52 protein-coding genes and 7 tRNA genes (2 of these 59 running past the window's edge) are annotated in these 56,368 nt (G+C 70.1%); 16 read left to right on the top strand and 43 right to left on the bottom strand.

The features are described 5' to 3' along the window. The 3 genes in view from alaS to PGH47_RS07650 are tightly spaced (at most 16 nt apart) and all read right to left on the bottom strand, a layout consistent with a single transcriptional unit that may run on beyond the window. Positions 1 to 1,270 carry the beginning of an alanine--tRNA ligase gene (gene alaS, locus PGH47_RS07640; RefSeq protein WP_271662803.1) on the bottom strand. Its footprint begins 1,403 nt before the window's first position, so the window shows 1,270 of its 2,673 coding nt (coding positions 1-1,270); it begins with the start codon at positions 1,268 to 1,270; its stop codon lies off the left edge, out of view. Beyond that, positions 1,270 to 1,617: a hypothetical protein gene (locus tag PGH47_RS07645; RefSeq protein WP_030952626.1), complete on the bottom strand. Its 348-nt coding sequence runs from the start codon at positions 1,615 to 1,617 to the stop codon at positions 1,270 to 1,272. The genes alaS and PGH47_RS07645 overlap by 1 nt, the downstream gene beginning before the upstream one ends. 16 nt (positions 1,618 to 1,633) lie before the next feature. After that, the gene (locus tag PGH47_RS07650; protein WP_093745335.1) at positions 1,634 to 2,071 is read right to left on the bottom strand and encodes a DUF948 domain-containing protein; all 438 of its coding nucleotides are present in this window, start codon (positions 2,069 to 2,071) and stop codon (positions 1,634 to 1,636) included. A 163-nt stretch (positions 2,072 to 2,234) separates the two neighbouring features. Here PGH47_RS07650 and PGH47_RS07655 point away from each other — a divergent pair, with 163 nt between their 5' ends. After that, the gene (locus tag PGH47_RS07655) at positions 2,235 to 4,424 is read left to right on the top strand and encodes an ATP-binding protein (protein WP_271662804.1); all 2,190 of its coding nucleotides are present in this window, start codon (positions 2,235 to 2,237) and stop codon (positions 4,422 to 4,424) included. Positions 4,425 to 4,453: 29 nt separating this feature from the next. On the opposite strand, the gene rpsD is transcribed toward PGH47_RS07655, so the two are convergent. The 5 genes from rpsD to PGH47_RS07680 all read right to left on the bottom strand — a co-directional run bounded on the left by rpsD (position 4,454) and on the right by PGH47_RS07680 (position 9,582). After that, positions 4,454 to 5,068: a 30S ribosomal protein S4 gene (gene rpsD / locus PGH47_RS07660; protein ID WP_015661793.1), complete on the bottom strand. Its 615-nt coding sequence runs from the start codon at positions 5,066 to 5,068 to the stop codon at positions 4,454 to 4,456. A 281-nt stretch (positions 5,069 to 5,349) separates the two neighbouring features. Further along, positions 5,350 to 6,702 (bottom strand): replication-associated recombination protein A, encoded by a 1,353-nt coding sequence (locus tag PGH47_RS07665; RefSeq protein ID WP_271662805.1) that lies wholly within the window; start codon positions 6,700 to 6,702, stop codon positions 5,350 to 5,352. A gap of 55 nt (positions 6,703 to 6,757) precedes the next feature. After that, entirely contained in the window at positions 6,758 to 7,414 is a 657-nt protein-coding gene (locus PGH47_RS07670) for a vitamin K epoxide reductase family protein (RefSeq protein WP_107909364.1), read from the bottom strand. A gap of 186 nt (positions 7,415 to 7,600) precedes the next feature. Then, positions 7,601 to 8,863 (bottom strand): histidine--tRNA ligase, encoded by a 1,263-nt coding sequence (gene hisS / locus PGH47_RS07675; protein WP_271662806.1) that lies wholly within the window; start codon positions 8,861 to 8,863, stop codon positions 7,601 to 7,603. Positions 8,864 to 8,874: 11 nt separating this feature from the next. Next, positions 8,875 to 9,582: an MBL fold metallo-hydrolase gene (locus tag PGH47_RS07680; RefSeq protein WP_271662807.1), complete on the bottom strand. Its 708-nt coding sequence runs from the start codon at positions 9,580 to 9,582 to the stop codon at positions 8,875 to 8,877. Between the two features lie 180 nt (positions 9,583 to 9,762). Here PGH47_RS07680 and PGH47_RS07685 point away from each other — a divergent pair, with 180 nt between their 5' ends. After that, positions 9,763 to 10,584 (top strand): peptidylprolyl isomerase, encoded by an 822-nt coding sequence (locus PGH47_RS07685; RefSeq protein WP_126898334.1) that lies wholly within the window; start codon positions 9,763 to 9,765, stop codon positions 10,582 to 10,584. A 135-nt stretch (positions 10,585 to 10,719) separates the two neighbouring features. Beyond that, complete coding sequence (locus PGH47_RS07690; protein ID WP_126898333.1) at positions 10,720 to 11,949, top strand: DUF349 domain-containing protein; 1,230 nt, start codon at positions 10,720 to 10,722, stop codon at positions 11,947 to 11,949. A gap of 80 nt (positions 11,950 to 12,029) precedes the next feature. Here PGH47_RS07690 and PGH47_RS07695 read toward each other — a convergent pair whose 3' ends face one another. From PGH47_RS07695 to pgsA, 15 genes are all read right to left on the bottom strand, one after another. Beyond that, complete coding sequence (locus PGH47_RS07695) at positions 12,030 to 14,549, bottom strand: RelA/SpoT family protein (protein WP_107909359.1); 2,520 nt, start codon at positions 14,547 to 14,549, stop codon at positions 12,030 to 12,032. Positions 14,550 to 14,947: 398 nt separating this feature from the next. Beyond that, positions 14,948 to 15,487, bottom strand: coding sequence for an adenine phosphoribosyltransferase (locus PGH47_RS07700; protein WP_107909358.1), 540 nt, complete (start codon positions 15,485 to 15,487; stop codon positions 14,948 to 14,950). Beyond that, a complete protein-coding gene (gene secF / locus PGH47_RS07705) occupies positions 15,484 to 16,608 on the bottom strand; it encodes a protein translocase subunit SecF (protein ID WP_271662808.1) in 1,125 nt (374 codons plus the stop codon). Before secF ends, PGH47_RS07700 begins: the two co-directional genes overlap by 4 nt. Position 16,609: 1 nt before the next feature. After that, positions 16,610 to 18,337: a protein translocase subunit SecD gene (secD, locus tag PGH47_RS07710; protein WP_271662809.1), complete on the bottom strand. Its 1,728-nt coding sequence runs from the start codon at positions 18,335 to 18,337 to the stop codon at positions 16,610 to 16,612. 132 nt (positions 18,338 to 18,469) lie between these two features. Further along, complete coding sequence (gene yajC / locus PGH47_RS07715; RefSeq protein ID WP_271662810.1) at positions 18,470 to 18,973, bottom strand: preprotein translocase subunit YajC; 504 nt, start codon at positions 18,971 to 18,973, stop codon at positions 18,470 to 18,472. Positions 18,974 to 19,148: 175 nt separating this feature from the next. Beyond that, positions 19,149 to 20,219 carry a Holliday junction branch migration DNA helicase RuvB gene (gene ruvB, locus PGH47_RS07720; RefSeq protein ID WP_030945262.1) on the bottom strand — a complete coding sequence of 357 codons (1,071 nt, stop codon included), beginning with the start codon at positions 20,217 to 20,219 and terminating at the stop codon, positions 19,149 to 19,151. 114 nt (positions 20,220 to 20,333) lie between these two features. Beyond that, complete coding sequence (gene ruvA, locus PGH47_RS07725) at positions 20,334 to 20,939, bottom strand: Holliday junction branch migration protein RuvA (protein WP_030945258.1); 606 nt, start codon at positions 20,937 to 20,939, stop codon at positions 20,334 to 20,336. Next, on the bottom strand, positions 20,936 to 21,478 hold the full coding sequence (gene ruvC / locus PGH47_RS07730; protein ID WP_030945254.1) for a crossover junction endodeoxyribonuclease RuvC: 543 nt from the start codon (positions 21,476 to 21,478) through the stop codon (positions 20,936 to 20,938). Before ruvC ends, ruvA begins: the two co-directional genes overlap by 4 nt. Before the next feature lie 139 nt (positions 21,479 to 21,617). Further along, positions 21,618 to 22,370, bottom strand: coding sequence for a YebC/PmpR family DNA-binding transcriptional regulator (locus tag PGH47_RS07735; RefSeq protein ID WP_269638787.1), 753 nt, complete (start codon positions 22,368 to 22,370; stop codon positions 21,618 to 21,620). A 48-nt stretch (positions 22,371 to 22,418) separates the two neighbouring features. After that, the gene (gene pdxT / locus PGH47_RS07740) at positions 22,419 to 23,027 is read right to left on the bottom strand and encodes a pyridoxal 5'-phosphate synthase glutaminase subunit PdxT (RefSeq protein WP_030945247.1); all 609 of its coding nucleotides are present in this window, start codon (positions 23,025 to 23,027) and stop codon (positions 22,419 to 22,421) included. Between the two features lie 13 nt (positions 23,028 to 23,040). Continuing rightward, positions 23,041 to 23,946, bottom strand: coding sequence for a pyridoxal 5'-phosphate synthase lyase subunit PdxS (gene pdxS, locus PGH47_RS07745; RefSeq protein ID WP_030945245.1), 906 nt, complete (start codon positions 23,944 to 23,946; stop codon positions 23,041 to 23,043). A gap of 126 nt (positions 23,947 to 24,072) precedes the next feature. Further along, positions 24,073 to 24,615: a hypothetical protein gene (locus tag PGH47_RS07750; RefSeq protein WP_271662811.1), complete on the bottom strand. Its 543-nt coding sequence runs from the start codon at positions 24,613 to 24,615 to the stop codon at positions 24,073 to 24,075. 88 nt (positions 24,616 to 24,703) lie between these two features. Beyond that, entirely contained in the window at positions 24,704 to 25,879 is a 1,176-nt protein-coding gene (locus tag PGH47_RS07755) for a glycosyltransferase family 4 protein (RefSeq protein WP_271662812.1), read from the bottom strand. Then, positions 25,876 to 26,808 (bottom strand): phosphatidylinositol mannoside acyltransferase, encoded by a 933-nt coding sequence (locus PGH47_RS07760; RefSeq protein ID WP_271662813.1) that lies wholly within the window; start codon positions 26,806 to 26,808, stop codon positions 25,876 to 25,878. Before PGH47_RS07760 ends, PGH47_RS07755 begins: the two co-directional genes overlap by 4 nt. Next, positions 26,805 to 27,500 carry a phosphatidylinositol phosphate synthase gene (gene pgsA, locus PGH47_RS07765; RefSeq protein WP_271662814.1) on the bottom strand — a complete coding sequence of 232 codons (696 nt, stop codon included), beginning with the start codon at positions 27,498 to 27,500 and terminating at the stop codon, positions 26,805 to 26,807. Before pgsA ends, PGH47_RS07760 begins: the two co-directional genes overlap by 4 nt. A gap of 301 nt (positions 27,501 to 27,801) precedes the next feature. Between pgsA and PGH47_RS07770 the strand changes: the two genes are divergently transcribed. Together PGH47_RS07770 and PGH47_RS07775 are read left to right on the top strand one after the other, a co-directional pair. Continuing rightward, positions 27,802 to 29,997 carry an elongation factor G-like protein EF-G2 gene (locus PGH47_RS07770; RefSeq protein ID WP_271668003.1) on the top strand — a complete coding sequence of 732 codons (2,196 nt, stop codon included), beginning with the start codon at positions 27,802 to 27,804 and terminating at the stop codon, positions 29,995 to 29,997. A 171-nt stretch (positions 29,998 to 30,168) separates the two neighbouring features. Beyond that, positions 30,169 to 31,830 (top strand): hypothetical protein, encoded by a 1,662-nt coding sequence (locus PGH47_RS07775; RefSeq protein ID WP_271662815.1) that lies wholly within the window; start codon positions 30,169 to 30,171, stop codon positions 31,828 to 31,830. A gap of 117 nt (positions 31,831 to 31,947) precedes the next feature. Here the strand turns inward: PGH47_RS07775 and PGH47_RS07780 are convergent, their stop codons facing one another. Beyond that, complete coding sequence (locus PGH47_RS07780) at positions 31,948 to 32,496, bottom strand: HIT family protein (RefSeq protein ID WP_030967547.1); 549 nt, start codon at positions 32,494 to 32,496, stop codon at positions 31,948 to 31,950. 78 nt (positions 32,497 to 32,574) lie between these two features. Between PGH47_RS07780 and PGH47_RS07785 the strand changes: the two genes are divergently transcribed. After that, positions 32,575 to 33,234 (top strand): potassium channel family protein, encoded by a 660-nt coding sequence (locus PGH47_RS07785; protein WP_271662816.1) that lies wholly within the window; start codon positions 32,575 to 32,577, stop codon positions 33,232 to 33,234. Positions 33,235 to 33,269: 35 nt separating this feature from the next. On the opposite strand, the gene thrS is transcribed toward PGH47_RS07785, so the two are convergent. The 3 genes from thrS to PGH47_RS07800 form a co-directional block, all read right to left on the bottom strand. Further along, a complete protein-coding gene (gene thrS / locus PGH47_RS07790; RefSeq protein WP_271662817.1) occupies positions 33,270 to 35,246 on the bottom strand; it encodes a threonine--tRNA ligase in 1,977 nt (658 codons plus the stop codon). 221 nt (positions 35,247 to 35,467) lie between these two features. Continuing rightward, positions 35,468 to 36,691 (bottom strand): hypothetical protein, encoded by a 1,224-nt coding sequence (locus PGH47_RS07795; protein ID WP_271662818.1) that lies wholly within the window; start codon positions 36,689 to 36,691, stop codon positions 35,468 to 35,470. Next, positions 36,688 to 37,254: a DUF4365 domain-containing protein gene (locus PGH47_RS07800; RefSeq protein ID WP_030959689.1), complete on the bottom strand. Its 567-nt coding sequence runs from the start codon at positions 37,252 to 37,254 to the stop codon at positions 36,688 to 36,690. The genes PGH47_RS07795 and PGH47_RS07800 overlap by 4 nt, the downstream gene beginning before the upstream one ends. Before the next feature lie 168 nt (positions 37,255 to 37,422). Here PGH47_RS07800 and PGH47_RS07805 point away from each other — a divergent pair, with 168 nt between their 5' ends. Beyond that, complete coding sequence (locus PGH47_RS07805) at positions 37,423 to 38,151, top strand: 3'-5' exonuclease (RefSeq protein ID WP_271662819.1); 729 nt, start codon at positions 37,423 to 37,425, stop codon at positions 38,149 to 38,151. An 85-nt stretch (positions 38,152 to 38,236) separates the two neighbouring features. Here the strand turns inward: PGH47_RS07805 and PGH47_RS07810 are convergent. Together PGH47_RS07810 and PGH47_RS07815 are read right to left on the bottom strand one after the other, a co-directional pair. Beyond that, positions 38,237 to 38,308 (bottom strand) — tRNA-Val (locus PGH47_RS07810). 39 nt (positions 38,309 to 38,347) lie between these two features. Continuing rightward, entirely contained in the window at positions 38,348 to 38,806 is a 459-nt protein-coding gene (locus PGH47_RS07815; protein ID WP_271662820.1) for an SRPBCC family protein, read from the bottom strand. A gap of 100 nt (positions 38,807 to 38,906) precedes the next feature. Between PGH47_RS07815 and PGH47_RS07820 the strand changes: the two genes are divergently transcribed. After that, a complete protein-coding gene (locus tag PGH47_RS07820) occupies positions 38,907 to 41,390 on the top strand; it encodes an SCO7613 C-terminal domain-containing membrane protein (protein ID WP_271662821.1) in 2,484 nt (827 codons plus the stop codon). A 68-nt stretch (positions 41,391 to 41,458) separates the two neighbouring features. Here PGH47_RS07820 and PGH47_RS07825 read toward each other — a convergent pair whose 3' ends face one another. From PGH47_RS07825 to PGH47_RS07855, 7 genes are all read right to left on the bottom strand, one after another. Next, positions 41,459 to 44,194: an exo-rhamnogalacturonan lyase family protein gene (locus tag PGH47_RS07825; RefSeq protein WP_271662822.1), complete on the bottom strand. Its 2,736-nt coding sequence runs from the start codon at positions 44,192 to 44,194 to the stop codon at positions 41,459 to 41,461. Between the two features lie 121 nt (positions 44,195 to 44,315). Then, positions 44,316 to 44,918: a hypothetical protein gene (locus tag PGH47_RS07830; protein WP_271662823.1), complete on the bottom strand. Its 603-nt coding sequence runs from the start codon at positions 44,916 to 44,918 to the stop codon at positions 44,316 to 44,318. 10 nt (positions 44,919 to 44,928) lie between these two features. Further along, complete coding sequence (locus PGH47_RS07835; protein ID WP_271662824.1) at positions 44,929 to 45,807, bottom strand: carbohydrate ABC transporter permease; 879 nt, start codon at positions 45,805 to 45,807, stop codon at positions 44,929 to 44,931. Then, positions 45,807 to 46,805 (bottom strand): carbohydrate ABC transporter permease, encoded by a 999-nt coding sequence (locus PGH47_RS07840; protein WP_271662825.1) that lies wholly within the window; start codon positions 46,803 to 46,805, stop codon positions 45,807 to 45,809. The genes PGH47_RS07835 and PGH47_RS07840 overlap by 1 nt, the downstream gene beginning before the upstream one ends. Next, positions 46,805 to 48,094 carry an ABC transporter substrate-binding protein gene (locus tag PGH47_RS07845; protein ID WP_271662826.1) on the bottom strand — a complete coding sequence of 430 codons (1,290 nt, stop codon included), beginning with the start codon at positions 48,092 to 48,094 and terminating at the stop codon, positions 46,805 to 46,807. The genes PGH47_RS07840 and PGH47_RS07845 overlap by 1 nt, the downstream gene beginning before the upstream one ends. Positions 48,095 to 48,464: 370 nt before the next feature. Further along, a tRNA-Val gene (locus tag PGH47_RS07850) sits at positions 48,465 to 48,536 on the bottom strand. Between the two features lie 88 nt (positions 48,537 to 48,624). After that, positions 48,625 to 49,083: a TIGR02611 family protein gene (locus tag PGH47_RS07855; RefSeq protein WP_271668004.1), complete on the bottom strand. Its 459-nt coding sequence runs from the start codon at positions 49,081 to 49,083 to the stop codon at positions 48,625 to 48,627. A 191-nt stretch (positions 49,084 to 49,274) separates the two neighbouring features. Between PGH47_RS07855 and PGH47_RS07860 the strand changes: the two genes are divergently transcribed. Further along, positions 49,275 to 49,688 carry an SsgA family sporulation/cell division regulator gene (locus PGH47_RS07860; RefSeq protein WP_004002642.1) on the top strand — a complete coding sequence of 138 codons (414 nt, stop codon included), beginning with the start codon at positions 49,275 to 49,277 and terminating at the stop codon, positions 49,686 to 49,688. A 317-nt stretch (positions 49,689 to 50,005) separates the two neighbouring features. After that, positions 50,006 to 50,563, top strand: coding sequence for a CGNR zinc finger domain-containing protein (locus PGH47_RS07865; RefSeq protein WP_107909335.1), 558 nt, complete (start codon positions 50,006 to 50,008; stop codon positions 50,561 to 50,563). Between the two features lie 74 nt (positions 50,564 to 50,637). Here the strand turns inward: PGH47_RS07865 and PGH47_RS07870 are convergent, their stop codons facing one another. Together PGH47_RS07870 and PGH47_RS07875 are read right to left on the bottom strand one after the other, a co-directional pair. After that, positions 50,638 to 50,790, bottom strand: a complete 153-nt coding sequence (locus tag PGH47_RS07870; protein ID WP_163017197.1) for a hypothetical protein — start codon at positions 50,788 to 50,790, stop codon at positions 50,638 to 50,640. 153 nt (positions 50,791 to 50,943) lie between these two features. Continuing rightward, a complete protein-coding gene (locus PGH47_RS07875) occupies positions 50,944 to 51,387 on the bottom strand; it encodes a hypothetical protein (protein ID WP_271662827.1) in 444 nt (147 codons plus the stop codon). A 214-nt stretch (positions 51,388 to 51,601) separates the two neighbouring features. Here PGH47_RS07875 and PGH47_RS07880 point away from each other — a divergent pair, with 214 nt between their 5' ends. After that, positions 51,602 to 52,129, top strand: a complete 528-nt coding sequence (locus tag PGH47_RS07880) for a DsbA family protein (RefSeq protein ID WP_163017196.1) — start codon at positions 51,602 to 51,604, stop codon at positions 52,127 to 52,129. Positions 52,130 to 52,158: 29 nt separating this feature from the next. On the opposite strand, the gene PGH47_RS07885 is transcribed toward PGH47_RS07880, so the two are convergent. Genes PGH47_RS07885 through PGH47_RS07895 form a run of 3 tightly spaced genes read right to left on the bottom strand, consistent with a single transcriptional unit; the run spans position 52,159 to position 54,899 of the window. Further along, on the bottom strand, positions 52,159 to 52,983 hold the full coding sequence (locus PGH47_RS07885) for a GNAT family N-acetyltransferase (RefSeq protein WP_271662828.1): 825 nt from the start codon (positions 52,981 to 52,983) through the stop codon (positions 52,159 to 52,161). Between the two features lie 51 nt (positions 52,984 to 53,034). Beyond that, positions 53,035 to 53,856, bottom strand: coding sequence for an aminotransferase class IV (locus PGH47_RS07890; protein ID WP_271662829.1), 822 nt, complete (start codon positions 53,854 to 53,856; stop codon positions 53,035 to 53,037). After that, positions 53,853 to 54,899: a chorismate-binding protein gene (locus tag PGH47_RS07895; protein ID WP_271662830.1), complete on the bottom strand. Its 1,047-nt coding sequence runs from the start codon at positions 54,897 to 54,899 to the stop codon at positions 53,853 to 53,855. Before PGH47_RS07895 ends, PGH47_RS07890 begins: the two co-directional genes overlap by 4 nt. A 178-nt stretch (positions 54,900 to 55,077) precedes the next feature. On the opposite strand from PGH47_RS07895, the gene PGH47_RS07900 reads away from it, so the two are divergent. The 5 genes from PGH47_RS07900 (at position 55,078) to PGH47_RS07920 (ending at position 55,544) form a co-directional block, all read left to right on the top strand. After that, a tRNA-Gly gene (locus tag PGH47_RS07900) sits at positions 55,078 to 55,150 on the top strand. Between the two features lie 38 nt (positions 55,151 to 55,188). Continuing rightward, a tRNA-Cys gene (locus tag PGH47_RS07905) sits at positions 55,189 to 55,262 on the top strand. A 1-nt stretch (position 55,263) separates the two neighbouring features. Next, positions 55,264 to 55,335: transfer RNA gene (locus PGH47_RS07910), tRNA-Val, on the top strand. A 19-nt stretch (positions 55,336 to 55,354) separates the two neighbouring features. Next, positions 55,355 to 55,426, top strand: a tRNA-Val gene (locus PGH47_RS07915). A gap of 46 nt (positions 55,427 to 55,472) precedes the next feature. After that, positions 55,473 to 55,544: transfer RNA gene (locus tag PGH47_RS07920), tRNA-Val, on the top strand. 54 nt (positions 55,545 to 55,598) lie between these two features. Here PGH47_RS07920 and PGH47_RS07925 read toward each other — a convergent pair. Beyond that, complete coding sequence (locus PGH47_RS07925; protein WP_093867036.1) at positions 55,599 to 55,892, bottom strand: TFIIB-type zinc ribbon-containing protein; 294 nt, start codon at positions 55,890 to 55,892, stop codon at positions 55,599 to 55,601. Positions 55,893 to 55,972: 80 nt separating this feature from the next. Next, positions 55,973 to 56,368, bottom strand: partial view of a phosphotransferase family protein gene (locus tag PGH47_RS07930; protein ID WP_271662831.1) — the end only. 543 nt of this gene lie beyond the right edge of the window; the window shows 396 of its 939 coding nt (coding positions 544-939); the start codon falls outside the window, past its right edge; its stop codon occupies positions 55,973 to 55,975.

Consider the following 56,368-nt stretch of genomic DNA (forward strand, 5'->3'; position numbering starts at 1 on the left):
CGTCCTCGTCCACGGAGAGGCCCTGCTCGGCGGCCATCTCCAGGGTGAGGTCGATCGGGAAGCCCCAGGTGTCGTGGAGCAGGAAGGCCTTGTCGCCGGCCAGCACGGTGGAGCCCGTGGCCTTGGTGTCGGAGACGGCCGTGTCGAGGATGTTGGTGCCGGCCTTCAGCGTCTTGAGGAAGGCGTTCTCCTCGGCGAGGGCGACCTTCTCGATGCGCTCGCGGTCGGTGATGAGCTCGGGGTACTGCCGGCCCATCATGCCGATGACGACGTCGATGAGGTCCTTGACGACCGGGCCGGTGGCGCCGAGCAGGCGCATGTTGCGGATGGCGCGGCGCATGATGCGGCGCAGCACGTAGCCGCGGCCCTCGTTGCCAGGGGTGACGCCGTCGCCGATGAGCATCACGGACGTACGCATGTGGTCGGTGACCACGCGCAGGGAGACGTCCGAGCCGTGGGCGTCGCCATAGGCGACACCGGTCAGCTCGGTGGCCTTGTCGATGACGGCCATGGAGGTGTCGATCTCGTACATGTTCTGCACGCCCTGCAGAATCATGGCGAGTCGCTCGAGGCCGAGGCCCGTGTCGATGTTCTTGCTGGGGAGCTCGCCGAGGATCTCGAAGTTGTCCTTGCCGATGCCCTCGCCCCGCTCGTACTGCATGAAGACGAGGTTCCAGATCTCCACGTACCGCTCGTCGTTGACGGCGGGGCCGCCCTCGACGCCGAACTCGGGGCCGCGGTCGTAGTTGATCTCGGAACAGGGGCCGCAGGGGCCGGGGACGCCCATGGACCAGTAGTTGTCCTTCATGCCGAGGCGCTGGATGCGCTCCTTCGGCACGCCGACGACGTCGTGCCAGATGCGCTCGGCCTCGTCGTCGTCCTTGTAGACGGTGATCCAGAGCTTCTCCGGCTCCAGACCGTAACCACCCTTGTCCTGGGGGCTGGTGAGCAGCTCCCAGGCGTACTTGATGGCGCCTTCCTTGAAGTAGTCGCCGAAGGAGAAGTTGCCGCACATCTGGAAGAACGTGCCGTGCCGGGTGGTCTTGCCGACCTCTTCGATGTCCGGCGTGCGCACGCACTTCTGCACGCTGGTGGCACGGTCGAACGGCGGCTTGACCTCACCCAGGAAGTAGGGCTTGAAGGGCACCATGCCGGCGGGGACGAGGAGCAGAGTCGGGTCGTCCGCGATGAGCGACGCCGAAGGGACGACGGTGTGCCCGCGCTCCTCGAAGAAGCTCAGCCAGCGGCGGCGAATCTCGGCCGACTCCATCAGTGGTCCTCATTCCGGTTGTACGAGTACGTCTGGTTGTCGACGTACTTCGGGTTGCTGCGGTTGTTCTCGATGGCGGTGTACCGCCGGGGCGCGGGGAGTTCGGGGTTGTCCTGGATCCCGAGCGCGTCCTCCAGCTCGGCCTCCCGCTGGGCCATGTTGTCGCGGACGTCGAGCGCGAATCCCACCGCGCGGTCCTTCAGGCGCTGACCGGTCTCCAGGGCCTTGTTCGCCGCGGTCGCGGCGAGGCTCTCCGGGGTCAGCTGCTTGAGCTTGCGGTTGACCTTGGTGGTGGCCCAGACACCGGCGGCGACACCCGTGCTGAACCAGAACGTACGGCGGAACATCGCTCGGTCTCAGTCCTTACTTCCGCTTGCGGCGTGCGGTGGGGACCGTCCGGCCCACGATCACGGTACGCCGGGGCGACTTCGCGGGCACGTCCTCCTGCTTGCGGCCGCCGAGGGCCCGGCGCACGCCGTAGCCGAAGGCCGCGACCTTGACCAGGGGGCCGCCGAAGGTGGAGGCCACGGTGGTCGACAGCGCGGAGGCGTTCGACGTGACCTCCTGGACGTCCGAGGCGATCGCGTCGACCCGGTCGATCTGGGTCTGCGCGGAGCGCACCGCCGAGGAGGCGTCTGCCAGGAGCGGGACTGCCTGGTCGGTCACGTCCGCGACGAGTTTGGTGGTCGCCTTGAGCGTCTGGGCCAGCCTCGCCAGGGCGACGGCGAGGAAGGAGACCAGAATCGCCCAGAAGACGGCCACCAGGATCCCGGCAACCTCTCCACCGGACACTGTGTGCACCCGCTCCCTGAAACGTGCCTCTACATCGGTCTACATCGAAAAAGTCGTGCACCGAGCCTATCGCGCCGGGGGCGCCGATCCGCACCGGATTACCGCCCGCGCGGGGCCGGGTCGCGAGAAGCGATTGTACGGACCGAACACGCTTCAGTACGCTCCGTATTCCATGCGGGATCAACAGCGCCCCCACTTGCCCGAATCCGTCGATCTGCCCCTGGAACTCAGCACGTTCGTGGGCCGCTCGGCCGAACTGGCCGCCCTGGCCGAGGCCCTCGGCGCAGCTCGGCTGGTGACGGTGACCGGTGCCTGCGGCGTCGGCAAGTCACGGCTGGCGGCGCGCGCGGCCTCGGCTTGCGCGCCCGGCGACGGCGTGTGGCACGTGGAGCTGGAGCCGGTTCGGGATCCGGAGTTCCTCGACTACGCGGTCGTGGAGGCCCTGGGCCTGACGGACCACACGACGCGGCTGCCGCGCGAGACGCTGCTGGACCGTCTGGGCGGCCGTGAACTGCTGCTGATCCTGGACGGATTCGAGCACCTGCTGGACGCCTGCGCGGAGCTGGTGACGGATCTGCTGCGCCGGGTGCCGGGGCTGCGGGTGCTCGCGGTGGGCCGCAGGCCGCTGGGCGTCGCGGGCGAGCAGCTCCTTCCGCTGGCACCGCTTGGCGATGGCGAGGCCGTGCGGCTGTTCGTGGAGCGGGCGGCACAGCACGGGCTGGCCGTACGGGACGACGCCGACGTAAGGGAGCTGTGCCGTCGTCTGGACGGGATCCCGCTAGCGATCGAGCTGGCCGCGGGGCGGCTGCCGATGCTGTCGCCGGGGCAGCTGCTGGAGCGGCTGGACGACCGGTTCCGGCTGCTGACCGACGGCGCGCCGGACGCTCCAGCGCACTCCCGCCCGATCCCCGGGGGTCCTCCGTCCCGCCATCGGACGCTGCGTACGGCGGTCGGCTGGAGCCATGAACTGTGCACACCCGAGGAGCGGTTGCTGTGGGCGCGGCTGTCGGTGTTCGCGGGCCGGTTCGACCTGGAGGCGGTCGAGTACGTGTGCGGCGGCCAGGGTCTGCACTCCGACGACGTGTTCGACGTGCTCTCGCAGCTCCTCGCGCAGTCCGTGGTCGCACGCGAGGAGAGCGGGTCCGGTGTGCGCTACCGCATGCTGGACACGATCCGGGCCTACGGCGCCGACTGGCTGGAGGCCACCGGGGACGCGGCCCGGCTGCGGCGCCGGCACCGCGACTGGTACCTGGGCCTGACGACCTGGTGCGAGCTGGAGTGGTTCTCGCCGCGGCAGGACGAGGTGGCCGCCCGTGTCGAGGCGGAGCTGCCGAATCTGCGCTGCGCCCTGGGGTACTGCCTGAGCGAGCCGGACGAGGCGCATCTGGGGCACTACCTCGCGGGCTCCCTGTGGTTCTACTGGGTCGGCTGCGGCCGGCTCTCGGAGGGGCGGCACTGGCTGGAGCAGGCGGTGGCGCTGGACAGCGGTCATGAGCGGTCCCGGCTGAAGGCTCTGTGGGTGCTCGGCTATGTGGCGATCCTCCAGGGCGACTCGGTGCCCGCGCTCGGGACGCTGCTGGAGTGCCGGGAGGAGGCGGAACGTGCCGCCGACCCCACGGCGGTGGCGTACGCCGAGCACCGCACGGGCTGTCTGGCGCTGCTGTCGGACGACATGGAGCGTGCGGAGACGCTGCTGAGCTCGGCGCTGGCCCGCTATCAGGAGATCGGCGAGCTCAACAGCAATGTGCTGATGGGCCAGATCGAGCTGGCGATGGCGCGGGCGTTCCGGGGCGATCTGCCGGACGCGGTGCGGTTGTGCGAGGACGTCCGGCAGGTGTGCGAGGACCACGGCGAGCGCTGGGCGCGCTCGTACGCGCTGTACGTCCTGGCGTACGCGGCCTGGGCCGACGGCGATCTGTCCGGCGCCCGCAGCCTGCTGACCGAGTGCCTCGGCAACGCGCATTCCTTCCGTGACCTGCTCGGCTCGGTGCTGGCCGTGGAGCTGCTGGCCCTGGTCACGGGGGCGGAGGGCGACTCGGCGGAGGCCGCGGTGCTCCAGGGCGCGGCGGCGGGGATGTGGCCGTCGGTCGGACTGCCGCTGTTCGGCTCGGCCAGTTTCAACGCGCCGCACGAGCTGTGCGAGACGGCGGCGCGGGAGCGGCTCGGCGACGAGCCGTACGAGGAGTGCGTACGGCAGGGCGCGGCGCTCGGCCGTGAGGAGGCGGTGCAGCGGGCGCTCGGGCGGCGACAGGCGGAGGCGCTGCCTGCGCCCCGGGGATCGGTCCGGCCGGCCAAGGCGGCCCCGGACATGCGAAAGCCCGCCGCCTCCCCCACCCGCAAGGGCGGGGAGACGACGGGCTGAGGCGCAGGTGTCCTACGACCGCTGAAGGATCAACGGGCGTAGTACTCGACGACGAGCTGCTCGTCGCAGATCACCGGGATCTCCTTGCGGTTCGGCTCACGGTCCAGGCGGAACGCCAGGGCCTTGAGGTTCACCTGGAGGTAGCGCGGGGTCTCGCCCTCGGGGGCGAAGCCGCCCTCACGGGCGATCGAGAAGAGGGTCTTCTCGCGGCTGCGCTCGCGGACCATCACGACGTCGTCGGGACGGACGCGGAACGACGGCTTGTCGACCTTCTGGCCGTTGACCTCGATGTGGCCGTGAACGACCATCTGACGGGCCTGGTAGATGGTGCGGGCGATGCCCGAACGCAGGACCAGGGCGTCGAGACGACGCTCGAGCTCGATGATCAGGGCCTCACCGGTCTTGCCCTGAACCTTGGAGGCACGCTCGTAGGCGCGGACGAGCTGGCGCTCGGACACGTCGTACTGCGCACGCAGACGCTGCTTCTCGAGCAGACGGACCTTGTAGTCCGAGTTCTGCTTGCGGCCACGGCCGTGCTCACCCGGGGGGTAGGGACGGGCCTCGAAGTACTTGACGGCCTTCGGGGTCAGCGCGATGCCGAGGGCACGCGACTTCTTGACCTTGGGGCGGGACTGGTTCGCCACAATCTCTCATTTCTCAGTGTTCGGCTTGTCAGGGTGTTGACGGAGGTCGCATCCGCAGCCGGGGAAACCCTCCTCGTCCTGGTGGACGGGGTGGGCAGCCGCTCCCCTGGTCTGGGCACATACGTGCAGCACGCGAGTGGCCCACCTACCGTGAAGGTGGTGGGCTGCCCGCGACACCATTCGAACGGTGCGCGACGCTCCTGGAACCCACTGGGGGTTCCGGCTGACCGTCCCGTTCTGACTGCACGGGACACAGCACTCCGAGCGAGTTTACAGGGTGCTCAGGACCGCTTGCGACCGAGGTGCTGCCTGGTCCATTCGACAGCGTCCGCGTACCGCGCCTCGGCGCCGTGCCTGGTCGGCGTGTAGTACTCGCGGTCCTTGAGGGCGTCCGGGGCGTACTGCTGCTCGGCGATGCCCTCGGTCAGGTCGTGCGGATACACGTACCCCTGGGCGTGCCCCAGCTTGGCGGCGCCCTTGTAGTGCCCGTCGCGCAGGTGCGGGGGCACCGGGCCCGCCATTCCCTTGCGTACGTCGTCCATCGCGGCGCCGATCGCCGTCGTTGCGGAGTTGGACTTGGGGGCCAGGGCGAGGGCGATGGTGGCGTGGCTGAGGGTGAGGGCGGCCTCGGGGAAGCCGATCATGGCGACGGCCTGGGCGGCGGCGACCGCGATCGGCAGGGCGTTCGGGTCGGCGAGGCCGATGTCCTCGCTGGCGGAGATCATCAGGCGGCGGGCGATGAAGCGGGGGTCCTCGCCGGCCTCGATCATCCGGGCCAGGTAGTGCAGGGCGGCGTCGACGTCGGAGCCTCGGATGGACTTGATGAGGGCGCTGGCCACGTCGTAGTGCTGGTCGCCGTCGCGGTCGTACTTCACGGCGGCGCGGTCGACGGTCTGCTCCAGCGTCTGGAGGCTGATCTCGCTCTCGTCCTGGTCCAGGGCCGCTCCCGCGGCGGCCTCCAGGGCCGTCAGGGCGCGGCGGGCGTCGCCGCCGGCGATCCGCAGCAGGTGCCCCTCGGTGTCCTCGGGGAGGCCGACGGAGTCCTTCAGGCCGCGCTCGTCGCTCAGCGCCCTGCGCAGCAGACCCCTGACGTCGTCGTCGGTGAGGGGTTCGAGGGTGAGCAGGAGGGAGCGGGACAGCAGGGGGGAGATGACCGAGAAGTACGGGTTCTCGGTGGTCGCCGCGATCAGGGTCACCCAGCGGTTCTCGACCGCCGGGAGGAGGGAGTCCTGCTGGGCCTTGCTGAAGCGGTGGATCTCGTCGAGGAAGAGGACGGTCTCCTTGCCGTAGCCGCCGGTGGCGCGGCGGGCGCCTTCGATGACCGCGCGGACCTCCTTGACGCCGGCGGTGATCGCGGAGAGTTCGACGAAGCGCTTGTTGGTGGCCTTGGAGACGACGTAGGCCAGGGTGGTCTTGCCGGTACCGGGCGGGCCCCAGAGGATCACCGAGGACGGTCCGGCGGGGCCGCCGGACTCGCCCACGAGTCGGCGCAGCGGCGAGCCCGGTTTCAGCAGGTGCTGCTGGCCCACCACCTCGTCCAGGGTGCGCGGGCGCATGCGCACGGCCAGGGGACTGCCGGCTGGGTCCTTCTCCTGGCGGTCTTCGGCGGCGGCGGTGAACAGGTCGGGCTCCACGCTGGAAACCCTAAATCACCGCACTGACAATCCCGCCCGGCCCCCGGCAGGGGGCTCAGCTGGTCCAGAAGTCCCACCAGCGGGTCAGGATCAGCATGCCGATGATGCCGATGTGCAGCACGGGCATGACCCAGGTGAACTCGCCGAAGAAACTCTTGAGCCAGTTCGGTGCGGGCAGGAAGCCGTTTCGGACGTTGAACGAGGTCACGTACCAGAACATGATGATCGTCGCGACCCAGGCCAGCGAGCACCACAGGCACAGCGCGTTGATGTTGTACAGCGACTGGTACATCAGCCAGGCGCAGAAGACCACGCCGAAGAGGGTGCCGGCGTTGAAGGTGAGCCAGTACCAGCGCGGGAAGCGGGCGCGGCCGAGCAGGCTCATGCCGACGCAGATGACGATGCCGTACGCGACGAGGCCGAGCATCGGGTTGGGGAACCCGAAGGCGGCGGCCTGCTTGCTCTCCATGACGCTGCCGCAGGAGACGACGGGGTTCAGGCTGCACCCGGGGGTGAAGGTCTTGCCCTCGACCTTGGCCTCGAGCAGCTTGAACTTGTCGATCGTGATGACCCACGCGGCAAGGAGTCCCGCCGCGCCGGTGATCACCAGCATCAGGGCGAGGGCACGGCTGCCGCCCACCGACCGCGGTGCCGCCTCCGCAGGCTCCGACTCGGGCTCGGTGGAGACGTCTTTGACTGTCGTCTTGCTCATCACGCCGATTCCGTCACTTGAGACTTGGAGTTTCTCCGGACACGGCACATTGTGCCGTACACGCAGGCGTGCCCACCGTTCGCTGCGTATAAGGAAATACGTGCAATCCGGTAAAGGCGCTCAGTTCAAGACACGGACGGAGCGTCACAGGGCGGGGACCGTGCGGTCCCCGCCCTGTGAACGGAATCAGCCCAATCGGGCTTCCAGCTCGGCCACGATCTCGTTGACGCCGATCGCCGACTGCTCGCCGGACTCCATGTCCTTGAGCTGGACGACGCCCTCGGCGAGGTCGCGTTCGCCGGCCACGACGGTGTAGCGGGCGCCGCTGCGGTTGGCGTTCTTCATGGCGCCCTTGAGGCCCTTGGCGCCGTAGGAGAAGTCGGCCGCGATGCCGACCTTGCGCAGCTCGGTGACCTTGGCGAACAGGACCCGGCGGGCCTCCTCGCCGAGCGGTACCGCGAACACGCTGGTGGCCGAGGGCAGTTCGAGCTCCACGCCCTCCGCCTCCAGCGCCAGGACCGTGCGGTCGACGCCGAGGGCCCAGCCGACGGACGGCAGCGCGGGGCCGCCGATCATCTCGGACAGCCCGTCGTAGCGGCCGCCGCCGCCCACCGCGGACTGGGAGCCCAGACCGTCGTGGACGAACTCGAAGGTCGTACGCGTGTAGTAGTCCAGGCCGCGCACCAGCTTCGGGTCGTCCTCGTAGGAGACGCCCGCCGCGGTGATCAGCTCGCGGACCTCCTCGTGGTACGCCTTGCAGGCGTCGCACAGGTAGTCGCGCAGGAGCGGGGCACCGGTGAGCTGCTGCTGCACCGACTCGCGCTTGTCGTCGAGGACGCGCAGCGGGTTGATGTCGATACGGCGCCGGGTGTCCTCGTCCAGGTCGAGGCCGCGCAGGAAGTCCTGGAGGGCCGCGCGGTACACCGGGCGGCACTCCTTGTCGCCCAGGCTGTTCAGCAGGATCCGGAAGTCGCTGAGGCCGAGCGAGCGGTAGGCCTGGTCGGCCAGGATGATCAGCTCGGCGTCAAGGGCCGGGTCCTCGGCGCCGATCGCCTCGGCTCCGACCTGGGAGAAGTGCCTGTAGCGGCCCTTCTGGGGGCGCTCGTAGCGGTAGTAGGAGCCCGAGTACCAGAGCTTGACCGGGAGGTTGCCGGCCTTGTGCAGGTTGGCCTCCAGCGCCGCGCGCAGGACCGACGCCGTGCCCTCGGGGCGCAGGGCGAGCCTGTCGCCGCCCTTGGTCTCGAAGGCGTACATCTCCTTGGTCACGATGTCGGTGGACTCACCGACGCCGCGCGCGAACAGCTCGACGCTCTCGAAGCCGGGCGTCTCGATGTAGCCGTAGCCGGAGTTGCGCAGGGGCGCGGCGATCGCCTCACGGACCGCCAGGTACTTGGCGCTCTCCGGCGGGATCAGGTCGTACGTGCCCTTGGGGGCCTTGAAGGTGCTCACGGAAGGTCTCGTCACATTCCTCGTCGGGGAGCTTCCTGGGCTCCCGGGCCGGCGGCCACCTGCCGCAGATACGGGTTGGTGGCGCGCTCTCGGCCGATGGTCGTCTGGGGGCCGTGGCCGGACAGGACCACGGTCGAGTCGTCGAGCGGCAGGCACACGCGTGCCAGCGAGTCGAGGATCTCGGCCATGTCACCGCCGGGCAGGTCGGTGCGTCCGATGGAGCCGGCGAACAGCAGGTCGCCCGAGAACAGGATCGGCGGGATGTCCGCCGCCTCGGGCATGCCGAAGGTCACCGACCCCTTGGTATGGCCCGGCGCGTGGGCGACCGTGAGTTCCAGGCCGGCCAGCTCCAGCCGGGCGCCGTCGGTCAGCTCCTTGACGTCGTCCGGCTCCCCGATGGTCAGTTCGCCCATGAGCTGCATGCCGATGGAGCGGCCGAGCGCCTTCTCGGGGTCGCTCATCATGTACCGGTCGTCGGGGTGGATCCAGGCCGGCACGTCGTGCGCGCCGCACACGGGAACGACCGAGGCGACGTGGTCGAGGTGGCCGTGGGTGAGGACGACGGCGACAGGCTTGAGCCGATGCTTCTTCAGTGCTTCCTCGACTCCGGGGGCCGCTTCGTGGCCCGGGTCGATGATCACGCACTCCTCACCGGCGGCGGGGGCGACGAGATAACAGTTCGTCCCCCAGGCCCCGGCGGGGAACCCGGCAATGAGCACGATCGTCCTTCGTTTGTGTCGACACGTGTGGTTTGTCGGCGGACTCCGCCTGACGTCAGAGCCTACCGGCGCTGCCGATTCCTCAGCGAACCCATATACGGTACGGGGCACACGCAGGCGGTCGGCTCAATGAACACACGCGTACCGGTCGACACTTACGACGCATGAGGAGAGAACCCCGTGGTCAGCCAGGAACAGCGGCGGCGTCAGCTCGCCCGGGAGAAGTTCTTGCGGCAGCAGCAGCGGCGTACGTCCGCCCGACGCAAGGCGCGCATGCGCAACTCGGTGATCGCGTCGGTGCTCGGAGTGGTCGTCATCGGCAGCCTCGCGCTGTACACGACGGGCGTCCTCAAGGGGGACGACGGCAAGGAGAACGCGGGCGCCGAGGTCACGCCGAGCGCGACCCCGACCAGCAAGGCCCCGGACCCGTGCGACAAGCCCGCCGAGGGCAAGGTCAGGACGGCGACCTGGAAGAAGGAGCCGGAGCTGACCGTCGACAAGTCGGCGAAGTACACGATGAAGCTCGCCACGACTTGCGGTGACATAGACATCGACCTGAAGGCGTCGGCGGCGCCGCACACGGTGAACTCGTTCGAGTTCCTGGCCGGCAAGCGCTACTTCGACCACTCCAAGTGCCACCGGCTCACCACCAACGGCATCTACGTGCTCCAGTGCGGCGACCCGACGGGCGTCGGCACGGGCGGTCCCGGCTACACCATTCCGGACGAGAACCTGAAGGACAAAAGCCTGAAGGACAACATCTATCCGGCGGGCACGGTGGCCATGGCGAACACCGGCCAGAAGCACACCGGCGGCAGCCAGTTCTTCCTCGTGTACCAGGACAGTCAGCTTCCGCCCAGCTACACACCGTTCGGCACCGTTTCCGAATCCGGCATGAAGGTACTCAAGAAGATTGCCGACGCGGGTGAGAGCACCGGCCAGGGCGACGGCGCACCGAACGCGACGGTCGTGATCAACAAGGCGACGGTCACGAAATCCTGACCGCCAAGTGCGAAATTTCGGTCGCGCGGGATGCGGACAGGCAACCCGCCGGTCGCCTATGTTGGCCGTGACGAAACTGTGGACGATGCCCGGGGGAACAGAAGCCCCTCGCAGGCATCATGTGGAGGAGGCGCTGTGAGCAGCGACCCGTGGGGCCGCGTCGACGAGACGGGGACCGTGTACGTGCGTACGGCCGACGGCGAGCAGGTTGTCGGCTCTTGGCAGGCAGGCACTCCTGAAGAGGCGCTGGCCTATTTCGAGCGCAAGTACGAGGGCCTGGTTGTCGAGATCGGCCTCCTCGAGAAGCGAGTGAAGACCACCGACCTGTCGGCGAAGGACGCCCAGACCGCGATCGACCACATCCGTGAGCAGGTCGACGCCCATCACGTGGTCGGTGACCTGGCCGCCCTGCGGACCCGCCTGGACAAGCTGGTCGAGACGGTCGACAAGCGGCGCGAGGAGCGCAAGCAGCAGCGGGCCAAGCAGTCCGACGAGGCGCGTCACTCCAAGGAGGCGCTGGTCGTCGAGGCCGAGGAGCTGGCGCAGTCCGACCAGTGGCGGGCCGCCGGTGAGCGCCTGCGGGCCCTGGTGGACACCTGGAAGGGTCTGCCGCGCCTTGACCGCAAGTCCGACGACGAGCTGTGGCACCGCTTCTCGCACGCCCGCTCGGCGTTCTCCAAGCGTCGCAAGGCGCACTTCGCGCAGTTGGACGCGCAGCGCGAGGAGGCCCGCAAGACCAAGGAGCGGCTGGTCTCCGAGGCCGAGGCGCTGTCCGGGTCGACGGACTGGGGTCCGACGGCCGCGCGCTACCGCGAGCTGATGTCGGAGTGGAAGGCCGCGGGCCGTGCCCAGCGCGAGCACGAGGACGACCTGTGGAACCGCTTCCGCGGTGCCCAGGACATCTTCTTCGCGGCCCGCAGCTCGGTCTTCGCGGAGCGGGACGCCGAGCAGGCGGAGAACCTGAAGCTGAAGGAGGAGCTGGCCGGCGAGGCCGAGAAGCTCCTGCCGATCGGCGACCTGAAGGGCGCGCGTGCCGCCTTCCGCTCGATCAACGAGCGCTGGGAGGCCATCGGCCATGTGCCGCGGGACGCCCGGCCGAAGGTCGAGGGCCGGATGCACGCCGTCGAGCGGGCCCTCCAGGATGCCGAGGAGTCCGAGTGGCGCCGGACCAACCCGGAGGCACGCGCGCGTGCCGAGGGGCTGACCGGCCAGCTCCAGGCCGCCGTGGACAAGCTGAGGGGCCAGATCGACCAGGCCCGCGCCCAGGGCAACAACGCGAAGGCCGACAAGCTGGAGCGCGAGCTGGAGGGCCGCCAGGCCCTGCTGGACCAGGCCCTGAAGGGCCTCCAGGAGTTCGGCGGCTGACCGCAGCCGACACCGGTACGACGAGAAGGGCCCCGTACGTCACGTACGGGGCCCTTCTCGTGTCTGGTCCCACAGCGCTGCTACGAGCGGCTGCGCGCCGACGTCACGCGGTAGACGTCGTACACGCCCTCCACTCCCCTGACCGCCTTCAGGACGTGGCCGAGGTGTTTCGGGTCGCCCATCTCGAAGGTGAAGCGGGAGGTGGCGACGCGGTCGCGGGAGGTCTGGACGGCCGCGGAGAGGATGTTGACGTGCTGGTCGGAGAGCACGCGGGTGACGTCCGACAGGAGCCGGGAGCGGTCCAGGGCCTCGACCTGGATGGCGACCAGGAAGACCGAGGACTGCGTGGGCGCCCACTCGACCTCGAGGATGCGCTCGGGCTCGCGGGACAGTGACTCCACGTTGACGCAGTCGCTGCGGTGAACCGATACACCACTACCACGCGTGACGAAGCCGATGATCGGGTCGCCGGGTACGGGCGTACAACAGCGGGCCAGCTTGACCCACACGTCCTCGACGCCCTTGACGATGACGCCCGGGTCGGCGCTGGAGCGGCGCTTGCGGCTGCGGCTGCGAGTCGGCGGGACCGACTCGTCGATCTCCTCCGTTGCCGCTTCCTCGCCGCCGAGCGCCTGGACCAGCTTCTGCACGATGTTCTGTGCGGAGACATGGCCCTCGCCGATCGCCGCGTACAGCGCCGAGATGTCGGCATAGCGCATCTCGTGGGCGAGCGTGACGAGCGAGTCGCCGGTCAGGATGCGCTGGATCGGCAGGTTCTGCTTGCGCATCGCGCGGACGATGGCGTCCTTGCCCTGCTCGATGGCCTCGTCGCGGCGCTCCTTGGAGAACCAGGCCCGGATCTTGTTGCGGGCGCGCGGCGACTTCACGAAGTTCAGCCAGTCCCGGGACGGTCCGGCCCCGGCCGCCTTGGAGGTGAAGACCTCCACGAGGTCGCCGTTGTCCAGGGTCGATTCCAGCGGCACGAGGCGTCCGTTGACACGGGCTCCTATGGTGCGGTGGCCCACCTCGGTGTGCACCGCGTAGGAGAAGTCCACGGGTGTGGCACCGGCCGGCAGCGCTATGACGTCGCCCTTGGGGGTGAAGACGAAGACCTCGTTGCGCGACAGGTCGAAGCGCAGGGACTCCAGGAACTCGCCGGGATCCTCGGTCTCCTTCTGCCAGTCCAGCAACTGGCGCAGCCACGCCATGTCGTTGAGATGGTCGTCCTTGCCGGTGCTCTTCGGTGCGTCCGAACGCACCTTGGAGGCGCCGGCGACGGCCTCCTGCTTGTACTTCCAGTGCGCGGCGATGCCGTACTCGGCGCGGCGGTGCATGTCGAACGTGCGGATCTGGAGTTCGACCGGCTTGCCGTTGGGGCCGATGACCGTCGTGTGCAGCGACTGGTACATGTTGAACTTGGGCATCGCGATGTAGTCCTTGAACCGGCCCGGGACCGGGTTCCATCGCGCGTGCACGGTGCCGAGGGCGGCGTAGCAGTCACGGACCGTGTCGACGAGGACGCGGATGCCCACCAGGTCGTAGATCTCCGCGAAGTCGCGGCCGCGGACGATCATCTTCTGGTAGACGCTGTAGTAGTGCTTCGGACGGCCGGTGACGGTCGCCTTGATGCGGGCCGCGCGCAGGTCCTGCTGGACCTCGTCGGTCACTATGGCCAGATACTCGTCACGCTTCGGTGCCCGCTCGGCCACCAGCCGTACGATCTCGTCGTACATCTTGGGGTAGAGGATCGCGAAGGCGAGGTCCTCCAGCTCCCACTTGATGGTGTTCATGCCGAGGCGATGAGCGAGGGGCGCGTAGATCTCCAGCGTCTCGCGCGCCTTCTTCTCCTGCTTCTCGCGCTTGAGGTAACGCATGGTGCGCATGTTGTGCAGGCGGTCGGCGAGCTTGATGACCAGGACGCGGGGGTCCTTGGCCATGGCTACGACCATCTTGCGCACGGTCTCGGCCTGCGCGGCCTCGCCGAACTTGACCTTGTCCAGCTTGGTGACGCCGTCGACGAGCAGGGCGACGGAGTCGCCGAAGTCGCGGCGGAGCTGGTCGAGGCCGTACTCGGTGTCCTCGACGGTGTCGTGCAGCAGGCCCGCCATCAGGGTGGCCGGATCCATCCCCAGCTCGGCGAGGATGGTGGTGACCGCCAGCGGGTGCGTGATGTAGGGGTCGCCGCTCTTGCGCTTCTGGCCGCGGTGCCAGCGCTCGGCGACCTGGTACGCCTTCTCGATCTGGCGGAGCGTGGCGGTCTCGATCTTCGGGTCGTTGCTGCGGACTATGCGCAGCAGCGGCTCCAGCACCGGGTTGTACGGGTTGGAGCGCTGGACGCCGAGGCGGGCGAGACGGGCCCGGACGCGGTTGGAGGAGCCGCTGCGGGCGGGCTGGCCGGTGTTCGGGCGCACCGCCGGCGTCGACGAGGCGGGCTTGGGACGAGGCGGTTCTGCCGGCTTGTCGACGGGCGCGGACTGGGCATGCTCGACCGTCCCGCGCGAGTCGTTCTTCGCGTGCGGCGCGTTCGGCGCGGGCTTGGCCGCCGATGCCGAGGCGGACTCGGGCTTGGCGGCGGTCAGGTGCTGGGCCTCGTCTGGCAAGAGGACTCCTCGTGCGCGATCCGGGTCCCCCGGTCAGGCTCCGGAGACCCCATGGTAGCGATCCTGGGCCGCAGGATCGCCTTCAGGCCGATGTGAGGGCCGTCTACCGGAGAAACACAAGGGGCTGCCGCCGGATTCCTCCATGCCTTTCGGCCCGTGTCCTGGCGGTGGCGTGTGCGTTGCCTGGGGCTGACGTGAGGTTTGCGTACGCCGTCGTGGAGGCCCGTTCGAGGCTCGCGGCGTTTGTTTTGAGCCATGGGGTGCGGGGGTGACCTCACGGGCGGGCGTGCACGCCGTAGCGCCTGGGGGCGTGTGTGCGTCCTCGCCCCGGATACGCGTATGCCGTGCGCCCTGGACTTCGGGCGCACGGCATACGCGCGGTGGAACGGGGTGGTCGCTCAGACCGTGAGCAGCGACTCCAGCGGGGCTCCGGACAGGGCCGGCTCCAGGCGGGCACGGCCGCCGAGGAAGCCCAGCTCCATCAGGACGGCGAGGCCCGCCACGTCGGCGCCGGCCCGGCGGATCAGCCGGATCGAGGCCTCGGCGGTGCCGCCCGTCGCCAGGACGTCGTCGACGACCAGGACGCGGTCGCCCGCGGCCAGGTCCTCGGCGTGCACCTCGATCTCCGCGGAGCCGTACTCCAGGTCGTACGCCTGGCTGAGGGTCGCCCCGGGGAGCTTGCCCGCCTTGCGTACGGGGATGAAGCCGACGCCCGCGCGGACTGCGACCGGCGCCCCGAGGATGAAGCCGCGGGCCTCCAGGCCGACGATCTTCGTGGCGGCGGTGCTCACGACGATCTCCGCCAGCGCGTCGGTGAGCGCCGTGAACGCCGCCGGGTCCGCCAGGAGCGGTGTGATGTCCTTGAACATCACACCCGGCTCCGGGTAGTCCGCCACGTCACGGATACGGCTGAGCAGGAGCTCCTGGATGCCGGTCATCGGCGCTTCCCCGAAGGACGGCCACGACCCCGGTTACGGGACGAGGGCTGGTTGCGGGGGCCGACGACCGCGGGGGCGGCGTCCTCCGGCTCGTCGTCGTAGTACTCGTCGGCGACCTGCGGCTCCGGGGCCTCGCCCTGTGCGGCGCCCTGGGCCCGCTTGGCCAGCACGCGCTTCTTCAGGGCCTTCATCTGCGGCTCGCGCTCCTTGAGGTCGGCGACGAGCGGCGTGGCGATGAAGATCGAGGAGTACGCACCGGCGGCGAGACCGACGAACAGCGACAGCGAGATGTCGTTGAGCATGCCGGCGCCGAGGAAGCCGCCACCGATGAACAGCAGGCCCGCCACCGGCAGCAGCGCGACCACCGTGGTGTTGATCGAGCGGACCAGGGTGCTGTTGATCGAGCGGTTGGCGACGTCGCTGTAGGTCCAGCGGGTCTGCTTGGTGATGTCCTTCGTCTGCTCCTTGAGGCTGTCGAAGACGACGACAGTGTCGTAGAGCGAATAACCGAGGATCGTCAGCAGGCCGATCACGGTGCCGGGCGTGACCTCGAAGCCGACGAGGGCGTAGATGCCGACCGTGATGGTGATGTCGTGGATCAGCGCGACGAAGGCGGCGAGTGCCATGCGCCACTCGAACGCGATCGCCAGATAGATCACCACGAGGACCAGGAAGATCCCCAGGCCCTGCCAGGCCTTGTTGGCGATCTGCTCACCCCAGCTGGGGCCGACCAGTTCGCCGGTGACGTCGTTCTCGTTGACGCCCAGCTTCTCGGCCAGCTCGGCCGAGACCTTGTCGGCCTGGTTGGTGTCGATGCCCGAGACCTGGATGCGCAGCTTGGCGTCGTCGCCGCTGCCGAGCTTCTGGACGATCGCGTCGTGGCCGGAGGCCTCTTCCGCGTACTCCTGGGCCTGCGCGACCGAGACGCTGGTCTTCGGGGTGTTGAAGACGGCTCCGCCCTGGAACTCGATGCCCATGTTCAGGCCGCGCACCGCCAGGCCGACGATGGCCGTGATGGTGATCAGGATGGAGAGGCCGTACCAGATCTTGCGGTTGCCGACGAAGTCGTAGCCGACCTCGCCACGGTGCAGTCGGGCGCCGAGGTTGCCGAGCTTCGACATCTCACGCCTCCTTCGGGTCGACAGGGCCCGCGGCAGGGCTGGCGGGACGGCGGGTGCGGCGCAGCGGCGGCTTGGCGCCCAGTCGCTTGGGATCGAGACCGGACCACGGGTGGCCGTTCCCGAAGAACTTGGTGCGGGCCAGGATCGTCAGCAGCGGCTTGGTGAACAGGAACACGACGACCACGTCGAGCAGGGTGGTCAGGCCGAGCGTGAACGCGAAGCCCTGGACCTTGCCGACGGTGACGATGAAGAGCACCGCGGCGGCGAGGAACGACACGAAGTCGGAGACCAGGATGGTGCGCCGGGCACGCGGCCAGGCCCGCTCGACCGCGGGGCGCAGCGAGCGGCCCTCGCGGATCTCGTCCCGGACGCGTTCGAAGTACACGATGAACGAGTCCGCTGTGATGCCGATGGCGACGATCGCTCCGCAGACGGCCGGCAGGTTCAGCGCGAAGCCGATGGCCGGGCCGAGCAGCGCCATCAGCGTGTAGGTCAGGGCCGCGGAGACCAGCAGCGACAGCAGGGCGATCACCGACAGGCCGCGGTAGTAGATCAGCAGGTAGATCACGACCAGGCCGAGGCCGATCGCACCGGCGATCAGACCGGCGTGCAGCTGCTCACCGCCGAGCGCGGCGGTCACCGTGGTGACGCTGTCCTCCTGGAAGGTCAGCGGCAGGGCGCCGTACGACAGCATGTTGGCGAGGGCCTGGGCCGACTCCTGGTTGAAGTTGCCGGAGATCTCGGCGTTGCCGCCCGTCAGGGCCTGGCGGACGAAGGGGTCGGAGACGACCTCGCCGTCCAGGACGATCGCGAACTGGTTCTGCGGGGACTGGTTCTTGGCCAGCTTGCCGGTGATGGCGGCGAACTTCTTGCTGCCGCCGTTCGTGAAGTCCATGGTCACGGTCCAGCCGGCGCCGGTCTGCGTGTTCAGGACGGCCTGGGCCTTGTCGACGTCGGTGCCGTCGACCTCGGCGGGGCCGAGGATGTACTTCTGCCACTGCCCGGACGAGTTCTGACCGCAGGCGACCGTGTAGTCGGTGGGCCTGGCGCCGTCGCCCGCCTTGGCGCGGGCCGACTTCTTGGTGCAGTCGAGCGCGGCGTACTGCGCTTCGAGCTTGCTTCCCGCGCCGTCACCGCTGGGAGTGGCGCTCGGGGACGGCGTGGAGTCGGCCTTCAGGGCGTCGGTGACCGCCCGGCCCTGGGTGGTGGAGCTGGCCGACGGCGTGCCGGAGGGGGTCGACTTGTCCGTCGCCTCGTCGCCGGAGCTGCCCGACGCGCTGGAGGAGGCGCTCGGCGAGGGGGTCGGCGTCGCGGCGGCGCCGGCGACCTCGGTGGCGATCACCGGACGGAAGTAGAGCTTGGCGGTGGTGCCGACCTGGTCCCGGGCTTCCTTGGAGTTGGTGCCCTTGGGGATGTTGACGATGATGTTGCGATCGCCCTGGGTCTGTACCTCGGCCTCCGAGACACCCAGACCATTGACACGGCGCTCCATGATGTCGACCGCGGTGTCCATGTTGGTCTTGTTGATCGCGGATTCCTGGCCGGGCTCGGCGACCGCGCGAAGCGTGATGCTCGTGCCGCCTGCCAGGTCGATACCGAGTCGCGGAGTGGTGTGCCCCGAGGCGAACATCCCTCCGGTGAGCGCCGCGATGGCGATCAGGATGAGGGCCAGCGAGCGCCCTGGCTTGCTCTGGGCGCTCGCGCTCCGGCCCTTCTTAGGTGCTGCCACCTTCTCGTACTCCCTCTCGGGCCGCCTCACTCCGGATCGACGGGCTGGCGGCCATGACATGGTGTCGGGATCCCGTGCGAAGTCGGCATGCCCGGGGGCGCGCAGGCGTGGCCCGCGCGCCCCGGAACATGGCTACTTCGCGTCGGAGTCGCCGCCGTCGGTCTTCTTCGGCTCGTCGTCCGACTTCGCGTCGGCGGCGACGGAGGCGTCGGACGGCTCCTCGGCCTCGTCGTTCTCGTCCTCCTTGCCGAGGTCGACGGCCTTCTCGTCGGAGGCGGCGGCAGCGTCGGGCTCGTCGGTCTCGGTGAGGGAGGAGGCGTCGTCCGGCACGACGTCGGACTTCAGGTCGTGCTCGATGCCGTGCACGATCCGGTTGTACTCGTCGTCGGAGAGGACGGCACCGATCGCGTTCTTGGCGAAGAGAAGCTCCACGCCCGGGCCGGCGTCAAGGAGGACGGTGTCGTCGCTGACCTCCTTGACGGTGCCGTACATGCCACCGATGGTGCGGACACCGGATCCGGGCTGCATCTGGTTCCGCATGTCGGCGGCCTGCTGCTGCTTCTTCTTCGCAGACCGGGTCATCAGGAACATGGCCCCGATGAGCACGATGAACGGGAGGAGGGTCACGAGACTCACGGGTCGGAACTTCCTTCACACGACCGCGATGGTGAGCGGCCTGATGGTTGGGGGATTGTATGCCGCCGACAAAGGCGGCATCGGCGGAGTCTAAGCGAGTCTCCGCGCATGGAACAACGCTCAGCATGGCACCGGGGTTCCTACTCCGGCCACCAAGCTCGCCGTCACCGCCCCATCACGCCCCGAAGAGGTCCTGTTGTCCGTTTCCCGCAGCTGACGAGCGCGGCGGGGTCAGTCCGAGGTGCGCCCATGCGGCAGGCGTCGCGACGCGTCCGCGCGGGGTCCGGGCGAGCAGGCCCTCCCGTACGAGGAAGGGTTCGGCGACCTCCTCCACGGTCTCACGCTCCTCCCCCACCGCGACAGCGAGCGTGGACAGGCCGACCGGGCCGCCGCCGAACAGCTTGAGCAGGGCCTCCAGGACACCGCGGTCCAGCCGGTCGAGGCCGCGGGCGTCGACCTCGTACACGGCGAGGGCTGCTCCGGCGATGTCCCGGGTGATGATCCCGTCCGCCTTGACCTGGGCGTAGTCGCGTACGCGGCGCAGCAGGCGGTTGGCGATACGGGGGGTGCCACGGGAGCGGCCGGCGATCTCGGCGGCGCCGTCGGCCTCGATCTCGACGTCGAGGAGGTTCGCCGAGCGGTGGATGACTCGCTCCAGCTCGGCGGGCTCGTAGAACTCCATGTGCGCGGTGAAGCCGAAGCGATCACGCAGCGGCGGCGGCAGCAGACCGGCCCGGGTGGTGGCCCCGACCAGGGTGAACGGGGGCAGCTCCAGCGGGATGGCGGTGGCGCCCGGGCCCTTGCCGACGATCACGTCGACGCGGAAGTCCTCCATCGCCATGTACAGCATCTCCTCGGCGGGCCGGGACATGCGGTGGATCTCGTCGAGGAAGAGGACCTCGCCCTCCTGGAGGGAGGAGAGGATCGCGGCGAGGTCGCCGGCGTGCTGGATGGCGGGCCCGCTGGTGATGCGGATGGGGGCGCCCATCTCGGCCGCGATGATCATCGAGAGGGTGGTCTTGCCCAGGCCGGGGGCGCCGGAGAGCAGCACGTGGTCGGCGGTGGCGCCACGCGCGCGTGCGGCGCGCAGGACCAGGTCCAGCTGTTCGCGGACCTTCTCCTGGCCGATGAACTCGCCCAGGTCCTTCGGGCGCAGCGCGGCCTCGACGGCCTGGTCCTCACGGTCGGCGGACGAACCGACGAGCCGCTCGGCGGCGGGGGTGTCGGTGGTGTCGTCCCAGTTCACTGCGGTTCTCCTAGCGATGAAAGCGCCGGACGGCAGGGGTGCGGCCGGGGGTCGGGCGACGGGCGGGGCGTCGTCGGGAGCGGCACTTTCGGGCCGTCCCGCGGCGCCACCCGGTCAGCGCGCTCTGTTCAGGGTCTGAAGGGCGGCCTTCAGCAGCTGTCCCACCTGGGGCGTGCCCTCGGCGGCCTCGGCCTGCGGTGTCACGGCGGTCACCGCCTCGTCGGCCTCGCGGGTCGCGTACCCCAGACCGATCAGGGCCGCGTGCAACTGGTCGCGCCAGCCCTGGCTGACCGGGGCGCCGACGGCGGGCGCGCCGATGGGCTCGCCCAGGCGGTCCTTCAGTTCCAGGAGCAGCTTCTGGGCGCCCTTCTTGCCGATGCCGGGTACGGCGGTGAGCGACTTCTCGTCGGCGGTGGCCACCGCTCTGCGCAGGGCGTCGGGCGAGTGCACGGCCAGCATGGCCTGGGCCAGGCGGGGGCCGACGCCGCTCGCGGTCTGGAGCAGCTCGAAGGTCTGACGCTCGTCGTCGTCGGCGAAGCCGTACAGGGTGAGTGAGTCCTCACGGACGACGAGGGAGGTGGCCAGCTTGGTCTGCTGGCCCATCCGCAGGCCCGAGAGGGTGTTCGGCGTGCACTGGACGGCGATGCCGATCCCGCCGACCTCCACCACCGCGGAGTCGGGGGCGAGCGCGGCGACCGGGCCGCTGAGAGACGCGATCATGCGAGACGGCCTTTCGAGGGAGCCTTGGCGGAGTGCAGGGCGACGGCCTGCTGGAGTCGGTTCTGCGCGGGGGCCCGCCAGATGTGACAGATGGCGAGTGCGAGGGCGTCGGCGGCGTCGGCCGGTTTGGGCGGGGCGCTGAGCCGCAGCAGGCGGGTGACCATGGCGCCGACCTGTGCCTTGTCGGCGCGGCCCGAGCCGGTCACGGCGGCCTTGACCTCGCTGGGGGTGTGCAGGGCGACGGGGATGCCGCGGCGGGCGGCGCAGAGCATGGCGACGGCGCTGGCCTGGGCGGTGCCCATCACGGTGCGGACGTTGTGCTGGCTGAACACCCGCTCCACGGCGACGAATTCGGGCTGGTGCTCGTCCAGCCACATCTCGATGCCCTGCTCGACGGCGACGAGGCGGTGGCCCAACTCGGCGTCCGCGGGCGTCCGTACGACACCGACGCCGAGCATGGTGAGCGGGCGTCCGGCGACGCCTTCGACCACACCGACACCGCATCGCGTCAGCCCCGGGTCCACCCCCAGTACGCGCACCCCGCGCCCCCTCCTTCGATCGCCTGTTTGTGCAGGCTATCCGGTGCCACCGACAACGCCGGTCAGCAACTCCCGACAAAGCGACGGGCCGACGGGGATGCCCCGTCGGCCCGTTGAGTCCGTGCAGCTCGCGACCGCGTTACGCGTCGACCTTCTCCATGATCTCGTCGCTGACGTCGAAGTTGGCGAAGACGTTCTGCACGTCGTCGCTGTCCTCGAGCGCGTCGATCAGCTTGAAGATCTTCTTGGCGCCCTCCTCGTCCAGCTCGACCTGGACGGACGGCACGAAATTGGAGTCCGCGGAGTCGTAGTCGATGCCGGCCTCCTGGAGGGCGGTGCGGACCGCGACCAGGTCGGTGGCCTCGCTGAGCACCTCGAAGGACTCACCGAGGTCGTTGACCTCCTCGGCGCCCGCGTCGAGGACCGCGGTGAGGACGTCGTCCTCGCTCAGCTCGCCCTTGGGGACGATGATGACGCCCTTGCGGCTGAACATGTACGACACCGAGCCGGGGTCGGCCATGTTGCCGCCGTTGCGGGTCATGGCGACGCGCACGTCGGAGGCGGCGCGGTTGCGGTTGTCGGTGAGGCACTCGATGAGCACCGCGACACCGTTCGGGCCGTAACCCTCGTACATGATCGTCTCGTAGTCGGCGCCACCGGCCTCGAGACCGCCGCCGCGCTTGACCGCGGAGTCGATGTTCTTGTTCGGGACCGACTGCTTCTTCGCCTTCTGGATGGCGTCGTAGAGAGTCGGGTTCCCCTCGATGTCGACGCCGCCCATACGCGCCGCGACCTCGATGTTCTTGATCAGCTTCGCGAAGAGCTTGCCGCGCTTGGCGTCGATCACGGCCTTCTTGTGCTTCGTCGTGGCCCATTTAGAGTGGCCGGACATCTGCCTGTCTCCTTCGCGTAACCCATCTATGAACGAACCCCAGAGATCCTACAAGGACTCCGCTGTCCGGTTCGCGCGCACCATGTCGGCGAACAGACCGTGCACGCGGTGGTCGCCGGTCAGTTCCGGGTGGAACGACGTGGCCAGCGCGTTGCCCTGGCGGACCGCGACGATGTGGCCCTCGTGCTCGGCGAGGACCTCGGCCTCGGCGCCGACGGACTCGACCCAGGGGGCGCGGATGAAGACGCCCTCCACAGGATCGCCCGCGATGCCCTTCACGTCGAGTGCGGCTTCGAAGGACTCGTTCTGGCGGCCGAAGGCGTTGCGGCGCACGATCATGTCGATGCCGCCGATCGTCTCCTGACCCGAGCGCGGGTCGAGGATCTTGTCGGCGAGCATGATCATGCCGGCGCAGGTGCCGTAGACGGGGAGACCGTCACGCACGCGTGCGCGCAGCGGGTCCATCACGCCGAACAGGACGGCCAGCTTGGAGATGGTCGTGGACTCGCCGCCGGGGATGACGAGACCGTCGATCTCGGCAAGTTCCTCGGGGCGCCGCACCGGCCTGGCCACGGCGTCTACCGCGGCCAGGGCGATGAGGTGCTCCCGTACGTCGCCCTGGAGGGCCAGGACGCCTATGACGGGGGTGTTGCTCATGGGACGCAGCGCCTTACCAGCCGCGGTTGGCGTAGCGCTCGGTCTCGGGGAGGGTGTCGCAGTTGATGCCGACCATGGCCTCGCCGAGGTTGCGGGACGCGTCCGCGATGATCTTCGGGTCGTCGTAGAAGGTCGTGGCCTTCACGATGGCGGCGGCGCGCTTGGCCGGGTCGCCGGACTTGAAGATGCCGGAGCCGACGAAGACGCCCTCGGCGCCGAGCTGGCGCATCAGAGCGGCGTCGGCCGGGGTGGCGACACCGCCGGCGGAGAACAGCACGACCGGCAGCTTGCCGAGCTCGGCGACCTCCTTGACGAGCTCGTACGGGGCGCGCAGCTCCTTGGCGGCGGCGTACAGCTCGTGGTTGTCGAAGCCGCGCAGCTTGGCGATCTCGTTCTTGATCTGGCGCAGGTGGCGGACCGCCTCGACGACGTTGCCGGTGCCGGCCTCGCCCTTGGAACGGATCATGGCCGCGCCCTCGGCGATCCGGCGCAGGGCCTCACCGAGGTTGGTGGCGCCGCAGACGAAGGGGGTCGTGAAGGACCACTTGTCGGAGTGGTTGACCTCGTCGGCCGGGGTGAGGACCTCGGACTCGTCGATGTAGTCGACGCCGAGGGACTGCAGGACCTGGGCCTCGACGAAGTGGCCGATGCGGGACTTGGCCATGACGGGGATCGAGACGGCCTCGATGATGCCTTCGATCATGTCCGGGTCGGACATCCGGGCCACGCCGCCGTCCTTGCGGATGTCGGCCGGGACCCGCTCCAGGGCCATCACGGCGACGGCGCCCGCGTCCTCGGCGATCTTCGCCTGCTCCGGCGTGACGACGTCCATGATCACGCCACCCTTGAGCTGCTCGGCCATGCCGCGCTTCACACGGGCGGTGCCGATCTCGGGGGTCTGGTTTTCGGAGTTGGACACGGGTGACCTCACACGGTGAAAGAGGGTTACTGCAAGCACTGAGGAAACGGGAACGGACCAGGCCACAGCAAGGGCCAATGACAAGCCGGTGGATCGTTTTGCCGGCCCTCGCGGTGTTCGCGCCGGTCAGGCGGCCCGCTCGACCAGTGCCGTGGGTGGTTCGTCGTCCATCTCGAACGCCATCGGGAACGGCGCGTGTCCGGCCAGCCGGAACCAGCGCACCTTGCGGTGCCGGCGCAGCGCCCTGGCCGCCCGTACGGCGTCGTTGTGGAACCGCCGGGCCATCGGTACCCGGCGCACCGCCTCGGTCAGCTCACGGGCCGCTTCCTCTCCCCCGGGCGCCTCCCGTACGGCCTCCACCTGCTGGGGTTCGGCGAACACGGCGCGCAGCGCCTGGGTGAGCTCGCTCTCGGAGACCTCCCGCTGTTCCTCCTCGGCCTGCCGGGCGGCGTGCGCGGCCTCGTAGAGGACGATGGACGCGGCCGGGTCGAGCACGCCGGAGGTGGCCAGTTCCTGGGCCACGGAAGCCCGGCGCAACAACTGCGCGTCGAGTGCGGCACGCGCCGCGTCGATCCTGGCGTGCAGGCGGTCGAGGCGCCCCGCGGTCCAGCTCAGGTAGAGGCCGATCGCCACGAGGGCGACGAGGATCCAGATGAGAGTTGCCGTCACGGGCGGAAAGCCTACGGGGGTGCCCCGCCGGGTGAACCGCTCGGCCCGCCCGTGCCCCGGACGGCCGGCTCACCCGGCACTTCGGCGGTCAGTCCCGCGCCAGCCCCAGCCGGGCCCGCAGCCCGCTCCCGCTGCCTGAGGGGCGGTCGTCGGCCGCCACCGCCGCCGCGCCCGCGGTCACCGTCTCGTACACGGACAGGATGTCCGCGCCGACCGTCGACCAGTCGAAGCGGCGGACGTGTGCGCTGCCCCGCTCCTGGAGCTCGGCCCGGCGGACCGGGTCCTCCAGGAGGCGTACGGCGGCCTCGGCAAGGGCATCGGCGTCCTCGTTGGCGAAGAGTTCGCCGGCCGCGCCCTGGTCCAGGACCTGGGCGAAGGCGTCGAGGTCGGAGGCGAGGACCGGGGCGCCGGCCGACAAAGCCTCGACCAGGATGATCCCGAAGCTCTCGCCGCCGGTGTTGGGGGCGACGTACAGGTCGACGCTGCGCAGGAAGCGGGCCTTGTCCTCGTCGCTGACCATGCCGAGGAACTCGACGCGGGAGCGCAGTTCGGCGGGCAGGGACTCCACCGCCTCCTTCTCGTCGCCCCGGCCGGCCACCAGGAGCCGGGTCTGCGGGCGGGCGGCGAGGATCTTCGGCAGGGCCCGCATCAGGACGGGCAGGCCCTTGCGGGGCTCGTCGATGCGGCCGATGAAGCCGATCGTGTCGCCCTGCCACTCGGGGTTGGGCTCGGCCTTGGCGAAGAAGTCGACGTCGACGCCGTTGGGGATGACGACCGCGTCGCCGCCGAGGTGCTCCACCAGCGTGCGGCGGGCGTACTCGCTGACCGCGATCCGGGCGCTGATCTTCTCCAGGGCCGCCTGGAGGATGGCGTACGCGGCGATCATGGCCCGGGAGCGCGGGTTGGAGGTGTGGAAGGTCGCCACGATCGGGCCCTGCGCGGCCCAGCACGCCAGCAGGCCGAGGGACGGTGACGTCGGCTCGTGGATGTGGATGACGTCGAACCGGCCGTCGTGCAGCCAGCGGCGCACCCGGGCGGCCGAGAGGAACCCGAAGTTCAGGCGCGCGACCGAGCCGTTGTACGGCACCGGGACGGCGCGGCCCGCGGAGACGACGTAGGGCGGGAGCGGGGTGTCGTCGTCGGCGGGGGCGAGGACCGACACCTCGTGGCCGAGCCGGATGAAGTACTCGGCGAGGTCGCGGATGTGGAACTGGACGCCACCGGGGACGTCCCAGGAGTAGGGGCAGACGATGCCGATCCTCACGGACGTTCCCCGTCCCGGGCGCCGGCGGCCGATGGTCGTGGTTCAAGGTCGTCGAGCCACAAGCGCTGGAGCATGTGCCAGTCCTCCGGATGTTCCGCGATCCCCGAGGCGAAGGCATCGGCCAGCGCCTGTGTCATGACAGACGTCTTCTCGGCCCGGGTACCTGACTCGGGTACCTCGATCGGGGGATGCACCCGGCCCTGCATGACGGGTGAGTCGTCGTACCAGAGCGTCACGGGGAGCAGCAGCGCCCCGGTCTGCTGGGCGAGCAGCGCGGGACCGGCCGGCATCCGGGCCGTGGCGCCGAAGAAGTCCACCTCGACGCCGGAGGCGGAAAGGTCGCGGTCGGAGACCAGGCAGACCAGGCCGCCGTCGCGCAGTCTGCGGGCCAGTGTGCCGAAGGCGGTGCCGCCGCTGTGCGGCAGGACCTCCATGCCGAGGCCCTCGCGGTAGGCGACGAAGCGGTCGTAGAGCGTCTCGGGCTTGAGCCGCTCGGCGACCGTCGTGAACGGCGTCTCCAGCTTGGTGGTGACCCAGGCGCCCGCGAGGTCCCAGTTGCCCAGGTGCGGCAGGGCGAGGATGACGCCCTGGTCGGAGGCCAGGCCGTCGGTGAGGTGGTGGACGTCCTTGGGGTCGAAGCCGTTCTTTATGCGCTCGGGGCTCCAGGCGGGCAGCCGGAAGGACTCCATCCAGTAGCGCAGGTAGGAGCGCATGCCGGCGCGCGAGAGTTCCGCGAGGCGCTCCGGGCTCGCGTCGGGCACCACGCGCGCGTAGTTGCTCTCCAGCCGCTTGACGCCCTTGCCGCGCTGCTTCCAGGCGAGGTCGGCGATGGTACGGCCGAGCCGTACGGCGACCGGCTCGGGGAGCTTCTTGACGGTGCCCCAGCCGAGTCCGTACAGCGCGTCCGTGAGCCGGTCCCGGGCACTCACTTGGCGGCCTCGCTCCCGTGGGAGGCGTTCTGCGGCTTCTCCGGCGCGGCCGCGGCGGCCTCTGCCTCCGCCTCGGCGGACTCGCGGCGGACCGTGACGACGCGCTGGATCAGCGTCGCCAGGCTACCGACGGCGACGATCCACAGGGCGACGGGCAGCAGGTACTGGATGCCGGGCACGCCGAACTTGTGCAGGCCCGCGAGACCGGCCGCGACCAGCGAGATCACCAGCCGCTCGGCACGCTCGACCAGGCCGTTGACGGCGACCGGCAGGCCGATCGACTCGCCGCGCGCCTTGGTGTACGACACCACCTGGCCGCTGGCGAGGCAGAAGATCGAGACGGCGCACAGCACGAGGTCGTCGCCGTCACCGGCGTACCAGAGGATGAAGCCGCCGAAGATCGCGGCGTCGGCGACCCGGTCGAGCGTGGAGTCCAGGAAGGCACCCCAGCGACTGGAGCGGCCGAGCTGCCGGGCCATGTTGCCGTCGACGAGGTCGGAGAACACGAAGAGCGTGATCACGACCGTGCCCCAGAAGAACTCGCCCATGGGGTAGAAGACCAGCGCGCCCGCGACCACACCGGCCGTGCCGATGAGCGTCACGGTGTCGGGGCTGACGCCCCGCCGGATCAGAAACGCGGCGAACGGTGTGAGGACACGCGTGAAGAATGCACGCGCGTACTTGTTCAGCATGGCCTTCCCGAGGGTCGGTGTGACGCCGCGGCCCCACTGGCCACCGGCTGGCCCATCGTAGCCACGCGCGCGTGCGTGCGACCGCCGGGCACTCGTACAGGCCGCCGGCGGCGCCGGTCCACCGGTGCCGGATGGCAGGATCCCGTCCCCCGTATGGACGCACCGTGACGGGAGTGGAAAGCTCGAAGGACCGCGGGCGTCATCGAAGCCGCCACCGCCGGGGCACCTCCCGGGCGGAGCCCGGGGGAGGATGCTGATGTCCGCGCCCACAGTGACCTCACCGTGCACGGGAGGCAGGATCATGGGCGACAAGGCGAACGCACACCCTGGGGCCGCCGGCAGGGCTACGGCGGCCGACCAACCCGCGTCCGTACGGAATGTGGTGCTGGTCGGCCACTCCGGATCGGGCAAGACCACGTTGGTGGAAGCCCTCGCGCTGACGGCGGGGGCGGTGAACCGGGCGGGCCGCGTCGAGGACGGCGGCACGGTCTCGGACTACGACGAGATCGAACACCGGCAGCAACGCTCGGTACAGCTCTCCCTGGTGCCGGTCGACTGGGACGGCATCAAGATCAACCTTCTGGACACCCCCGGATACGCCGACTTCGTCGGGGAACTCAGGGCCGGTCTGCGAGCGGCGGACGCGGCCCTTTTCGTCGTCTCGGCCTCGGACGGCGTGGACGGCTCGACGCGCATGGTGTGGGAGGAGTGCGCGGCCGTCGGCATGCCGCGCGCGATCGTCGTCACGCACCTGGAGGCCGCGCGGGCCGACTACGAGGAGATGACGCGGATCTGCGCGGAGGCCTTCGGCGGCGACGACCCCGACGCGGTGCTCCCGCTGTATCTGCCGCTGCACGGCCCGCAGGGTCCCGACGGGCACGCGCCCGTGACCGGTCTGATCGGGCTGCTGTCCCAGAAGCTGTTCGAGTACTCCTCCGGGGAGCGCAAGGAGTCCGAGCCGGGCGAGGACCAGCTGCCCGAGATCGACGAGGCCCGCAACCGGCTGATCGAGGGGATCATCGCCGAGAGCGAGGACGAGACCCTCATGGACCGCTATCTCGGCGGCGAGCAGGTCGACGTCAGGACACTCATCGAGGACCTGGAGCGGGCCGTCGCGCGCGGCACGTTCTTCCCCGTGCTGGCCGCCGCGCCCGCCGCCGAAGGTGCCCGGCAGGGCCTCGGCACAGTCGAGGTGCTGGAGCTGATCACGCGGGGCTTCCCGACCCCGCTGGAGCGCGAGGCGCCCCGGGTGACCACGGTGGACGGCAAGCCGCGCGAGCTGAAGCTGTGCGATCCGGACGGCCCCCTGGTCGCGGAGGTCGTGAAGACCGCGTCCGACCCGTACGTCGGCCGGGTCTCGCTGGTCCGGGTCTTCTCCGGCACCCTGCGCCCCGACGAGACCGTGCACGTCTCCGGGCACGGCCTGGAGGACCGCGGGCACGAGGACCACGACGTCGACGAGCGGATCGGCGCCCTGTCGGCCCCGTTCGGCAAGCAGCAGCGCCAGCTCAGCCACTGCATCGCCGGGGACCTGGCGTGTGTGGCGAAGCTGAGCCGCGCGGAGACCGGCGACACCCTGTCGGCCAAGGACGATCCGCTGCTGATGGAGCCCTGGCAGATGCCGGATCCGCTGCTGCCGCTGGCCATCGAGGCGCACAGCAAGGCGGACGAGGACAAGCTGTCGCAGGGCCTGTCGCGGCTGGTCGCCGAGGACCCGACCATGCGTCTGGAGCAGAACCAGTCCACCCACCAGGTGGTGCTGTGGTGCCTGGGCGAGGCGCACGCGGACGTCGCCCTGGAACGGCTGCGCAGCCGCTACGGCGTGCAGGTCGACCTCGTGCCGCACAAGGTCTCCCTGCGCGAGACCTTCGCCGACCGGTCGGCGGGCCGCGGCCGGCATGTGAAGCAGTCCGGCGGCCACGGGCAGTACGCGATCTGCGAGATCGAGGTGGAGCCGCTGCCGGGCGGCTCGGGCATCGAGTTCGTGGACAAGGTGGTCGGCGGCGCGGTGCCGCGGCAGTTCATCCCGTCGGTGGAGAAGGGCATCCGGGCCCAGGCGGCCAGAGGCGTCGCGGCGGGCCATCCGCTCGTCGACGTCCGGGTCACGCTGCTGGACGGCAAGGCGCACTCGGTGGACTCCTCCGACGCCGCGTTCCAGACGGCGGGCGCGCTGGCGCTGCGGGAGGCCGCGGGGGACGCGAGGATCCATCTGCTGGAGCCGGTGGCCGAGGTGTCCGTGCTCGTCGGCGACGACTACGTCGGTGCCGTGATGAGCGACCTGTCCGGGCGGCGCGGCCGTGTCCTCGGCACCGAGCAGACCAGCGGCAACCGCACCGTCATCAAGGCCGAGGTGCCCGAGATCGAGATCGGCCGGTACTCGGTCGACCTGCGGTCGCTCTCGCACGGCACCGCGCGCTTCAACCGTTCGTACGCGCGGCACGAGCCGATGCCGCAGCAGATAGCGGAAAGGATCCGTGAAGAGGCGCGCGACGCCTAGCAGTTGGCGCCGGGCGTACACCGGCGACTCCCCTCCGCGTCGGCGGGCGGCTTCGGCCGTCCGCCGACGGTTGTCGGTGGCTGGGGATACTCTGATCATTGATCAACAGGTGTGCGCGGTACGGAAGTCGGGAAGGCCGCAGAAGCGACAGTGCGGCGACTGGGGGCGGGAATGACCGTTCAGGGCGGTTACGCGGACATCTTCGGTCCGCAGGTGCCTCGCACGGCCGGCGAGGGGCAGACGGCGACGTTCGCGCTGGCCTCGGCGGCCTATCGGGACAACCCGTACGAGGACATCAAGAAGGCCGACAACGAATGGCACAAGACCGACGTCAAGGCCGGCCGGAAGTGGGCCAAGATCTTCCGGCCCAACCTGGGTGAGGCCTACTCGCGGGCCGTGGTCGACCGCATGCTCGGCAGCGGCCGCAAGCCGCTGATCCAGTCCTTCGGCACCGAGCCGCAGGTAGTGGTCGAGCACGCGCTGGCCGCCAACAACATCCGCAAGACCCGCGACCGGATGCTGAGCGGCATCATGGTCGTCTGCGGCGTGCTGTTCCTGCCCGGGCTGCTGCTGTGGCTGCTGGTCTTCACGCTGCGCACCACCATCGTCAAGCGGGACGCGAAGCGGGGCGGCGCGCTCGCCTCCGTGCTGCTCGTCGCGGCGGGCGCGTTCGCCGTGCTCTTCCTGCTGAAGATGCCGTTCACCGGCTTCTGGGCCTGGTACGCGCGAGCCTGCGTGCTCATGCCGGTCGTCGGCTGGTTCTGGGCGAAGCAGGTCTGCGAGCGCACCGCGCGGGATCTGCGGGAGCGGTGGGACAGCCTGCTGGCCGGCAGCAGCGTCGGCGCGAAGGTGCCGGAGGCGGTGCCGACCAGCCCGACCGAGACCCAGGCCGAGCAGCTGCGCCAGTCCCTGGCCAAGCTGAGCGCCGAGCAGCAGTCCAACTCCGTGTTCTACGCCGGGCCCAAGGGAATACTGGGCATGGGCACGCGCTGGGGCAGCTGGCAGCTCGCCGAGGACCTGGTGGCCGCCGACTCCACCCGCGAGATCCATCCCTTCCGCAGCTGGGACGTGATCCGCGCGATCCACGACCAGCTGCGCATGCTGGAGCGCGGCCCGCTGAACACCGGCGGTTTCCCGAAGCCTTCGATACGGCACTGGGTCGTCACGCCGATCGCCGAGGGCGCCAAGGCCGTGTCCCGGCCGGAGGGCACGGACGTCGAGGCGTACCAGGTCAAGTCGCACGCCATTCAGGACATCTGCAACAAGCAGCAGTTCGGCAGCGGCGACCGGCACTATCTGGGCGTCCAGTGGACGCTGTGGGACGGCCAGTTGATCATCACGATGCTGATCACGGTGACCGTGCTGCACGAGACGCTGCGCATCGAGGTGACCGGGCACGCCCTCGGTCCGGTGAACGGGCTCTTCCAGGAGAAGCCCGAGGCGCCGACCAAGGAGGTCACCAAGTCGTTCAAGCCGTGGGAGACCCGCAAGGTGAAGCTTCCGCTGGTCAACACCGACGAGGTGGTACGGCTGGCGGTGCGGGCCCCGATCTCCTGGTATCCGCCGCTGCTGAACTGGCTGGGCGGGACGATCGGGCTGCCCGAGCCGTTCGGGGTGCGGCACGCGTGGGCGGACCAGCCGTGGCGGCACCGCTTCATGGCGGACGACGCGCTGCGCGCGGCCACTCCGGTGCTGCGGGTGGTGCATGCCGCGGCGATCAAGGTGCTGGCCGAGAACGGCGTGGACACCGAGAAGTTCGGTGCGAGGTCGTCGTTCCTGAGCACCGCGGTGCAGGATCCGTCGCCGCGGAAGGCGGACCTGTACGACGCGTAAGGCTCCGCCGGTCCGGCCGCGTCGGGTGGGTCTGGGTGACCGTGCCCTGAGGGCTGCGCCCCAGACCCCCCTTCGGCCTGAACGGCCTCGTCCTCAAACGCCGGACGGGCTCATTGGTCAGGCCGTCGGCCAGACCTCCGCCAGCATCTTCCTCGTGTCCGCCAGGAGCTGCGGCAGTACCCGCGTGTGGCCGACGACCGGCATGAAGTTCGTGTCGCCGCCCCAGCGCGGGACGATGTGCTGGTGCAGATGGGCCGCGATGCCGGCGCCGGCGACCGTGCCCTGGTTCATGCCGATGTTGAAGCCGTGGGCGCCCGAGGCGGTGCGCAGGGCCGTCATCGCCTGCTTGGTGAGCGCGGCCAGCTCGATGGTCTCCGGCTCGGTCAGGTCGGTGTAGTCGGCGACGTGACGGTAGGGGACGACCATCAGGTGGCCGCCGTTGTAGGGGTACAGGTTGAGAACCGCGTACACCTGCTCCCCGCGCTTGACGACCAGGCCGTCCTCGTCGGACTTGGCCGGGATGGAGCAGAAGGGGCAGCCGTCGTCGGCACCGGGACCGGTCGGCTTGTTCTCACCCTGGATGTAGGCCATCCGATGGGGCGTCCACAGGCGCTGGAACGCGTCCTGGATCCCCACTCCCCACTGCTGCTCCGGCTCACTCGTCATGCGTGAAGCATATTGCTTCGTCCATCCGCGGCGTGTCGCCGGGGCGACGGGAGGGCAGGCACCGTCCAAGCTGAGCCGGTGGACGACGACAGCCCCTACTCCCGCTGGGAGCAGCGCACCGAGATCCCGCTGTTCCTGGCATCGCTGCTCTTCCTGGGCGCCTATGCCGCCCGTGTGCTCGCCGTGGACATGCCGTCCTTCTGGAGGGACGTGTGCGTCTACACGAACATCGCGCTCTGGGTGATGTTCGCCGTGGACTACATCGTGCGCTGGCGGCTCTTCGGGGGGCGCTTCCTGCACTTCGCCAGGACCCACTTCCTGCACACGGTCGTGGTCATCCTGCCGCTCCTGCGGCCGCTGCGGATCGTGCCGCTCTACGACGTGATCCAGCGCCGGCAGGGGCAGCCCCGGATCTCGCTGCACGCCCGCGTGATCGCCTACGCGAGCCTGGCCACCCTGCTGCTGGGCTTCGCCGGCTCCCTGGCGGTCTACCAGGCCGAACGCGGAGCGCCCGACGCCACCATGAAGACCTTCGGGGACGCGCTGTGGTGGGCCGCGGCGACCCTCACCACGGTCGGATACGGCGACATCACCCCGGTGACCAGGCGTGGCCGAACGATCGCGACCGTGATGATGGCCGGCGGGCTGGCCCTGCTCGGCGCGGTGACGGGCTCCTTCTCCTCATGGCTGCTGCAGATCTTCTCCCGCGAGAGCGACACGAAGCCCCCGGAGAGCTGAGCTTCCCGGGGGCTTCGTGACCGTGTCCGGCCGGATCAGATCTGCGCCCGCTCCTCGACGACCTGCGCGATCTTCGCGATGGCCTCGTCGAACGGGATGCCGTTCTCCTGCGAGCCGTCGCGGAAGCGGAAGGAGACGGCGTTGTTGGCCATGTCCTCGTCGCCCGCGATGACCATGAAGGGCACCTTCTGCTTCTGGGCGTTGCGGATCTTCTTCTGCATCCGGTCCGAGGAGGAGTCGACCTCGACGCGCAGCCCCTTCTTCTTGGCGGCCGCGGCGAACTTCTCCAGGTAGTCCACGTGCCCGTCGCCGATCGGGATGCCGATCGCCTGGACCGGGGCCAGCCACGCCGGGAAGGCGCCCGCGTAGTGCTCCAGGAGCACCGCGAAGAACCGCTCGATGGAGCCGAACAGCGCGCGGTGGATCATGACCGGGCGCTGCTTGGAGCCGTCCGCGGAGGTGTACTCCAGGTCGAAGCGCTCCGGCAGGTTGAAGTCGAGCTGGATGGTCGACATCTGCCAGGTGCGGCCGATGGCGTCCTTGGTCTGGACGGAGATCTTCGGGCCGTAGAAGGCGGCGCCGCCCGGGTCCGGGACCAGGGGCAGACCCTGCTTCTCGGCGACCTGGCGGAGCGTCTCCGTGGCCTCCTCCCAGACCTCGTCGGAGCCGACGAACTTCTCCGGGTCCTTGGTGGACAGCTCCAGGTAGAAGTCGGTCAGGCCGTAGTCGCGCAGCAGGCCGAGGACGAAGGTGAGGGTCTTGTCGAGCTCCTCCGACATCTGCTCACGGGTGCAGTAGATGTGCGCGTCGTCCTGCGTGAAGCCACGCGCTCGGGTCAGGCCGTGCACGACGCCCGACTTCTCGTACCGGTACACGGTGCCGAACTCGAAGAGGCGCAGCGGCAGTTCACGGTAGGAGCGGCCGCGCGCGTCGAAGATCAGGTTGTGCATCGGGCAGTTCATGGGCTTGAGGTAGTAGTCCACGCCCTCGTCGAGCTGCATGGGCGGGTACATGCCCTCGGCGTACCAGTCCAGGTGCCCGGACGTCTCGAAGAGCTTCCCCTTCGTGGCGTGCGGGGTGTAGACGAACTCGTAGCCCTCCTCCTCGTGCCGGCGGCGCGAGTAGTCCTCCATGACCCGGCGGATGATGCCGCCCTTGGGGTGGAAGACGGCGAGGCCGGAGCCGATCTGCTCCGGGATGGAGAACAGGTCGAGCTCGTTGCCCAGCTTGCGGTGGTCGCGCTTCTCGGCCTCGGCGAGGAAGTCGAGGTACCCCTTCAGCTCGTCCTTGGACGGCCAGGCGGTGCCGTAGATGCGCTGGAGCATCGGGTTCTTCTCGCTGCCGCGCCAGTAGGCGGCGGCGTTGCGCATCAGCTTGAACGCCGGGATCGCGCGGGTCGACGGCAGGTGGGGACCGCGGCAGAGGTCCTTCCAGCACAGGTCGCCGGTCTTCGCGTCGAGGTTGTCGTAGATCGTCAGCTCACCGGCGCCGACCTCGACGTCCGCGCCGTCGTCGGAGGAGGCGGAGCCCTTGAGGCCGATCAGCTCCAGCTTGTAGGGCTCGGCGGCGAGCTCCTCGCGGGCGGCCTCGTCGGTGACGACGCGGCGGGCGAACTTCTGCCCGCGCTTCTGGATCTCCTGCATCTTCTTCTCGATGGCCTTGAGATCCTCGGGCGTGAACGGCTTCTCGACGTCGAAGTCGTAGTAGAAGCCGTCCTTGACGGGCGGGCCGATGCCCAGCTTGGCCTCGGGGAACAGCTCCTGCACGGCCTGCGCCATCACGTGCGCGGTGGAGTGCCGCAGGATGCCCAGACCGTCCTCGGAGGAGATCTCGACGCCCTCGACCTCCTCGCCGTCGGCGAGGACGTACGACAGGTCCTTGAGCTCGCCGCCCACGCGCGCGGCGATGATCGAGCGCTCGCCGGCGAAGAGGTCGGCGGCCGTAGTCCCCGTTGTCACCACGCGCTCTTCCCGCTCGGAATCGCGTTGGATGATCACACGGACGTCTGACACCGGTCTCTCCTGACTGAAGGTGGAATGCGGCGCCATACCAGGAGCGCGCGCATTACGCGATCGTACCGACCTCGGACGGCCGACCGCGAAACGGTGCGCTCCGCTGGGAGGGCCGTGATGGGTCGGTCGTCGTCTGCGGCGCCGTCGTGGCTGGTCTCGCGCAGTTCCCCGCGCCCCTTTCCGGCGCTGCCGAACCCCGCGTCGACCGGTTCAGGCCGCCTTCAGTCCCCGGCGTCCTCGCCGCCGCACGCCTCCTCGAAGAAGTCCAGATCCTCCTGGAGCGACTTCATCAACCGGTCCCGCTCGGCCTCGTCCACCTGGACCGGTACGACCCCGGAGGCGTCGGTGATCTTGCGGAAGCCGCCGCGGCTCTCCAGCCGCCCGTGTACGCGGACGGGGAGGCCGACGAGGTGGGCGTGGCCCGCGATGCGGTACGCCTCCTCGTCCAGGGTCAGCCGGACGTGCGGCACCTCGACGCCCGCGATGACGCGCAGCCGTACGGTGCCCTCGCCGCGCGGCCCCGACCTGCGCATACGGACGACGGTCCCCGTGATCCTGACCGGCACGGACGGCTCCTCGCGCAGATAGCGGGCGCCGGCCTCGCGCAGCACGGGCAGGTCGCCCGGCGAGAATTCGACGGGCTCGACGCCGGCCGCGCAGTCCGCGGGCACCCCGGCCGCGGGCGACCAGTCGACGGCGATGCGCGCGCCCTCGGTGCCGCGCACCAGCATCACCAGCGCTTCCGTGAGCTCCCTGCTGACCCCCGCCTCGACGGCACCGTCAAAGGCGTCCATGCCGCCGGTGGCCCGCTGGTAGTCGATGGCCTCGCGGGCGGCGTAGAGGGCCTGGTGGAGGCGGACGGCGAGCGGTCGGGCCGCCCCGACCGGCACGAAGGCGGCGAGGTGGTGACCGCCGGAGCCGACGAGGACGCTCTCCAGCATGGCGGCGGCCGAGCGGCGGTGCCGGGCGCCGTAGTAGCCGGCCCGGGCGCGGGTGGCGAGAGCCGCGGCGAGCAGCATCTGGCGGGCGGCGGTGCGCAGTTCCTCCTCGACCGTCCAGGGCGCGGCTCCGGCCGGCCCGCTCGGCGCGTCCCGCCACCAGCGCACCTCGTCGCTGGGCACGGCGAGTCCGACCAGCACCTCGCGCGCGGAGGGCGTGCCACTGCGGGACAGGGCGATGAGCGCCTCGCCGAGCAGGTCGTCGCTGTCGGGGAAGGCGCGGGACTCGGGGACGAGCAGGCTGGTGCCGTTGCCGCCCGGGCCGGGCGGGGTCCAGCGGCCGTAGCGTCCGGCCGCTCCCCCGCGCCGCTGCCAGCCGTGCCGGTGCAGCAGGGCGCTGAGGACGGCGGGGTCGACCTCGCCGGGCTCGGGGGGACGCTCCCAGGACGCGTCGGCCGGGTGCGGCCTCGCTGGTCGTATCGGCTCCTCCAGGGGGCGGTGCGTCATGGTCTGCCTCCCGTCCCGACCCGCGTCATGATCTCGCAGAGCGCCCGGTCGTCGAAGATGCGTGAGGTCGGTATCCGCACGGTGGTGCGGCGCCGCCCGGTGATCGGGTGCCCGGCCAGGTTGACCCAGTAGCAGCAGTGCCGCAGGTCGAGGCGGTCGTGACCGGCGCGCAGCCACTGTTCCTGCGACCGCGGGACGATCATCACGACCAGGATCTTGTGCACCGAGACCGGGGTCCGGGCGAGCTTCGCCAGATGGTCGTTGTCGAGCGTGAAGGAGAAGAAGCGGCCGGGCGGGTTCGGCGCGAGCTGATAGGTCGCCTTGAGCTGCACCTTGATGGTGACCTCGTCGTCGACCGTGTGGCCGGGCGCGCTGTGGCTGACGTGCCAGTCGATGCCGTTGTCCGGAAATGGCTGGGACAGCGAGCATCCCGACGCCGCGGCGACGGCGTGCAGATAGCCCACCTGCAATGTCTCCATGCAGGCGGTGGTGGCGAGTGAACCGCGATGGGGGCCCGTGCGTTCGGGCAGCAGCCCGCCCCGCTCGGGCTGCGCTATCGCCATGACCAACAGCCTTCCACGCAAGGTGAATCCCCGTACCGGGCCGCTGAACTGCAAAGACCCGCACTCCTGTTGTGTCCTTCCGGCGTACGTCGCAAACGGCCCGGGTATCACCAAACGGGCAGAAGACGGTACGTCAGCTGCCGTGGGTGAACGAGGGGTTGTGTGGATATGGCGTGCTGGTATGAGGGCCCGCTGGCGGCATTCGACACGGAGACAACAGGCGTGGACGTCGAGACCGACCGGATCGTCTCGGCGGCCGTCGTCGTCCAGGACGCCCCGGGCGCCCGGCCCCGGGTGATCCGGTGGCTGGTCAACCCGGGCGTGCCGGTGCCGGAGGCGGCGACGGCGGTGCACGGACTGACGGATGAGCATCTGCAGCGCAACGGCCGCTGGCCGGCGCCGGTGATGCATGAGATAGCCGCGGAACTGGCGGCGCAGGCCGCGGTGAACCGGCCGATCGTGGTGATGAACGCACCGTTCGATCTGACGTTGCTGGACCGCGAGTTGCGCCGCCATCGCGCGTCGTCGCTGGACCACTGGTTCGAGACGACTCCGATGCTGGTGCTCGACCCGCGTGTCCTCGACAAACACCTGGACCGCTACCGCAAGGGCCGTCGCACCCTGACGGACCTGTGCGAGCACTACGGCGTCACGCTGGACGGCGCGCACGAGGCGGCGGCCGACGCACTGGCGTCACTGGAGGTGGTACGGGCCGTGGGGCGGCGTTTCGCGGCCCGGCTGGAGCGGCTGTCCCCCGCGGAGCTGCACACGCTCCAGGCGGTGTGGCACGCGGCGCAGGCGCGCGGCCTCCAGGCGTGGTTCGCCCGCAGCGGCAACGACGAGGCGGTGGACCCGGCGTGGCCACTGCGCCCGGACCTGCCGGCGGCGGCGGCATGAGGAAGGAGGGTCCGCCACCACAAAAGAGGGTTCGCCACCACAACGAAAAAAGCCGGTCCGCTGCTGCGGACCGGCCTCTTCCCGGTGGGCGATACTGGGTTCGAACCAGTGACCTCTTCGGTGTGAACGAAGCGCTCTCCCACTGAGCTAATCGCCCGGGAACGCACTGAACAATACAGGTCCCCGCGCGTTTCCTTCAAACCGCTTGATGACCTCCGGCCAGGTGGGCCGTGAGACCGCGCCGTCCGGAGCGCATCATCAGCCAGTGGTTGGCACGGAAGAGGGGCCTCCCGGGCACCGCGAACCGCCGCAGCAACGGCTTGTTCACGTCGACGACCTGCTCGTAGCGAGCCAGGCTCCCGCCGCCGCGCGGAGTGACGGTCCAGCGCGCCCAGCCGTCGATGTCGCCGCTCATGGCGACCTCCAGCACTCCGGCCGCGCGGTCCCGGAGCACTTCGCGCGCGGTGAAGGTCATGGTGTACGGCAGGACGGAACGGATCGTGATCACGCCGCTGGTGTCGTCGGTCCGGGTCACCTCGCGCACCTGGGGCCACCAGCCGGGGTAGTCCTCGGCCCGTTCGAGGGCGTCGTAGACGGCGGCGGGCGGCGCGGGCAGGGCCCACAGGGTGCGGAAGCGGTAGTGGCTCCAGTCCATGGGCCGAGTCTGCCCCCGCCAGGGCGTTTCCGCCGTATCTGAGTACGGACTGAGTATGCGCACTCATGCCCTCTGGCGTGACGCGGACCACACTCCTGGCATGACGCACTTTCCGCCCCCGGCCGAGGAGTTGCGGCTCCTCGACCTCGAGCTGCGCCAACTGGACGCCCGCCGGGCCCAGTTGCTGCACCGCCGAGCCTGGCTGGTCACCGCGCTGCAAGCGGCGGCGCCCCGGACCGCTGCGGCGCCTCTCGCCCCACCCCGCTCCGAGGCCTCGGCGCCCCGGGTCCAGAACGTCCTGCTCGTGCTGGGCGGTGTCCTGCTCACGATCGCCGCGATGGCGTTCACGCTGGTCAGCTGGGGGCACATGGGGATCGCCGGGCGGGCCCTGGTGCTCGGCGCGGTCACCGTGGCGGTGCTCGCCGCGCCGGTGCCGCTGCTGAGGCGCGGGCTGCGGTCGACGGCCGAGTCGGTGGCGGGCCTCGGGCTCGTGCTGACGGTGCTCGACGCCTACGCGCTGCACGAGGTCGGGCTGGCCGACGTGGACGCCACGGGTTACCTCGCCGCCGCTTCGGCGGTGCTGGCGGCCCTGTGGACGGCGTACGGCCTGCTGCCGCGCACCTCCGAGCTGCGTCTGCCCCTGCCCGCCGCTCTGCTCGCCGCCCAACTCCCGCTCACCCTGTGGGCGGTGGCGGCCGACGCGAGCCTGTCCGGGATCACGGCCGCCGTACTGGTGACGGCCGGGTTCGACGCGGGTGTGGCGCTCCGGGGGCCTGCCGGGTCCGTGCGGATCACCGCGGTGATCGGCGCGTACGGCATGGGCGCCTGGGGCGTGTGGGCCGCCGGCTGGCTGTCCTGGACGGCCACCGGCCCGAGCGCCGCCGCCCGTGCGGCGGCGCTCCTCCTCTTGGCCGCGGGCATCGCGGTCACGGCGGCGTGGCAGGAGGCCGCCGCGAAGCAGGCGCTCGGCCTCTCCGTCGCCGCCGGCCTCCTCACGGTCGCCGCGCTCGGCGGCACCGCCCGCCCCGTGCTGCCGGAGGCGTGGACGGTTCCGGTGTATCTGTTGTGCGGGATCGCCCTGCTGGCGGCGATCCGGGCGGACCGGCTGCCGCAGACGCTGCGCGACGGGCTCACCCGGGCCTCCGCCGCCGTACAGGGACTGGCCCTGCTGTGGACGTTGCCGTTGGTGGCGCTCGCGCTGGTGGGTCCGGTCGCCTGGGCGCAGCAGGTGTGGTCCGGGGCGCCCGGCGATGTGCGGCAGGCCGTGGCGGTCGACGCTCCGTGGCCGCCGGACACGGAGACGGTGCCGGTCGTCCTGGCGATCGTCGCCGTCGTACTGCTCCTGGCGGCACGCGACGCCGCGTGGCGGACCCGGGCCCTGACCGGAGCGCTGGTCCTGGCGTGGGCGACGGCGCTGGTCCTGCCCGCCGTGCTCGAACTCCCCTACGCCGTGGGCCTGGTGGCCCTCGCGATCACCACGGCGGGCGCCCTCGCGGCGGCCGCGTGGATACGGCCGTCCGAGCGGCCGGGGACGACGGAGGAGCCGTCGGCGACCTCCACGGAGGAACCCACGACCACCTCCGCGGAAGAGCCCGCAGCCGTTACGGCCGCTCCCATCGGTTTCCCCACCCCGCGCACGACGGCGGCAGTCCTCGCCCTCCTCACCTCCCTTCCCGTCGCCTTCCTCTCGCTCACCACCGAGGCCGCGACCCTCACCGTGCTCGCCGTGCTGACAGCTCTCTTCGCGGCGGCCTCCTGGAGGACGCACCTCGCTCCGGTCACGGCACCGGCCGGGCTCGCGTACGCCGCCGGACTGGCGTGTGCCGCGGGAGCCGCGGCCGGCTGGCAGTCGCAGTACGTCGCCCTGCTGGTCCTGGTGGTCCCGGTGGCGGCGGCTCTGCTCGCGGCACGGCTCGGTGACGCGCGGGCGACGGTGCCGGTCGAGGTGACGGGCGCGCTCGCCGCGCTGCTCGCCGTCGCGCTGGCGGCGGCCCCGGCCGACCTGCCGATGCTGGCCCTGGTGCTGGCGCTGTGCGGTGTGATCACCGCCGGTGTCGCCGTCCGCCCGGAACGCCGGTCCGTGGCCTACGCCTCCGCCGCACTGTTCGTGCTGGCCACGTGGGTGCGCCTGGCGGCCTGGGACGTCGGGACGCCCGAGGCGTACACCCTGCCGGTCACCGTCCCGGCGCTGCTGGTCGGCGCCCTGCGCAGGCGGCGCGATCCGCAGACCTCGTCCTGGACGGCGTACGGCCCCGGTCTCGCCGCCACCCTCGTGCCGAGCCTCCTCGCGGCCTGGGGCGACCCGCAGTGGACGCGCCCCCTGCTGCTGGGCCTCGCGGCCCTGGCGGTCACCCTGCTCGGCGCCCGCCACCACCTCCAGGCACCGCTCATGCTCGGCGGCGCGGTACTGGCCCTGGACGCCCTGCACGAACTCGCCCCGTACATCGCCCAGGTGACCGACGCACTCCCCCGCTGGGTACCGCCGGCCCTGGCCGGCCTCCTCCTGCTGGCCATCGGAGCGACGTACGAGCAACGCCTCAGGGACGCCCGAAAGATGCGGGACTTCCTGGGCAACATGCACTGAAACGCCCCTGTAGGGGCGCGGGGAACTGCGCGACCAGCCACAGCGGTCCCGCAGTTCCCCACGAACCGTCACGGCATTCTGTCCCCGAGCAGCGCCAGGTTCTCGATGGCCGCAAGCCCGTACAACGCCGTGTCGTTCGTCGACACCCAAGCGGCCTCACTCCCCGGAACCAAGGCAGTCGGCCCACTCAGCGCCTCCGTCTTCCAGGGCGCCGACTCCTTGTACCCGTCGGAGTTGTAGAACTTCTCCCACGCACGGGCGGCCAGCTTCGCGTCCCCCGTCCGCACGGCCGCGTACGCGTCCAGCCGCGAGTGTCCCTGGAACAGCAGCAGCGACCCGAAGTTGGACCCGTACCGCGCCGCCTGCTCCGCCTTCGTGGCGTTGAAGTACCGGCAGTAGTCGAAGTACGCCTCGTCGAACTCCGGCATGTCGACGAGGTCGATGAGCTCGGCGCACAGTTCGTTGAGCCCGAAGACGGCGGACAGGTGCGAGACCCCGACCACCGGCTCCGCCGCGATCGCGAACCTGCCCGTGTCGAGGTCGTACAGCCCGCTGCCCTGTACGAACCCGTTCGGCTGCGCGGCGATGGTCTCCATCGTCGACAGCACCCGCGCCTTGGCCTTCTCCCACTTGGGGCCCTTGCGCTCCCACTCGGTCAGCCACGCCGAGACGAGTCCGCTCCAGTCCGTGCCGAAGCCGATCGACAGCGCGTGCCGGTCCGGGGTGTACGGCTCGGTGCGGATCTTGCGGATCGGGTCCAGGACGAGGAAGGTCTCGTCGGAGTCGACGTTGGCGTGCATGAGGTCGCCGACACGTTCGTCCGCGGTGAGGAAGTAGTAGTAGCGGCGGTACGTCGTGTTGGCGATCCGCTGCTGCTTGGCGCTGTCGGCGTAGTGCTGGACGCCGTGCCGGGTGCCGAGGCCGGCCCATTCGCCGAGGTGGTAGACGTCGACCTCGCCGGTGTGCCGGGTCATCGCCTCGGCGAAGCGGAAGATGTCCGCGCGGCCGGAGCGCAGATAGGCGAACCAGAGCCAGAGGTCGGGCGAGAGCTCGGAGTTGTCCCAGGCGTAGCCGCCGATGTCGTACCGCCACTGGTGTCTGACGGTGTCGTAGGTGTGCATGATGTCGCCGTAGTCCCAGAAGCCGTACCAACGGCGCTGCTCCACCTGGTCCTTGTAGTAGGTGAAGAGGAAGTCGAGGTGGTCCTCGATCTTCGCCTTCGCGGGTGTGGAGCGGTCCGGCTCGGAGTAGAGCCCCGGTCCGAAGACCTTGGCCCTGATGAGCTGCTTCGGCGGCGCGGCGAGCTGCGGCAGCACCCGTACGGCCTCGATCTGGCGGGCCAGGGCCGCCGGCGCGGGCGTCGACTCGTTGGCCCAGAACAGCAGCTCCGAGGTACGGGCGATGCCGTAGGGCGTGCCGAACTCCGGCTCGTAGTCCTCGTAGGTGATGTTGAGGCCCTCGAGCTGTTCGGGGTAGGTGTCCTGGCCCATGCCGTCGTGGTAGAAGCGCAGGTCCATGGGCTGGGCCTCGGGCGACCAGAGCCACATGGTGACCTCGGCCGCGTCGGTGTGGGCGTCGCGGATGTCGAGCTGGGCGGGGTACTTCTCCCAGAAGTCCCGCAGCCCGAGCGAGAGTCCGCCACTGACACCGCCGACGTAGGCGAACCCGGAGGCCCGTCGCCCACCGCCGGCGCCGATCCAGCCGTACCCCTTCTTGGTCCGCTTGCGCAGGCTGAAGCCGTCGGCGGAGAGCTGGGAGAGGGTGTAGTCGCCCCACTCGGGGATGTACTGGAGGCGGGTGGTGACGCGCTGGTCCCAGGTCGCCGGGTCGGGCAGCTTCTCCCCCGCGAACTGCGCCGCCTGTACGGTCGCCCCCGGGTCGCGCCGCAGTCCGGTGATGCCCTTCACGGCCTCGCGGAGCATGCCGGTGCCCTCGCCGCCGACGCGGATGTGGCGGTCGTAGGACTGGTCCCGCATCGGCACCGTGAAGCGCACACCGATGCCGCGGATGAAGTCGCCGCTCGCCCTGCCCGGTTCCTGCGTGCCGTCGAAGGTGATGGTGTGCACCATGCGGAAGGAGTCGGCGCCCGCGTAGAAGTAGAGCCGGATGGAGAAGGGGAGCCAGCTGCGGCTGCCCTTGCGGTGCTTGCCGTCGATCCGGACGACCGCGCGGACCGGTCCGTCCTGTTCGACGGTGACCTCGGAGATCGCGCCCTCGAAACGCTCCGTCCTGACCGCGCCCTGGTCCTCGTCCTCGATCTCGGGCTGGCGGATCAGCACGAGCCGTCCGTTCCTGGCGATCTCCGTGGAGCCGCGGGTGACCGACTTGACGAGGGTCGCGCCCGACTTGGCGATCCTCGCGGTGATGACGCCGGTAGAGACGTCGATGGTGCCGCCGCTCCTGTCGACGGTGACCTTCTTGGCGGGGGCGGCGGGCTCCCCCGCGGTGAGGGTGAGCTTGCCGTCGCCCGAGCCGACCGCGTGCGCCGTCCACTTGAGGGACCCGTCGGGCCAGTAGGCGATCGGCCACGACTGCACAGGGACGGCCTTGCCGTCGGCGTCCGTGAGCGCGAACGTCTGGTCCTCCTGGTACGTGCCCTTCGGCCAGGGCACACCGACGGTGGAGCCGGGCGCGGCGCCCAGGCCGCCGTCCTCCAGCCAGTCCAGGGTCACGGGCTCCGGTTCGGCGGCCTCGGCTCCGGGCGCGGCCTGCGCGCCCTTCGCCCCTAGCGCCCAGCTGAACTGTGCGGCGGCTCCGGCGACCGCGGCCGCCTTGAGAAGGGACCTGCGGGGGATGGGGGACATGGCCTTTCCTTTCCGTGCGCGTGCAGGGGATGGTCAGGGGCATGACAGAGAGAGGTGCGGCGCCCGGGAGCGCCGACCTTGTTGATGCGCGCCGGCCTTCGTACGGCGGGGACACCGCAGCTCAGCGGTACCGGTACCGTTCCTCCACGGCGACGGCCGCCGCCGTGACGGCCCCCAGTACGGGCACCGCCAACGGCGCTGAGAACCAGGCGGACGCGGCCACGACGGCGAGTCCGCCGACGACCAGGAAGGACCCGGCGGGGTCGAGCACGGTCCGTCGTCCGGCGCCCGCGAGCAGTGCCCGCCAGCCGGCGTCCGGAGTCCAGACGGCCGCCGCCCGCAGCAGCGCCACGCCGGCCCCGATCAGCGCGAGCACGCCGATCGCCCCGACGAGCGGCCCACCGGGAATCCCGGCGCGCGCGGCCTGGACGTCGACCCAGACCGCGGCGGCCACGGCCCACCCGGCGACTCCGACGGCCCAGCCGCCGCGCACGGCCACCCGGAAGTCCGCGGCGAACTCCCTGAGGCCCCCGCTCTCATGGGCGATCCGGCGGTGCAGGTGCCGGGCCCCGGCGGCGAAGGCGGCCGGGTAGGTCACCACGCCGAGGGAGGCCACGGCGATCCACACCCCGGTGAGCAGACACTCGGCGAACAGGCCGAACCGCTCGGCGAGGACGGACTCCCCGCCGGCCGCCGTACGTGCCTTCGTGCGCGCTCGGGCCATCGTGACCGCCTCAGCCCTTCAGTCCGGAGGTCGCCATACCGTCGATCAGATACCGCTGGAAGGCGAGGAAGAAGGCGAGCACCGGCAGCAGGGCGACGAGGGACATGGCGATCATGCCGCCGTAGTTCGCCAGGCCCTCCTGGTCGACGAACATCTTCAGACCGAGGGAGACGGTGTACTTGTCGGGCTCGTTGAGGTAGATCAGCGGCCCCATGAAGTCGTTCCAGGCGTTGATGAAGGTGAAGATCGCGCTGGTGATGAGCGCCGGCCGGCACAGCGGCAGCATGATCGACCAGTAGATCCTGAGGTGCCCGCAGCCGTCCAGGCGGGCCGCCTCGTCGAGCTCCTTCGGCAGGTTCCGCATGAACTGCACCATCAGGAAGACGAAGAACGCCTCCGTGGCGAGGTACTTGCCCAGCAGCAGCGGGGTGTAGGTGTTGATCATCTCCATGTTGCGGAACAGCACGTACTGGGGGATCAGCAGCACGTGATACGGCAGCAGGAGCGTGCCGATCATCAGCGTGAAGAGCAGATTCCGCCCGGCGAACCTGATCCTCGCGAAGGCGTAGGCGGTCAGCGAGCAGGACACCACGATCCCGATCACCGAGCCGACCGCGAGGAAGAGCGAGTTGAAGAAGAAGGTGGAGATGGAGATGTCGGCGATGCCGTCGGCGAGGCTCGTGTAGTTGGACAGGACCGGCTCGCCCGGCAACAGGTCCAGGCTGCCGACGATGTCCTCGCTCTTCTTGAACGAGCCGCCGACGACCCAGATCACCGGGTAGAGGATCACGGCCAGGACCAGCAGGGAGCCGATGTGCCAGGCGACGGAGCCGGGCAGCCTGCGGCGCAGCGCCGCGGCGCGCGAGGTCGGGATACCGGTGGTGCTCATCAGGCGCTCTCCTCGTAGTGCACCCAGCGCCGCTGGGACCAGAACAGCACCGCCGTGACCAGGGCGACCGCGACGAGCAGCATCCAGGCCATGGCGGAGGCCAGACCCATACGGCTGTTCTCGAAGCCCTGGACGTAGAGGTAGCAGGTGTAGACCATCGAGCCGTCGGCCGGACCGCAGGCGTTGCCTCCGGCGCCGCCGCCGACGATGTACGCCGAGCTGAAGATCTGGAAGGAGTGGATGGTCTCCAGCAGGACGTTGAAGAAGAGGACGGGGGAGATCATCGGCAGCGTGATGTTCCAGAACCGCCGGAGCCGGCCGGCCCCGTCGACCTCGGCGGCCTCGTACAGCTCGCGCGGGACCTGCTTGAGGCCCGCGAGGAAGATGACCATCGGGGCACCGAACTGCCAGACCGTGAGCGCCACCAGGCTGTAGATGATCAGGTCCGGGTCACCGGTCCAGCCGCCGACGTCGATCCCGAAGATCTTCTGCGTACGGTCGACGATCGCGTCGTCCGAGAAGATCGCCTTCCAGACGATGGCCACGGAGACGCTCGCGCCGATCAACGACGGGGCGTAGAAGGCGGCCCGGTAGAAGGCCTGGCCGCGCCGCTTCTGCGCGAGGAGCAGGGCCACGCCGAGCGCCGCGAGCAGCTTCAGGGGCGTGCCGACGACGACGTACCAGAGTGTGACCTGCACCGAGTGGCGCCAGCGGGGATCGCCGAACATCTCGGAGAAGTTGTCGAGGCCGATCCACTTGGGTGCGTCGAAGAGGTTGTAGTCGGTGAAGGCGAAGTAGAGCGAGGCGATCATCGGGCCCGCGGTGAGCAGCAGGAACCCGGCGATCCAGGGGGACATGAAGAGGTAGCCGGCCAGGTTCTCCCGGCGGACCCGCCGCTTGAGGGCGGCGGGTCGCTCGGGCTTCACCGGTCCGTGCCGCGGCTCGGCGACCTTGGTCAGGTCTTCCGTCGCAGGGGCGTGTGTCACGGTCATCCCCATCAGACGACGAGAGCCGTCTTCGACTCGGTGAAGAACTGCTTGACGGCCTCGTCGACCGAGCGCTTGCCGAGCGCGAGTTCCTCGGCGATGCGCAGGAACGCGGCCTCACAGATGTCCGCGCCGTTCGGGTGCGGGGTGATCGGCTCCAGGACGCCCGCCTCGACGAGAGAGGTCTCGTAGGCGGCGATCCCCTTGTTGACCTCGTCCGTCGGCTGGAAGGCGTCGAACTGGGCCTGGGTGGCGGGCACGCCCCGGTCGTACCCCATGATCTTGGCGACCTCGGGCTCGTGGACCATGAAGTCGATGAACTGGGCGACCTCCTTGGGGTGCTGGGTGCGCTTGGAGGCGCTGAGCATCAGGGAGCCGAGGTACTGGCCGGTCTTCTTGCCGTCCGTCGTCGGGATCGGCGCGAGGCCGTACTCGCTCTTGCCCTCGGAGGTGTAGCGAACGGTGAAGTTGTCCCAGGTGAACTCGCCACCGGCGAGCTCGGCGGAGACCGCCGACTTGGGCTTGATCTGGGCGACCTTCTTGGCGTCGGCGTAGACGCCCGCCTCGACGCCCTTCTCGGCCTTGGTCCACCAGTCCGTCAGATCCGACTCGGTGAAGCCGAGTCCGTCCTCGGTGAAGAACGCCTTGCCGTTCTGACGGAGGTAGAGGTCGTAGAGGTACATGACCCCGTACATGCCGCTGTCGCCCGCGCGGCCGGTCCTGTCGCGGATCCGCTTCATCGCCGCGTCGAAGTCGTCCCAGGTCCAGCCCTGTTCCGGCTTGACGCCGGCCTTGGTGTAGACGGGCTTGTCGATGACCAGCGCCATGGAGTTGGAGCCGACCGGGACACCGAGGAGCTTGCCGTCGATCTCACCGAACTTGTCCAGGCCCGCGCGGAAGCCGTCCATGGAGAGGTTGCCGGCCTCGACCTGCTCGCTCAGATCGAGCAGCACATTCTTCGCGTCGTATTTACGCAGGAATCCAATCGCATTCTGGAACACGTCCGGCGGATTCCCCCCGGAAGCCTGGGTGTTGAACTTCTTCCAGAAGTCGGTGTACGGCTGAAAGTCCGTCTTGACCTTGATCTTCGGGTACTTCTTCTCGAAGAGCGCGATGGTCTTGTTGATCCGTTCGGCGCGGTCCTCGGCACCCCACCATGCGTAACGGATCGTCACCGTCCCGTCGGCGGAGGCACCCCCGTCGCCCCCGCACGCCGTGGTCGAGGCGAGCCCGATCGTGGCGGCCGTGGCACCGGCCGCCTTCAGGATCGTGCGCCTGTCGACATTCCTGTTGGTTCCCACAGTCGGGCCCCCTCCGCAGCGTCGTCGCCGCCTGCATGAATCGTTTCAAGTAAGCGCTTGCTGGCACAAGTTACGGAGGGCCCCGGGGTGCGTCAATGACTCGGACAGGAATTTCTTGCGGACCCGGCGGCCGAGTTGGCGGCGCGCGAGGTCGGGCGGGCCGGGCAGACGGTGCGATGCCGCAGGTGAGGGGCGCGCGGTCGGCGGACCGAACGGCGGGCGGTGTGCGGCAGGCGAATGCCTCTCGACCGACGGCGCCAAGGCTCTCGACGACTTCGGAGGCGCCGGACGCCGACGCGCCGGGAATACCTTTGACGCACGAACGCCGACGGCCCGCCTGCTCTGTCGCAGACGGGCCGTCGGATCCGGGTGGGCGATACTGGGTTCGAACCAGTGACCTCTTCGGTGTGAACGAAGCGCTCTCCCACTGAGCTAATCGCCCGGACGCAGGAAGAACATTACCCCATGTCAGGGGGTGCGCGTGACCAGCGCGAACGCGCACCGGACGACGTCCGCACCCCCCTCGCGGATCACTGGTCCTTGATCTTCCAGGGCATGACGATGCCGAACTTCCAGAGGTAGATCCCGACGAGCACGCCGATGATCACGAGGCCGATCGACGTCAGGATGATGTTGCGACGGCGCACCTTCGGGTCGAGCGCCTTCTGGGCCGCCTCGGTGACCTTGCGCTTGGTCCAGCGCAGCACCAGCTGGGCCCAGACGAACTCGGTCGCCCAGACCGCCATGCCTCCGAAGATCACGACCCAGCCGGGGCCCGGCAGCGGCAGCATGACGATGCCGGCGCCTACTATCGCGAGACCGATGATGAAGACGCCCACCTGCCAGCTCAGGTGCAGCACACGGCGCGCCTTGATGAACTCCGGCGCCCGCGAGCCCAAACCCTGCTCGCCGTCGTCCTTCGCTCCGTCCACTTCGGTCCCGTCTGCAGCCGTGGCAACATCGCCCGGCTCGTCACTCCCCGTATTCATACGGCCAAACCCTACCGGACCGAAACCAGTCACCGGAATGGGCGTACCTCGCGAACAGGTTCTCGGCCGGAAGAGTTACGTAAAGACACGCAAAACACTCAGAGGGGTTTACAACGGCACCGTAGGTGGCATGTCGATTTCGCCGACGTGCGAATCCCCGAGCGCACACTGAGCGAAAGGCCCTGGCGCTTATGAACACCACGGTCAGCTGCGAGCTGCACCTGCGCCTCGTTGTGTCGAGCGAGTCCTCCCTGCCTGTCCCCGCAGGCCTGCGGTACGACACGGCCGACCCCTACGCCGTGCACGCCACCTTCCACACCGGAGCCGAAGAGACCGTCGAGTGGGTGTTCGCCCGTGACCTCCTTGCGGAGGGGCTGCATCGGCCCACCGGCACCGGCGACGTCCGTGTCTGGCCGTCGCGCAGTCATGGTCAGGGCGTCGTCTGCATCGCCCTGAGCTCTCCTGAGGGCGAGGCGCTGCTCGAGGCGCCTGCGCGTGCCCTGGAGTCGTTCCTGAAGCGGACGGATGCCGCCGTGCCTCCCGGTACGGAGCATCGGCATTTCGACCTCGATCAGGAGCTGTCACACATCCTGGCGGAAAGTTAGGGCGAGGTCCCCATAAGCCGCCCGGCGCCGTCGACTCGGGGAGACGGCTCGGGCCAAGACAACCGCATACGGCACGCAGCAGCGCCGTCTCCGCTCCGCGGGGGCGGCGCTGGTGTGCGTGTGGGGCAGAGGCGCTCACGGGGCGGGAGAGGCGCCTGAGGCGGACGAGGTCCGCTCCGGCGGGAACCGTCGGCGCCGCTGTGGCGTTGTAATCGGAAGCCGCGCACGGGCGCGGCCCGTGTGGGGGCTCCGTGAGCCACTACCATCGGCCAGCATCGGCGGGCACCCCGCCCGACCACCAGGCCAGGGAGCGAAACGTGCTGATCACCCATGACACCCGGTGTGCACTCGATGCCGTGGTGGATCTGGTGAACACCGTGCCGGAGGACGGGACGTCGGACGGGCTGCCGGATGTCGCCGCCCTGGAAGATTTCGTAGGAAAGCACGAAATCAGCGATGTCGGGGTCCTCTCGGAGTTCGATCTGTCGGCGGTGCGCAAGGTGCGCGCACGGTTCGCCGCGATCTTCGCGGCGCCGGACCCCCGGAGCGCCGCGAGCCTGATCAACGAGCTGGTCGCCGCCGCGGGCACCACCCCGCGGCTCACCGACCACGACGGCTACGACTGGCATGTGCACTACTTCGCCCCCGGCGCCTCCGTCGCCGACCATCTCGCGGCGGACTGCGGCATGGCCCTGGCGTTCTTCGTGGTCGCCGGCGAGGAGGAGCGGCTGCGCCGCTGCGAGGCGCCCGACTGCCGGCACGCGTTCGTGGACCTCTCCCGCAACCGGTCCCGGCGTTACTGCGACAGCCGAACCTGCGGGAACCGTCTGCATGTGGCCGCCTACCGTGCGCGCCGCAAGGAAGCGGCCGGCTGAGCGGCTGCCCGCCCGGCACGAGATGTGTGTCGACGCGGACCCCGGCGGGTGGCGCCGGGGGCCGCGGGTACGGCTCAGAGCAGCAGCAGGTCGTGCAGCGCAGCCATGAGGAGCAGACACCCGATCACCGCAAGGAAGATCATCAGCGGTGGCTGGGAAAGGGCGAAGAGGCACCCACGAGGCTCGTCCTGAGACGGAGTGGCCTCGCTCTGTGTCGTGTCCAGCATCTCGCGGCGATGATGACGTAGATCCATGTCACCGCGCGATCAACACGCCCGGAATGAGCGGGAGTTCGCTGGATTCCGTGATGTCCGCTTCGAGTCTTGATCACTTACGGCCGCGGCACGACCCACTGTGTCGTTTCAGCCCCTGTGCAGGGGTCATATGCCGTGCTTCTTGAGGATGGCCTCGATGTCGCTGAAGTCGTCCCCGCCCTCCGCCTTGGGCGCGGTCGCGGGCCGGGTCGGCTGACGGGAGCCCGCGCCGAGCGACGGCGCCGACGCCGCCGGGGCCACCGCGTCGCGCCGCGCGGCGGCACGGGCCTCCTTGCGTTCCTTGCGTGTACTGCCGCGGCGGCGCTCCACCGCCCGGGTGGTCATGAACAGCACCCAGGCGACTCCGAGGACTCCGAAGCCCGCCCAGGCCGTCGGACTGAACGCGGTGTCCGCGAGCCACTCGACGACTCCGGTCATCACCAGACCGAGGGGCACGAGGGAGTAGGCGGCGATGCGCGTGGCCGCTAGGAAACGCTTGCGGTACGCCGTGACCGCCGCGATGCCCAGGCCGGCCGCGGCGACGGCTGAACAAACGGTCTCGGCAATCATCCGGGCCTCCAGGCATGCCGGGTCGGGACAGGGCACTTCGTCCTTCCATCCTGCACCGTTACGGCCCCGCCCGGCCATGCCTGGGCCCGACATCAGGGACATCTCCGGGTCGCCTCCTCCGCAGGTGCCGGTCGGGTCGCGACACCCGGACCGGCCCGCGTCGAAGCCCCAGGTCGGATTGGGTCGTGCGGGCCGGGGCTGGGAGACTGGGGCCATGAGCGACTCCTCCCCCGACCGTCCCGCCGCCCCCGTCCTCGACGTGTGGTGCGAGCTCCAGTGCCCCGACTGCCGCAGCGCCCTGGACGATCTCCGTGCCCTGCGCGCCCGCTACGGCGACCGGCTGGAGCTGCGGCTGCGGCACTTCCCGCTGGAGAAGCACAAGCACGCCTTCGCCGCCGCGCAGGCCGCCGAGGAGGCGCTGGAGCAGGGCAAGGGCTGGGAGTACGTCGAGGCCGTGCTCGGCCGGGTCGAGGAGCTGGACCGCAAGGGAGAGCCCTTCCTCGTCGAGATGGCCCGGGAACTCGGTCTGGACGCCGAGGAGTTCGACATCGCCCTGATCGACGGCCGGCACATCCTGATCGTCGACGCCGACCAGGCCGAGGGCAAGGCGATCGGCGTGACCGGCACCCCGACCTATGTGATCGACGGCGAGCGCCTCGACGGCGGCAAGAGCCAGGAGGGCCTGCGCGCCCGCATCGAGGAGATCGCGGACCGACTGCTGGCGGACGGGACCGGGGCCTAGGCCCCGGCGCCGAGCCCCGGCTCCCGGCGCTACAGCAGGTCCTTGCCCAGGTTGTACGCGGTCGTCTCATAGCCCAGCGACTCGTACAGCCGCTCCGCCGGCGCGTTGCCGGCGAAGACGTGCAGGCCGACGCGGTCCTTGCCGCCGGCGGCGGCCTGCGCCTCGGCCAGCAGCATGAGGGCCCGGCCGTGGCCACGTCCGCGGAAGCGCTGGTCGGCCTCGACATCGAGGACGTACGCGGTGTCGGGCCACAGGCCGAGCCACAGCTTGCCCACCGGGTCGCCCTCGTGCTCCAGCACACTGATCAGGGTGTTCTCGGTGGCGAGCCCGTCCGGCAGGAACCTCTTGTGCCCGTCGTCCGCCTTCTTGTGGGCGTCGGCGGCGGGCACCCCGCTCGCGATCAGGCTGCGGGCGAACTCCTCGCGCTCATAGGCCAGCCAGGGGCCGAACTCGGCCTCGGTCATGGGCCGGGGCACGCTGCCGGCGGGGAGTACGGGCGGGGTGCCGTTCAGCCGCTTGGTCATGTTGCGGCTGCGCACGACGTACCCGAGGGCCCGGGCGAGCCGGAGCGCGACGTCGGCGCCGCCCGGCACGGACGCCTCGACGCGCCTGCAGCCCCAGCCGCGCAGGACCTCCTCGGCGGCCAGCGCGGCCACCGTGGCACGGCCGCGCCCGCGGTCCGGTTCCTCGATGCGCAGCTCGGAGACGCAGGCCACGGTCGGGCCGTACTCGGCGTGCGTGGCAAGTCGTATCCCGCCGACGGGACGGCTGTTCACGCACACCTGGTAGCGGCGCGAGCGCGTCCCGTCAGCGTTGTACTGAAGCGGCTCGGTCGGCCGCAGGGTCGTGGTCATCAGGGGTGTTCTACCCACCCTGCCGAGCCACGGCAGCTCATTTTCCGGTCCTCAGGGATCCAGGTCGTCGCCGGACCGCTCCTCGAAGATCCGCATGGCCTTGGCGGTCACCGGGCCCGGTGCGCCCGGCAGTTCGCGGTCGTCGACGCGGTGCACGGCCTGCACGTCCCGCAGGGTGGAGGTGAGGAAGACCTCCTCGGCCCGCTCCAGCGCGTCCAACGGCAGGTCGGTCTCCCTGGCGCCGGTCCACTCGACGGTGAGCGCGCGCGTGATGCCCGCGAGGCAGCCCGAGGCGACCGGCGGGGTGTGGATCTCGCCGTCCAGGACGACGAAGACGTTCGAGCCGGTGCCCTCGCAGAGTCGGCCGACGGTGTTCGCGAACAGGGCTTCACTCGCGCCGCGTTCATGGGCGCGGGCGAGAGCGATCACGTTCTCGGCGTACGAGGTGGTCTTCAGGCCGGTGAGGGCGCCGCGTTCGTTACGGGTCCAGGGGACCGTGATCACGGCCGTGGAGTCGGGCCGGCGGGTGGTCTCGCCGAGGGCGACGACGAGGGTCGGGCCCTGGTCGCCGCGGTCGGAGCCGAGGGGGCCGTGGCCGCCCGTGTAGGTGATGCGCATCCGGCCGAGCGGCATCGGGTTGGCCTCCAGGACGGCGGCGCAGGCGCGGCGGACCTCGTCGTGGTCGGGCTCGGGCAGGCCCAGACCGAGTGCCGAGCGGGTCAGCCTGTCGAGATGCCGGGTCAGTGCGAACGGACGGCCGTCCACCGCCTTCACGGTCTCGAAGATGCCGTCGCCCACGGTCAGCCCGTGGTCGAATACGGAGACACGGGCGGACTCGCTGTCCTGGAGCCCGCCGTCGAGCCAGATCCTCACGATTGCAGTCCCTCTCCACTCACCTCGTACGCCCCCGACGCTACCGCGAGCAGCCGGGACGCCTTCAGCTCGGTCTCCCGCCACTCCCCCTCGGGATCCGATCCCCAGGTGATCCCCGCGCCGGTTCCGAAACGCAGCATTCCGTCGTCCCGGTCGATCCAGAAGGTACGGATACCGACGGCCAGCTCGCCGACACCCCGGTCGGCGTCGACCCACCCGATGCCGCCGCAGTACGGCCCGCGGGGCGCCGTCTCCAGCTCGTCGATGATCCGCAGCGCGCTCGACTTGGGCGCGCCGGTGACCGAGCCGGGCGGGAACGCGGCGCCGAGCAGCTCCGGCCAGCGGGCGCCGGCCCGCAGTTCACCGCGCACGGTGGACACCAGGTGCACAAGGCCGGGGTGCTTCTCCACGGCGCACAGATCGGGGACGGTCACGGTCCCGGTGGCGCACACCCGGCCGATGTCGTTGCGCACGAGGTCCACGATCATCACGTTCTCGGCGAAGTCCTTCTCCAGCAGGTCCGCCTCGGTACGCCCGGTGCCCTTGATCGGCCCGGACTCGACGACACGCCCGTCGCGACGCAGGAAGAGTTCGGGAGAGGCGGTGGCTATCTCGACGCCGTGCCCCGGCAGCCGGATCGTTCCTGCATACGGTGCGGGGTTGCCGAGGGCCAACAGGGCGGTCAGGGCGTCCACATCGGCGCCCGCCCCAATCGGCGCGCTCAGCACCCGGCACAGATTCGCCTGATAGACCTCGCCGGCCGCGATGTACTCACGGATCCGCCGCACGCCCGCCGTGTACGCGGCGCGATCGAGGGACGACGTCCAGTCATCGGCGGTGGGGCCCGGCCACTCCCCCGGCACCGGGGCGGGCACGGCCTCCTCGCGTACGTCCCGGAAGCGGGCGCAGGTCAGACCGCCCTCGAAGTCGGCACAGACGGCCCAGAAACCACTGGAGTCCAGGGCCGCGGGGTCGCTGGTGACATCGAGGAGGCCGGTGGCGACGCGGTCGCCGAAGCGGGCGAGGGGAGGGAGGTCGAGCACGCAGTCGAGTCTATGGCCGGTGTCCTGCGGGTGACCTGGCCATGTCCCCTCGGGGAGCTCCGTCGGGTCCCTGAGCAGGTGAAGCGCAGCACGCTGCACAAACGCGTTTTTGTGCTGGCCCCGGAATCCGCTAGAGTTCAACACGTCGCCGGGCCGCGGGAGCGGAACGAAACGACAAGCGGACGTAGCTCAGTTGGTAGAGCGCAACCTTGCCAAGGTTGAGGTCGCGAGTTCGAGCCTCGTCGTCCGCTCGAAGGAACAGGGGATCATCCCGAACCCCTACACTCCTGGTGGAGTGGCCGAGAGGCGAGGCAACGGCCTGCAAAGCCGTCTACACGGGTTCAAATCCCGTCTCCACCTCCAAGGACGATTAGCTCAGCGGGAGAGCGCTTCCCTGACACGGAAGAGGTCACTGGTTCAATCCCAGTATCGTCCACTGGATCTTCGGATCCCCCGCGCGATTAGCTCAGCGGGAGAGCGCTTCCCTGACACGGAAGAGGTCACTGGTTCAATCCCAGTATCGCGCACGCAGCAATCCGTGATCTTCGGATCGATCGTCGATCACGGCCCCGAGGACGATTAGCTCAGCGGGAGAGCGCTTCCCTGACACGGAAGAGGTCACTGGTTCAATCCCAGTATCGTCCACACCCCGAAGCCCCCGGTCAGACGACCGGGGGCTTCTTCGTGGCCTCGTGCGGCTCAGCTGGAGAACAGCATGTGGCCGAAGCTCTTGTGGCGCTTGTGGCCGTAGTGACCGCCGTGGTGGCCACCGTGCGGGGCGCCCCAGGCGGGGGCCTGCGGGGCGGGGGCCGGGTAGGCCTGCGGGGCGGCCGGGGGCGGCGGGGCGGGCTGGGCGTACTGGGACTCCAGGCGGGTCAGCGCCTCCAGCTCGCCGTAGTCGAGAAAGATCCCGCGGCAGCCACTGCACTGCTCGATCTGGACACCATTGCGGTTGTACGTATGCATCGGCGCATGGCATTTCGGACACTGCATGCTCGGCTCAACTCCTCGCCGGTCGGTCCTGCTTCGTGTATCGCCAGGACAGACTCTGTCCGGCTGCGGTCGGTTGCACCCTACTTCGCCTCTTCTCGGACCAACTCCGGGGGGACGGACGCCATTCGGTCACAGGTGTCGATCAGGGCCTGCTCGATCTCGTCCGGGCGGCGCCCCTCGGCGGTGGCCTTGGTGATCGCGCGGGCGGCCGTCTGCACGGTGAGGGCGCGGGCGGGGACGTCCAGCGCGGGCCAGGGGTCGCCGATGGCGGGCACGGCCGGGCCGCCGGCGGCGCGGTAGGCGGTGAGGAACCGGTGCCATTCGTCGGGCGGGAGCAGGCCGCACGCGAACCAGGCGGCCGGGCGGGCCAGGTCCCAGGCCGGTACTCCTACGCCGAGGTCGTCGACGTCTATGAGCCGCCAGGGGCCGTCCGGGGCCGGGTGCCGGACGAGCTGGCCGAGGTGGAGGTCGCCGTG

Source organism: Streptomyces sp. HUAS 31 (genome assembly GCF_028198125.1).
GTDB lineage: Bacteria > Actinomycetota > Actinomycetes > Streptomycetales > Streptomycetaceae > Streptomyces > Streptomyces chartreusis.

Bases quoted from the DNA above. Each gene is read 5' to 3' on its own strand.
- PGH47_RS07655 (WP_271662804.1), top strand. From the start codon at position 2,235: ATGCGGGATCAACAGCGCCCCCACTTGCCCGAATCCGTCGATCTGCCC.
- PGH47_RS07775 (WP_271662815.1), top strand. From the start codon at position 30,169: ATGACCGTTCAGGGCGGTTACGCGGACATCTTCGGTCCGCAGGTGCCT.
- secF (WP_271662808.1), bottom strand. From the start codon at position 16,608: ATGTCGAAGCTCGGCAACCTCGGCGCCCGACTGCACCGTGGCGAGGTC.
- PGH47_RS07835 (WP_271662824.1), bottom strand. From the start codon at position 45,807: ATGAGCACCACCGGTATCCCGACCTCGCGCGCCGCGGCGCTGCGCCGC.
- PGH47_RS07860 (WP_004002642.1), top strand. From the start codon at position 49,275: ATGAACACCACGGTCAGCTGCGAGCTGCACCTGCGCCTCGTTGTGTCG.
- PGH47_RS07825 (WP_271662822.1), bottom strand. From the start codon at position 44,194: ATGTCCCCCATCCCCCGCAGGTCCCTTCTCAAGGCGGCCGCGGTCGCC.
- PGH47_RS07840 (WP_271662825.1), bottom strand. From the start codon at position 46,805: ATGGGGATGACCGTGACACACGCCCCTGCGACGGAAGACCTGACCAAG.
- PGH47_RS07805 (WP_271662819.1), top strand. From the start codon at position 37,423: ATGGCGTGCTGGTATGAGGGCCCGCTGGCGGCATTCGACACGGAGACA.
- PGH47_RS07885 (WP_271662828.1), bottom strand. From the start codon at position 52,983: ATGACCACGACCCTGCGGCCGACCGAGCCGCTTCAGTACAACGCTGAC.
- PGH47_RS07875 (WP_271662827.1), bottom strand. From the start codon at position 51,387: ATGATTGCCGAGACCGTTTGTTCAGCCGTCGCCGCGGCCGGCCTGGGC.
- PGH47_RS07735 (WP_269638787.1), bottom strand. From the start codon at position 22,370: ATGTCCGGCCACTCTAAATGGGCCACGACGAAGCACAAGAAGGCCGTG.
- PGH47_RS07670 (WP_107909364.1), bottom strand. From the start codon at position 7,414: ATGAGCAAGACGACAGTCAAAGACGTCTCCACCGAGCCCGAGTCGGAG.
- PGH47_RS07880 (WP_163017196.1), top strand. From the start codon at position 51,602: ATGAGCGACTCCTCCCCCGACCGTCCCGCCGCCCCCGTCCTCGACGTG.
- pgsA (WP_271662814.1), bottom strand. From the start codon at position 27,500: ATGCTGAACAAGTACGCGCGTGCATTCTTCACGCGTGTCCTCACACCG.
- PGH47_RS07855 (WP_271668004.1), bottom strand. From the start codon at position 49,083: ATGAATACGGGGAGTGACGAGCCGGGCGATGTTGCCACGGCTGCAGAC.
- PGH47_RS07795 (WP_271662818.1), bottom strand. From the start codon at position 36,691: ATGACGCACCGCCCCCTGGAGGAGCCGATACGACCAGCGAGGCCGCAC.
- PGH47_RS07925 (WP_093867036.1), bottom strand. From the start codon at position 55,892: ATGCAGTGTCCGAAATGCCATGCGCCGATGCATACGTACAACCGCAAT.
- PGH47_RS07780 (WP_030967547.1), bottom strand. From the start codon at position 32,496: ATGACGAGTGAGCCGGAGCAGCAGTGGGGAGTGGGGATCCAGGACGCG.
- PGH47_RS07815 (WP_271662820.1), bottom strand. From the start codon at position 38,806: ATGGACTGGAGCCACTACCGCTTCCGCACCCTGTGGGCCCTGCCCGCG.
- PGH47_RS07700 (WP_107909358.1), bottom strand. From the start codon at position 15,487: ATGACCGGCATCCAGGAGCTCCTGCTCAGCCGTATCCGTGACGTGGCG.
- PGH47_RS07830 (WP_271662823.1), bottom strand. From the start codon at position 44,918: ATGGCCCGAGCGCGCACGAAGGCACGTACGGCGGCCGGCGGGGAGTCC.
- PGH47_RS07870 (WP_163017197.1), bottom strand. From the start codon at position 50,790: ATGCTGGACACGACACAGAGCGAGGCCACTCCGTCTCAGGACGAGCCT.
- ruvA (WP_030945258.1), bottom strand. From the start codon at position 20,939: ATGATCGCGTCTCTCAGCGGCCCGGTCGCCGCGCTCGCCCCCGACTCC.
- PGH47_RS07820 (WP_271662821.1), top strand. From the start codon at position 38,907: ATGACGCACTTTCCGCCCCCGGCCGAGGAGTTGCGGCTCCTCGACCTC.
- PGH47_RS07770 (WP_271668003.1), top strand. From the start codon at position 27,802: ATGGGCGACAAGGCGAACGCACACCCTGGGGCCGCCGGCAGGGCTACG.
- pdxT (WP_030945247.1), bottom strand. From the start codon at position 23,027: ATGAGCAACACCCCCGTCATAGGCGTCCTGGCCCTCCAGGGCGACGTA.
- PGH47_RS07645 (WP_030952626.1), bottom strand. From the start codon at position 1,617: ATGTTCCGCCGTACGTTCTGGTTCAGCACGGGTGTCGCCGCCGGTGTC.
- PGH47_RS07800 (WP_030959689.1), bottom strand. From the start codon at position 37,254: ATGGCGATAGCGCAGCCCGAGCGGGGCGGGCTGCTGCCCGAACGCACG.